General features: G+C 49.2%; 48 protein-coding genes (2 of these 48 cut by a window edge). 33 read left to right on the forward strand and 15 right to left on the reverse strand.

Annotated features, from left to right (window positions below):
* The 11 genes from AB4876_RS00485 to AB4876_RS00535 all read left to right on the forward strand — a co-directional run.
* Positions 1 to 1392, forward strand: the 3' portion of a protein-coding gene (locus tag AB4876_RS00485) for an AMP-binding protein (protein ID WP_008246051.1). The gene continues 519 nt to the left of window position 1, outside the view; the window shows 1392 of its 1911 coding nt (coding positions 520-1911); the start codon falls outside the window, past its left edge; it ends in the stop codon at positions 1390 to 1392.
* A 445-nt stretch (positions 1393 to 1837) separates the two neighbouring features.
* The gene (locus AB4876_RS00490) at positions 1838 to 2350 is read left to right on the forward strand and encodes a MarR family winged helix-turn-helix transcriptional regulator (RefSeq protein ID WP_368379698.1); all 513 of its coding nucleotides are present in this window, start codon (positions 1838 to 1840) and stop codon (positions 2348 to 2350) included.
* Between the two features lie 45 nt (positions 2351 to 2395).
* The gene (locus AB4876_RS00495) at positions 2396 to 3139 is read left to right on the forward strand and encodes a hypothetical protein (RefSeq protein WP_368379699.1); all 744 of its coding nucleotides are present in this window, start codon (positions 2396 to 2398) and stop codon (positions 3137 to 3139) included.
* Positions 3140 to 3267: 128 nt separating this feature from the next.
* Entirely contained in the window at positions 3268 to 3849 is a 582-nt protein-coding gene (locus AB4876_RS00500; RefSeq protein ID WP_368379700.1) for a cytochrome c oxidase subunit 3, read from the forward strand.
* Between the two features lie 2 nt (positions 3850 to 3851).
* Positions 3852 to 4109, forward strand: a complete 258-nt coding sequence (locus tag AB4876_RS00505; RefSeq protein ID WP_368379701.1) for a cytochrome C oxidase subunit IV family protein — start codon at positions 3852 to 3854, stop codon at positions 4107 to 4109.
* A gap of 266 nt (positions 4110 to 4375) precedes the next feature.
* The gene (locus AB4876_RS00510) at positions 4376 to 6787 is read left to right on the forward strand and encodes a TonB-dependent receptor (RefSeq protein WP_368379702.1); all 2412 of its coding nucleotides are present in this window, start codon (positions 4376 to 4378) and stop codon (positions 6785 to 6787) included.
* A 69-nt stretch (positions 6788 to 6856) separates the two neighbouring features.
* Positions 6857 to 7333, forward strand: coding sequence for a hypothetical protein (locus AB4876_RS00515; protein ID WP_368379703.1), 477 nt, complete (start codon positions 6857 to 6859; stop codon positions 7331 to 7333).
* A gap of 123 nt (positions 7334 to 7456) precedes the next feature.
* Positions 7457 to 9655, forward strand: a complete 2199-nt coding sequence (locus AB4876_RS00520; RefSeq protein WP_368379704.1) for a molybdopterin-containing oxidoreductase family protein — start codon at positions 7457 to 7459, stop codon at positions 9653 to 9655.
* Complete coding sequence (locus AB4876_RS00525) at positions 9652 to 9942, forward strand: 4Fe-4S dicluster domain-containing protein (RefSeq protein WP_368379705.1); 291 nt, start codon at positions 9652 to 9654, stop codon at positions 9940 to 9942. Before AB4876_RS00520 ends, AB4876_RS00525 begins: the two co-directional genes overlap by 4 nt.
* Complete coding sequence (locus AB4876_RS00530; RefSeq protein WP_368379706.1) at positions 9932 to 11287, forward strand: FAD-dependent oxidoreductase; 1356 nt, start codon at positions 9932 to 9934, stop codon at positions 11285 to 11287. The genes AB4876_RS00525 and AB4876_RS00530 overlap by 11 nt, the downstream gene beginning before the upstream one ends.
* Before the next feature lie 295 nt (positions 11288 to 11582).
* Entirely contained in the window at positions 11583 to 13571 is a 1989-nt protein-coding gene (locus tag AB4876_RS00535; protein WP_368379707.1) for a sensor histidine kinase, read from the forward strand.
* Between the two features lie 76 nt (positions 13572 to 13647).
* Here AB4876_RS00535 and AB4876_RS00540 read toward each other — a convergent pair whose 3' ends face one another.
* Positions 13648 to 14265 (reverse strand): TetR/AcrR family transcriptional regulator, encoded by a 618-nt coding sequence (locus AB4876_RS00540; RefSeq protein WP_368379708.1) that lies wholly within the window; start codon positions 14263 to 14265, stop codon positions 13648 to 13650.
* A 258-nt stretch (positions 14266 to 14523) separates the two neighbouring features.
* Here AB4876_RS00540 and AB4876_RS00545 point away from each other — a divergent pair, with 258 nt between their 5' ends.
* Positions 14524 to 15249, forward strand: coding sequence for a helix-turn-helix transcriptional regulator (locus AB4876_RS00545; protein ID WP_368379709.1), 726 nt, complete (start codon positions 14524 to 14526; stop codon positions 15247 to 15249).
* A 94-nt stretch (positions 15250 to 15343) separates the two neighbouring features.
* On the opposite strand, the gene AB4876_RS00550 is transcribed toward AB4876_RS00545, so the two are convergent.
* Positions 15344 to 16342 (reverse strand): zinc-dependent alcohol dehydrogenase family protein, encoded by a 999-nt coding sequence (locus tag AB4876_RS00550; protein WP_368379710.1) that lies wholly within the window; start codon positions 16340 to 16342, stop codon positions 15344 to 15346.
* A 204-nt stretch (positions 16343 to 16546) separates the two neighbouring features.
* Between AB4876_RS00550 and AB4876_RS00555 the strand changes: the two genes are divergently transcribed.
* The 3 genes from AB4876_RS00555 to AB4876_RS00565 are packed head-to-tail and all read left to right on the forward strand — an operon-like array spanning position 16547 to position 19124.
* Complete coding sequence (locus tag AB4876_RS00555) at positions 16547 to 17491, forward strand: DUF7064 domain-containing protein (RefSeq protein ID WP_368379711.1); 945 nt, start codon at positions 16547 to 16549, stop codon at positions 17489 to 17491.
* The gene (locus AB4876_RS00560; protein ID WP_368379712.1) at positions 17488 to 18642 is read left to right on the forward strand and encodes a phosphotransferase family protein; all 1155 of its coding nucleotides are present in this window, start codon (positions 17488 to 17490) and stop codon (positions 18640 to 18642) included. The genes AB4876_RS00555 and AB4876_RS00560 overlap by 4 nt, the downstream gene beginning before the upstream one ends.
* On the forward strand, positions 18642 to 19124 hold the full coding sequence (locus tag AB4876_RS00565; RefSeq protein ID WP_368379713.1) for a hypothetical protein: 483 nt from the start codon (positions 18642 to 18644) through the stop codon (positions 19122 to 19124). Before AB4876_RS00560 ends, AB4876_RS00565 begins: the two co-directional genes overlap by 1 nt.
* A gap of 89 nt (positions 19125 to 19213) precedes the next feature.
* Here the strand turns inward: AB4876_RS00565 and AB4876_RS00570 are convergent, their stop codons facing one another.
* The 4 genes from AB4876_RS00570 to AB4876_RS00585 form a co-directional block, all read right to left on the reverse strand.
* Complete coding sequence (locus AB4876_RS00570; RefSeq protein WP_368379714.1) at positions 19214 to 20446, reverse strand: thiolase family protein; 1233 nt, start codon at positions 20444 to 20446, stop codon at positions 19214 to 19216.
* A gap of 77 nt (positions 20447 to 20523) precedes the next feature.
* Entirely contained in the window at positions 20524 to 22095 is a 1572-nt protein-coding gene (locus AB4876_RS00575) for a long-chain-fatty-acid--CoA ligase (RefSeq protein WP_368379715.1), read from the reverse strand.
* Between the two features lie 21 nt (positions 22096 to 22116).
* A complete protein-coding gene (locus AB4876_RS00580) occupies positions 22117 to 22908 on the reverse strand; it encodes an enoyl-CoA hydratase/isomerase family protein (RefSeq protein ID WP_368379716.1) in 792 nt (263 codons plus the stop codon).
* 38 nt (positions 22909 to 22946) lie between these two features.
* The gene (locus tag AB4876_RS00585; RefSeq protein ID WP_368379717.1) at positions 22947 to 23828 is read right to left on the reverse strand and encodes an SDR family oxidoreductase; all 882 of its coding nucleotides are present in this window, start codon (positions 23826 to 23828) and stop codon (positions 22947 to 22949) included.
* Positions 23829 to 24195: 367 nt separating this feature from the next.
* On the opposite strand from AB4876_RS00585, the gene AB4876_RS00590 reads away from it, so the two are divergent.
* From AB4876_RS00590 to AB4876_RS00610, 5 genes are all read left to right on the forward strand, one after another.
* Positions 24196 to 25263 carry an NADH:ubiquinone reductase (Na(+)-transporting) subunit F gene (locus AB4876_RS00590; protein WP_368379718.1) on the forward strand — a complete coding sequence of 356 codons (1068 nt, stop codon included), beginning with the start codon at positions 24196 to 24198 and terminating at the stop codon, positions 25261 to 25263.
* 71 nt (positions 25264 to 25334) lie between these two features.
* Positions 25335 to 26807 carry an aldehyde dehydrogenase family protein gene (locus tag AB4876_RS00595; protein WP_368379719.1) on the forward strand — a complete coding sequence of 491 codons (1473 nt, stop codon included), beginning with the start codon at positions 25335 to 25337 and terminating at the stop codon, positions 26805 to 26807.
* 42 nt (positions 26808 to 26849) lie between these two features.
* The gene (locus tag AB4876_RS00600; RefSeq protein WP_368379720.1) at positions 26850 to 27953 is read left to right on the forward strand and encodes an NAD(P)-dependent alcohol dehydrogenase; all 1104 of its coding nucleotides are present in this window, start codon (positions 26850 to 26852) and stop codon (positions 27951 to 27953) included.
* 301 nt (positions 27954 to 28254) lie between these two features.
* On the forward strand, positions 28255 to 30690 hold the full coding sequence (locus AB4876_RS00605) for a TonB-dependent receptor (RefSeq protein WP_368379721.1): 2436 nt from the start codon (positions 28255 to 28257) through the stop codon (positions 30688 to 30690).
* 142 nt (positions 30691 to 30832) lie between these two features.
* On the forward strand, positions 30833 to 31189 hold the full coding sequence (locus AB4876_RS00610; protein WP_368379722.1) for a DUF2834 domain-containing protein: 357 nt from the start codon (positions 30833 to 30835) through the stop codon (positions 31187 to 31189).
* Between the two features lie 114 nt (positions 31190 to 31303).
* Here the strand turns inward: AB4876_RS00610 and AB4876_RS00615 are convergent, their stop codons facing one another.
* Positions 31304 to 32272, reverse strand: coding sequence for an NAD(P)H-dependent flavin oxidoreductase (locus AB4876_RS00615; protein ID WP_368379723.1), 969 nt, complete (start codon positions 32270 to 32272; stop codon positions 31304 to 31306).
* 13 nt (positions 32273 to 32285) lie between these two features.
* Positions 32286 to 33422 carry an acyl-CoA dehydrogenase family protein gene (locus AB4876_RS00620; protein WP_368379724.1) on the reverse strand — a complete coding sequence of 379 codons (1137 nt, stop codon included), beginning with the start codon at positions 33420 to 33422 and terminating at the stop codon, positions 32286 to 32288.
* 101 nt (positions 33423 to 33523) lie between these two features.
* On the opposite strand from AB4876_RS00620, the gene AB4876_RS00625 reads away from it, so the two are divergent.
* From AB4876_RS00625 to AB4876_RS00640, 4 genes are all read left to right on the forward strand, one after another.
* On the forward strand, positions 33524 to 34411 hold the full coding sequence (locus AB4876_RS00625) for a LysR family transcriptional regulator (protein WP_368379725.1): 888 nt from the start codon (positions 33524 to 33526) through the stop codon (positions 34409 to 34411).
* 240 nt (positions 34412 to 34651) lie between these two features.
* Positions 34652 to 36367 carry an enoyl-CoA hydratase-related protein gene (locus AB4876_RS00630; protein ID WP_368379726.1) on the forward strand — a complete coding sequence of 572 codons (1716 nt, stop codon included), beginning with the start codon at positions 34652 to 34654 and terminating at the stop codon, positions 36365 to 36367.
* A 74-nt stretch (positions 36368 to 36441) separates the two neighbouring features.
* On the forward strand, positions 36442 to 37587 hold the full coding sequence (locus AB4876_RS00635; RefSeq protein ID WP_368379727.1) for an acyl-CoA dehydrogenase family protein: 1146 nt from the start codon (positions 36442 to 36444) through the stop codon (positions 37585 to 37587).
* A gap of 92 nt (positions 37588 to 37679) precedes the next feature.
* Positions 37680 to 38786, forward strand: a complete 1107-nt coding sequence (locus tag AB4876_RS00640) for an alkane 1-monooxygenase (protein WP_368379728.1) — start codon at positions 37680 to 37682, stop codon at positions 38784 to 38786.
* A gap of 248 nt (positions 38787 to 39034) precedes the next feature.
* On the opposite strand, the gene AB4876_RS00645 is transcribed toward AB4876_RS00640, so the two are convergent.
* The 5 genes from AB4876_RS00645 to AB4876_RS00665 all read right to left on the reverse strand — a co-directional run bounded on the left by AB4876_RS00645 (position 39035) and on the right by AB4876_RS00665 (position 46828).
* Entirely contained in the window at positions 39035 to 41389 is a 2355-nt protein-coding gene (locus AB4876_RS00645; RefSeq protein ID WP_368379729.1) for a 1-acyl-sn-glycerol-3-phosphate acyltransferase, read from the reverse strand.
* Positions 41390 to 41570: 181 nt separating this feature from the next.
* Positions 41571 to 42404, reverse strand: coding sequence for an alpha/beta hydrolase (locus AB4876_RS00650; RefSeq protein ID WP_368379730.1), 834 nt, complete (start codon positions 42402 to 42404; stop codon positions 41571 to 41573).
* Between the two features lie 33 nt (positions 42405 to 42437).
* Positions 42438 to 43847, reverse strand: coding sequence for a DUF3336 domain-containing protein (locus AB4876_RS00655; protein WP_368379731.1), 1410 nt, complete (start codon positions 43845 to 43847; stop codon positions 42438 to 42440).
* A gap of 78 nt (positions 43848 to 43925) precedes the next feature.
* Positions 43926 to 45344 (reverse strand): wax ester/triacylglycerol synthase family O-acyltransferase, encoded by a 1419-nt coding sequence (locus tag AB4876_RS00660; RefSeq protein WP_368379732.1) that lies wholly within the window; start codon positions 45342 to 45344, stop codon positions 43926 to 43928.
* A complete protein-coding gene (locus tag AB4876_RS00665; protein WP_368379733.1) occupies positions 45341 to 46828 on the reverse strand; it encodes an HAD-IB family hydrolase in 1488 nt (495 codons plus the stop codon). Before AB4876_RS00665 ends, AB4876_RS00660 begins: the two co-directional genes overlap by 4 nt.
* A gap of 379 nt (positions 46829 to 47207) precedes the next feature.
* Here AB4876_RS00665 and AB4876_RS00670 point away from each other — a divergent pair, with 379 nt between their 5' ends.
* The 4 genes from AB4876_RS00670 to AB4876_RS00685 all read left to right on the forward strand — a co-directional run bounded on the left by AB4876_RS00670 (position 47208) and on the right by AB4876_RS00685 (position 52007).
* Positions 47208 to 47969 carry an SDR family NAD(P)-dependent oxidoreductase gene (locus tag AB4876_RS00670; RefSeq protein WP_368379734.1) on the forward strand — a complete coding sequence of 254 codons (762 nt, stop codon included), beginning with the start codon at positions 47208 to 47210 and terminating at the stop codon, positions 47967 to 47969.
* Positions 47970 to 48033: 64 nt separating this feature from the next.
* Entirely contained in the window at positions 48034 to 48825 is a 792-nt protein-coding gene (locus AB4876_RS00675; RefSeq protein ID WP_368379735.1) for an enoyl-CoA hydratase-related protein, read from the forward strand.
* Positions 48826 to 48969: 144 nt separating this feature from the next.
* The gene (locus AB4876_RS00680; protein ID WP_368379736.1) at positions 48970 to 49725 is read left to right on the forward strand and encodes a helix-turn-helix transcriptional regulator; all 756 of its coding nucleotides are present in this window, start codon (positions 48970 to 48972) and stop codon (positions 49723 to 49725) included.
* A 176-nt stretch (positions 49726 to 49901) separates the two neighbouring features.
* Positions 49902 to 52007 (forward strand): TonB-dependent receptor, encoded by a 2106-nt coding sequence (locus AB4876_RS00685; RefSeq protein ID WP_368379737.1) that lies wholly within the window; start codon positions 49902 to 49904, stop codon positions 52005 to 52007.
* Between the two features lie 87 nt (positions 52008 to 52094).
* Here the strand turns inward: AB4876_RS00685 and AB4876_RS00690 are convergent, their stop codons facing one another.
* The gene (locus tag AB4876_RS00690; protein ID WP_368379738.1) at positions 52095 to 53240 is read right to left on the reverse strand and encodes an aminoglycoside phosphotransferase family protein; all 1146 of its coding nucleotides are present in this window, start codon (positions 53238 to 53240) and stop codon (positions 52095 to 52097) included.
* A 234-nt stretch (positions 53241 to 53474) separates the two neighbouring features.
* Between AB4876_RS00690 and AB4876_RS00695 the strand changes: the two genes are divergently transcribed.
* The 5 genes from AB4876_RS00695 (at position 53475) to AB4876_RS00715 (ending at position 57295) form a co-directional block, all read left to right on the forward strand.
* A complete protein-coding gene (locus AB4876_RS00695; RefSeq protein WP_368379739.1) occupies positions 53475 to 54266 on the forward strand; it encodes an enoyl-CoA hydratase/isomerase family protein in 792 nt (263 codons plus the stop codon).
* Positions 54267 to 54391: 125 nt separating this feature from the next.
* A complete protein-coding gene (locus AB4876_RS00700; protein ID WP_368379740.1) occupies positions 54392 to 55759 on the forward strand; it encodes an acyclic terpene utilization AtuA family protein in 1368 nt (455 codons plus the stop codon).
* 2 nt (positions 55760 to 55761) lie between these two features.
* Positions 55762 to 56094, forward strand: coding sequence for an AtuA-related protein (locus AB4876_RS00705; RefSeq protein WP_368379741.1), 333 nt, complete (start codon positions 55762 to 55764; stop codon positions 56092 to 56094).
* A 369-nt stretch (positions 56095 to 56463) separates the two neighbouring features.
* Positions 56464 to 57036: a cytochrome c oxidase subunit 3 family protein gene (locus AB4876_RS00710; RefSeq protein ID WP_368379742.1), complete on the forward strand. Its 573-nt coding sequence runs from the start codon at positions 56464 to 56466 to the stop codon at positions 57034 to 57036.
* A 1-nt stretch (position 57037) separates the two neighbouring features.
* Positions 57038 to 57295: a cytochrome C oxidase subunit IV family protein gene (locus AB4876_RS00715; RefSeq protein WP_368379743.1), complete on the forward strand. Its 258-nt coding sequence runs from the start codon at positions 57038 to 57040 to the stop codon at positions 57293 to 57295.
* Positions 57296 to 57530: 235 nt separating this feature from the next.
* Here AB4876_RS00715 and AB4876_RS00720 read toward each other — a convergent pair whose 3' ends face one another.
* Positions 57531 to 57671, reverse strand: the final stretch of a protein-coding gene (locus AB4876_RS00720; RefSeq protein ID WP_368379744.1) for an AraC family transcriptional regulator. 861 nt of this gene lie beyond the right edge of the window; the window shows 141 of its 1002 coding nt (coding positions 862-1002); its start codon lies off the right edge, out of view; it ends in the stop codon at positions 57531 to 57533.

Raw genomic sequence — 57671 nt, forward strand, 5'->3', positions numbered from 1 at the left:
GCTATTGAATACTGTAAGTATCCTCCGGAAAAGTGCATCATTCTACAGCGACCACAGTTGCAGGCGGATATGCAGGCTGGCCGGGATTTGGATTGGCACGAATGTGAGAGCACTGCCAAGCCTGCCGAATGTGCGGTGCTACAAGCCACTGATCCCCTGTATATTATTTACACCTCCGGCACCACCGGTAACCCCAAGGGCGTGATTCGCGACAACGGCAGTCATTTGGTTGCGATGGATTGGAGTCTGGAGAATATCTACGGCATCGATCCTGGTGATGTGTTTTGGGCGGCCTCTGATATTGGCTGGGTAGTGGGGCACTCCTATATAGTTTACGGCCCGCTTGTCCGCGGCGCGACAGCGCTGATGTTTGAAGGCAAGCCGGTGGGCACCCCAGATGCGTTTAGCTACTGGCGGCTGATTGAACGCCATAAAGTGAAGGCCATGTTTACCGCGCCGACGGCGATTCGCGCGATAAAACAGCAAGATCCAGAGGGTCACGGTCCAGAAGATTTCGACCTGTCGAGCTTGCAAAACTTGTTTTTGGCGGGGGAGCGAGCAGACCCAGACACTATTCAATGGGCCGAAAAACAACTCAATATTCCTGTTATCGATCATTGGTGGCAGACCGAATTAGGTTGGCCTGCAGTGGCAAATTGCGCTGGTCGTGGTCTATTCCCCGTTAAATACGGTTCATCGGGCAAATGTGTACCGGGTTTTGATGTAGTGGTACTCGACGAAGCGGGCGACACTTTGCCTGCAGGTGAGATGGGCGCGCTAGCGATTCGCCTGCCGCTGCCGCCTGGGACCTTGCCGAGCTTGTGGAAAAACGATCAGGGCTTTATCGATAAATATTTAAGTCGCTACCCCGGTTTCTACAATGCCGGTGACGCAGGTTATATCGACGAAGATGGTTATGTGTTCATTATGAGCCGCACCGACGACGTTATAAATGTTGCCGGTCATCGTCTTTCTACTGGGCGTATGGAAGAAGTGCTCGCCGCCCATCACGACGTGGCCGAGTGCGCGGTGTTTGGCGTGAATGATGCCATGAAGGGCCAAGTGCCGGTGGGCCTATTGGTACTGAACGCCGGTTTAGAGCGCAGCTCCGAGGATGTGGAAAAAGAGGCTGTTGCCATGGTGCGTGAGCAAATTGGTGCGGTGGCCTGCTTTAAGCGTGCGGTGGTTGTTAAGCGTTTACCAAAAACGCGGTCTGGCAAGATATTGCGCGCCACATTGCAAAAAATGGTTAATGGTGATGTTTTTAAAATACCCGCAACAATTGACGATCCGTTAATACTTGATGAAATCAGTGAATCGCTGGGCTTATCGGTTCCAGAGCATATTGATGATGATATACCTGAGTATTACTTACGCTCGGTGTTTATGTGATTAGTCGTTAGTGATCATCAATAAGCGTGAAACCCTCGTTCGCTGGCGAGGGTTTCTTGGTCTGAAGGTTTTACTTCGCTAGTGAAATATTATTGATGTGAAGTACTTGACATGGGGGGCAAATAGTAGAAAAATAGTTTCTTAGTAAATTACTTATAAACTATAAGGTCGGCGCGTAGTGTCGGAACGAGTAATTTGGTATTGAGAACAAGGTTTCTATTTGGTCTTTCGTCAAGCATTTACCCTTGCTGACGGTTTGGCTGCTTTGCATGTTGGAGTAGCCTTTTTTAATAAAAAAGTGGGTGTAGAGCTAGGGCTCATTGCTGGTTGCTAGCCATTATTACTACTAAAAACAAAGTTTTATCATGGCTTGACGCCATTGTGACTTCCCCAATACCATGAGCTGTTTGCTAACGAACATCGAATTGGACAAGGGAGTAAATGGGTGAGAGGGATAGAACGATTGCGGTCGGTGGAGCGCACCACAGAGCCATTGGCAAAAGCACTACCAGAATTGCCTAAGCAGCAAACCATATTGGTGCGCTTGGTGAGAATTGCCGCCTACGGTCTTGGTGACTACTTTGGCGGTGTGTTTGATGAGCTAGGACTGACCGAGCACAGCTACCATGCTTTGTGTGTTTTGGTTGCTAGCGACAAGGGCAGTGCGTCACCCAGTGAGTTAAGTGAATTGGTTGGCACCAGCCGTCCCAATATGTCCAAGGTTATCGTCACCTTAGAGAGGGCCGGTTATATCAGTCGTAAGGCCGGAAAATTAGATGGTCGTCGCAGTGTGGTTGAAATTACTAAGCTCGGCGAACAAGTCGTCAGCAAGGTTACCCCCAGTGTTGCCGGGCCGGTAGATAATGCATTTTCGGGGCTGAATGATAAAGAGCAGGCAGAGCTAGATCGATTATTACGAAAGGCAATTGTGTCTTTTGATGAGGCCAAGTTTCGCTAGGAAAAGCTGAGCTTGGTGTTTTTACAACAAGCGAGGTATATAGCGATGGATGAGAAAACTGCCTTTCGGCATGAATTAATTAGCGCATGGTGCGGCCCAGCCTTCTTAATTAGCTTTATTATTTTTTGGGTTATTCTTGGTCATAATTTCCCCAACCCTTCACCGGCATTAACGGCTGACGCACTGCAAGCACGCTATGCAGAAAATCTTGGCTCTATTCGGCTTGGATTTATTATCTCGATGATTATTGTGGTTTTTTACCTGCCATGGACCGCCTTACTCAGCACCCAAATGGCACGTATAGAAGGTCGTTTCCCAGTAATGGCCTACCTCCAGTTACTTGGCGGTGGCTTAACCGTGATGGTGGTTTCTTTTAGCGCGTTTTTCTGGGTGGCGGCGGCATTTCGTCCCGATCAAGACCCAGCTACCACACAAATGCTAACGGATTTAGGTTGGTTGTGTATTGACCTTCAATACGCCTGTACCACCTTGCAGATGATTGCAGCGGCCTTGGTTGGCTTGGCCGATAAGCGTGAAGTACCACTTTTTCCAAGATGGGCATGTTACGTCACCATCTGGTGCGGTCTTAGCTTCCTGCCTGCGAGTTTGACGGGTGTTCTTAAGACCGGCCCCTTTGCTTGGGACGGTATACTGAGTTACTACATTCCTTACGCTTGCTGGCTTGGCTGGTACACAATCGCCAGTACTTACATGATCAAAGAAGTGAATCGCCGCATAAAAGCAAGTGAAGGTACTGCTGTGACTAGCCCGAGTTTGTCTCGCGCGTAGTAAAATCTGCTGGCTCGGTAATTCTATCAATTTAAAGAGTTTTCCGAGCTACCGATCAGCTGCTGATTAGAATAAATATCCGTTCGTGGCTGATCGGGATCCTTGATCTTAAATAAAGGGAGTAGTGCGTGAGCATTTCTACTATCGAAAAAGAAAGGGCGCCGGCTGTAGAAGAAGGCATCTTAATATTTATTTTTGCTGATATGTGTATGTTCGCCTTGTTCTTCATCACCTACTTGATGGAGCGTAATGCTGATTCCACAGTGTATATAGCTTCTCAAGCGAAGCTAAATCAAACCTTGGGTGCAATTAATACACTCATACTCTTGCTAAGTTCTTGGTTTGTGGTGCTGGCGGTAAAAGCACTTAAACGAAACGCTCAGCAGGCTTGCGCTGTATTCCTCGCGTCAGCATTTTTTTGTGGTGCAGTTTTTATTGTAAATAAGGCGATGGAATACAGCGCGAAAATTCAAGATGGCGTGACCATTCTGAGCAATGATTTCTTTATGTTTTATTACATTATTACCGGTATCCATTTGGCGCATGTGGTCGGTGGTATGGTGATTTTGCTGGTACTTTTTATTAACACTCGGCGAGGTAAGTATAGCGCTAACAATGTTGCCGCAGTTGAAAGTGGTGGCGTTTATTGGCATATGGTTGATTTGCTGTGGATATTTATTTTTCCGCTAATCTATTTTTTGGGGGCGTAAATATGGCACTGCTTCGAGATAACAAAAATCTGGTCGCCATGGGTTTGTTGTTGGCAACGATTGTGTCGTGGTTCACATTTGAAGAATTTCATGGCTATGTGATTGCATCGGTAGTGATAATTTTGATCTCTACGGTCAAGGTTAAGGCGGTTATGAGCTCCTTTATGGAGATAGAGGCAATGCCTGGGCCATGGAAATACATGATGAATGGCTGGTTGGCGGTGGTTTGTCTATCTATGTTAATAGCCGAGTTAATGTAACGAACTGTTTGTAACTTATTGATATATAATATTATTATAATAAAAACAAAAGTGTGTTAGTAAGCGCCTGTGGAAATTTCTGTGAATTATGCAGAGTTTCTCATGCGCTTAACTTCTTCTTTATTGTTCAAAATTACCAATCAGTAACCTGGTGCTTGCAATTATATAGTTTCATGGTAAATTATATTGAAATTAGTTAGTTTGCGAAATATGGTTTTGCGAAGTAGTTATAAAAATAATCTTGGGGTTCTAGAGAGGATTTATATATGAAGAAGGTTGTGGCCCTTGTAGGGGTTTCCCTGTTGAGCAGTGGTTTTTCTTACGCGCAAGATGTGAATACACCTGCGCCAGCGGTTAAAAAAAGCAGTAATAGATTACTTGAAGAGGTTACGGTTACTGCTCAGAAGCGTGAGGAAAACTCGCAAGATGTACCTATTAGTATTTCTGCTTTTAGTGCCGAAAAACTGGACGCGTTTGGTATTGAAAGTACCGCAGATTTAGCACGTATAACCCCAGGTTTAACGTTTACGTTTACCTACGGTTACACCTTGATTTATTTGCGTGGTGTCGGTACCGATGCATTCCTGCCCTCGGCTGATCCAAGTGTTGCAACCTACATTGATGGTATCAATATTCCGTCTAGCCAGGGTAAAAATGACACTTTAGGTCCTGTAGAGCGTGTTGAGGTTTTGAAAGGACCGCAAGGCACACTGTTTGGTCGGAACTCCACCGGTGGCGCGATCAATATTGTTACTGCAAATCCGCCAGAGGAATTCGTAGGCTCGATTAATGCGGAATACGGTGTTTACGATTTAGATAGCATCGATCAAACCGTTGATAAAAAATCGTACAGCTTATATTTGGGTAGCCCTATAACGGAAGATGTGGGCTTTACCCTTGCTTACTTTGAAGAATTGCCAATGATCATGGGCAAGAACACCACCGATGTTGGGGTTCAAGCGCCTGAGCGTGAAGACTTCACCAGAGGTGGTCGTTTGAAATTGCGCTGGGATATAAGCGATACCTTTAGCGCTACGCTAATAGGGTCTTATATTCATCAGTTTAACGGGAACTCACTGATTAACGAAAATACCCGTCCGTCTGGCCTTGTTACTGGTGCCTATGAACCCGATACGGCTGATCGTAATTGGCACAATGACATTCAAGGTGGTAACGAAACTGAAAATACTATGTATGCTGCTGTTTTGGAATGGAGCCCTGGTCCTATAGATATGAAGTTTATTTATGCGGATAACGGTGTTGAACTTCCTTATGGTGCATATGATTATGATTCAACCGAAAATAACCAAGTAACGTTTTATTTTGTTGATGGCCAGTTTAATGAACAAAGGACTTATGAGCTCCAGTTTACGTCGAATTCAGAAACCCCTGGTAGTGATAAGTTTGAATGGGTGACGGGCTTATATAGGCTTGAGGCTGAAGGCGGGTTCGATAGTTTATACTTTACCGTTGGTCCGGGTGGCTTTGCGGAAAATATCTTACCGATTGATTCTTTGGTGGCTGCAGTTCCGCTCCTAAATGGCATATTGGCTGATCCTGCGTTAAATGTAACACTTGAGGCTGGCTCGGTTTTGTATACCGATTCAAATTCGGCATTCTTCCAAGGTACTTATACCTTTAATGAAGAATGGAATCTAACACTTGGTGCTCGTTATCAATCGGAAACACGTGGTGTTCGTGACGCGTTTCTGGATGCGGTTTTGCTGACCAGTGGTGAGCAGAGTGATCCGTATTATATCAGCGGCGGTGATCGGAAAAATAACCAGCGCATTAGTACCTTTAGCGTTCCCGATGTTAAAGAGGAGACGATGTCACCTCGGATTGCGGTGCAGTACTTGCCAACTGACTCGACCCAAATCTATGCCTCTGCATCGCAGGGTTTTAAAAGTCCGACCTATAACACAATTAACTTTTTCTCTGACCCAGATCTAGTGGGTAAAGAGACGGCGACCGCGGTTGAACTTGGTATTAAAACCGATTTGTTTGACGATACCTTACGTCTAAATGCGGCAATATTTAAAACCGACATAAAAGATGTGTTAACCGCGATTGTATCGTTAACCTCCGGGGGGATAGTACGCTTCCAAAATGCCGGTCGATCTGAAATCGAAGGCGCAGAGATGGATTTTCAGTGGCAGCCAATGTCAAACATCAACCCCGGCTTAGCATTAACGGGCTCGGTAACTTATTTAGATGCTAAGTATACCGAATACACTAATGGTGCTGGCTTTGACGATGATACGGGATTGTATTTTGGGCCAGATGGCCTTACCGGTAACACGGAGCGTGACTTCTCTGGTAATGATGTAGTGCGTACGCCTGATATCAGCTATACCTTTGCGGCGAACCAACGTATTGCCATGGGCAATGCCGGTGATCTCGAAATCGGCGTGGATTATTACTACAACGGCGGTTATAACACCACCCCGCAAAACTCGCCTTTCTTTGAACAGGAAGCATACGGTCTTTGGAATGCTCGTCTAAGTTATTTCTATGATCCCTATGGTCTTCAGCTAACTGCTTTTGTCAATAACGCCTTGGATGAAGAATACTTTGGCACGATATTGCAGCAAGACTTTGGGCGTACTGTGGTGTTGGCGCCACCGCGCTTAATGGGCATGCGCGTGAAGTGGAATTTTGACCAGATGTTTTATTAATTGAGATAAAGTAAGCCGACTTTTTGGCTTTACTTGTTGAATGAAATAAATAGCGTTTAGGAGTTAAAAATGAAAATAAAATCTATAGTAGCACTAATGGCGGTCGTCGTATCTTGCTTTCAAGCTGGCGCTTCCGTTGCACAGATTCCAGCCTTGCCGCTGATGGGTGGTTTAGATGGGGGTGGCATTCCTAGCTTAGAAGGCATAGTCAATGTGGCTGCGCTGCCAGACGTAATTCCTGGGCTTCTTGAAGATGTGCCGCGCAGCTTGGGGCGAAATTCCGGTGCGCTTCCCGGTCTTATCACGATGGGCAGCGAGCTAGAGCCTTTAGATACCCTTAAAACGGCAATCGGCATTGGTAGCAGCTTGGGTACGGGTGCCTTGTTTAGTACGGTGCCGGTGTTAGAAGTGGCTGCAACTGATCCCATGAATATTGTCTCTTATCTTTTGGGTAATGGCACTATTCTCACTCAATCGGGTATTGTTGGAACACTGCCAGCCATCCCGCTTCTTACCTCACCGTTAGGTTTAGGGCTTGGTTTGTAAATCTCAGTGGCGATGTAAGCCCGCAAGGCGTGTACTCAAAAGGGTATGCGCCTTTAGCAGTTATACAGCAAAACGTAGATCACCAATCACTGAATTCAGGTAGGTTATATGATAGCGCCAATAATGAATAATAAGCGTTCGTCTTCCCCGCGTATCGACAAAAAATTATTTTGTGGTGTCTGTGAATCGTCCTGTGGTTTAGTGGCAACGATTCAAGATGACGATCTAATTAAGCTGCGCCCCGATCCTGGCCACCCAAATTCGAAGGGCTTTGCCTGTTCTAAAGGTCTTGCCTTTGGTGCGGTTCGCGACGACAGCGACCGTGTATTGCAGCCCTTAAAAAGAACTGACGACGGTTCCTTTGTTGCAGTCTCTTGGGAGCAGGCGCTAGACGAAATTGGCGAACGCTTAAACGCCATTATTAAAGTGCATGGCCGTGAATCTATTGGCTTGTATCAAGGCAATTCTGTTGCTTGGAACTTCGGTGCCTTTCTCAATTTGTTTGGCATGGCAGGGGCTCTAAAAACCAAGCATTTGTACAGTGCCGCCTCTATCGACATCAATGGCTATTGGCTGGTGAGCCAACTGCTTTATGGCAGTAATTTTTTAAACCCAGTACCTGATATAGCCCGCACCGATTTTATGTTGTGCATTGGCGCTAACCCCGCGGTGTCTCATGGCAGTATGGCGAATATTGGTCGCTTCCGAGACACCATGCTTGGCGTAACTGCGCGGGGCGGTAGGGTGGTGGTTATTGACCCGCGGCGGAGCGAAACCGCAGAACTTTTCGAGCATCTACCTATTCGCCCCAATGGCGATGCTTGGTTGCTCGCGGCTATGTTAAAGGTTATTTTTGATGAAGGCTTAGCAGACCTCGGTGCATTACAGCGCCAAACTTCGGGTTCTGAAATTATAACGGATTTGCTTGCGCCAGTTTCATTGGCGCAAGCTTCGGATGCAGCGGGAATCCCTGTTGCTGATATCCAGCAATTGGCGAGGGATTTTGCTGCTGCCCCTTCGGCCTGTGCTTACGGGCGCTGCGGTATGTCAATTGGGCCATTTGCCACCTTAAGCAAATATCTACTTGATGTGCTTAATATCGCCACCGGCAATTTAGATCGCGAGGGCGGCTGGTGTTTTGCTCGGCCATTTATTGACCTAGAAGCGCTGATGCATCAGTTGAAATCAACGGGTTATGATCGCTGGCGCACTCGGGTGGATGGCTTTCCCGAAGTGGCAGGCACGGCGCCGGTGGTCAGTATTCCTCGCGAAATTACCACCCCAGGCAAAGGCCAGTTGCGGGCAATGATGGTCATTGGCGCGAATCCGGCCACTAGTAGCCCAGCTGCTGGGGAGTTGCGAGATGCCTTTAAACAGCTCGATTTACTCATTTCCCAAGATATTTATATTACTGAAACCAGCCGTATGGCGGATTATATTTTACCGCCAACTACGTGGTTAGAGCGCGAAGGCTTTCCTATTTTTACCCAATCGCATTCCGGTGTACCCCACGCTCAGTGGGTGGGCCCTACTTTAAAAGCGCGGGGCGATGTTCGCGATGACGCGTGGATTATGGATGAAATATCTAAGCGCATTGGTATTGTGCCGGCAGATTTTCCCGGTGCTCAGCTATTGGGTAAATTAGGGCTTAGACCCAGTCCCTCATTTTTAATGGATGTGGGCTTGCGCACTGGGCCAGAGGGAGATTGGTTTGGTTTGCGGCCCTCAGGCTTAAGTCGCAAAAAGCTATTGAATAATAACGGTGCAATTAAATTGGCCAACGGCCTGCCAACCGGTGTTCTCAATAAAAGGATGTTTACCAAAGATAAAAAAGTGAATCTCGATCATGCGTTATTTAGAACAGAGATGGCGCGCTTATTGGCGAGCTCTTTTGCGCAGGATGAAAACTATCCGCTAAGCCTTATTAGCCAGCGGGAGCTGCGTTCGCAAAATACCTGGCTGCACAATATTTCAAAATTGGTGGTGGCCGACCGTGTTCAGCGTTTGCGTATTCACCCCACGGACGCCGCGCGCTATGGTATCGAAGAGGGCGATCCAGTCGAAATAAGTTCACCTTATGGGCAAATTCGGGTGCCAGAAGCGCGTATTAGCGACGAGATGATGCCCGGTAGCTTGGCGCTCCCTCATGGCTGGGGTCACGAGGGCGGCTGGCAGCGCGCAGTTGCGGTGGGCGGTGCTGGCTATAATCAACTTACCACTAATCGTGCAGACTCGGCAGACTTGCCCAGTGGCAATGCCACGGTTAATGGGATTAGCGTGCGCATTCGTTCTCTGCGCGATGTGGTGGAGATGGCGTCATGAGCTATGTTATTACCGCGCCCTGTGTGGCAGATTATTCCTGCGTTGAAGTGTGTCCTGTGGACTGTATCAGTCCCATGCCGGATGATTCTGGGTTTGACGCAGCAACGCAGCTCTATATCAATCCTGTGCTGTGTGTTGATTGCGATGCTTGTAGAGAGGCTTGCCCAGTAAACGCGATATTCGCCGAAGACCAGCTCCCAGAAAAATGGCTGGATTATATCGGCATTAACGCCGCGCACTTTCAATCCCATACCCAAGCCGTTGCGGAGCTTCGTCATGATAAGTGAACGCCCCCTACGCATCGCTATTGTGGGCAGCGGCCCAGCGGGAATGTATTCCGCAGGGCATTTATTGGAAGGCCCTGGCGGCACCTTTATTAATGGTGGCTTAAACCAAATTGTTCGGCGCCCCGTTGAGGTGGACGTGCTTGAACGGCTGCCTACCCCTTGGGGCTTAATTCGCTCTGGCGTTGCGCCGGATCACCCCGATAAAAAGCGCATGGCGGCGATTTACGACAGTATTGCTAGGCGCCAGGGCTTTCGGTTTATTGGTAATGTGCAGGTGGGTAGGGATGTTAGTCCCGCAGATTTAAGCCAGTGGTACGACGGCGTTATTTACGCCGTGGGCGCAGACGATGAGCGTCGCTTGGGTATTACGGGTGAAGATCTGCGCGGCAGTGATTCAGCTCGGGCGTTTGTGAGCTGGTATAACGGCCACCCCGACTTTAGTGATTTACAGTTTGATTTACGTTGCGAGCGCGCGGTGCTGGTTGGCAATGGCAATGTGGCGATGGACGTGGCCAGAATTTTATTTTCGCCCATTAGCACTTTGCATAATACCGATATTGCCAGCTATGCGCTGGACGCACTTGGCAAAAGTCAGCTCAAGGAAATTGTCATTCTTGGCCGTCGCGGGCCGGAGCACGCCGCATTTAACTATCCCGAGTTAATGGAGCTTGGTGAGCTTGCCGATACCGCGATAAGTGTTGAGGGCACTGATTTATCCTTGACTCCAGAAAACGCGGACTATGAAACCCAATTAAAAGTGGCCGCCTTAGCGAAGCTGTGCAAGGAAAAATCTCAGGGTAGCCGTAGAATTGTATTTCGCTTTAATGCCGCGCCAACCGCTATTGTTGGCGAGGGGCAAGTTGCACAAATTAAGGTTGTAGATAGGCGTGATCAGTCTGAGCAGGCGTTAAACGCCGGCTTGGTGCTGGCGGCGATTGGCTATCGCGGTTTGGCAATTGATGGCCTGCCTTTTGATGACGTGCGAGGTGTTATCCCCAGTCGTGACTCGCGCATTGTTGATAATGGCATTGCGATTGCTGGCGCTTATGTAACGGGTTGGATTAAGCGCGGTCCTAAAGGCATTATTGGCAGCAATAAAAAATGCGCGCGTGATGCTGTGGCGGCGGTGATGGCCGATGCCGACAGTAATTTATTGCCTATGGAAGGAACGCTGTCGGCGGCGCAAGTACTTGAGGCAATCAATGCTCGGGTGAGTGTCACGCTTGGTTTTTCTGGCTGGCAGAAAATAGACAGGCAGGAGCAGTCTGATGGCCGAGCACAAGGCCGCCCCCGTCTTAAAATGACGACGACCGGCGCCATGCTTGGTTTAGTCACTGCGGGCTAGGATTACCTGCCACGACGGGCTTTTAAGGTTTTTATAAACGCTATATAGCCCGCCATTCCTCGACCGATGCCCGTTCCTATTCAGAGCTTAAACTTATCTGTCTTGTAGGTGTTTATACCTAGCTTGCCGCTACAAATTCGTCTTGTGATCCTTAGCTTTATGTTAAATGATGGGACTTTGAAAAACTTTGGCCCTAAAAAGGGTGATCGATGTTCGTGTGGAGTGTTATTTCCATATTGCAGCACCATTCGATTTAATTTGCTAGGAAGCTTCCCTCACTATTGGTAAGACATTTATGCAAATTATGACGACGCCTGATCTTATTCGACGTTTGAGCTCTACTTACGCCATTCTTATTATAGGCATCTCGAGTTTAATTCCTGCATTTTTTACTACCTACCTGTATTTTTTTCAAGACCATCATCTGCATTTTATCAGTCATGCTGGTCACGAAGTGGCGATTGCGATAGCGCTCCTTCAGAGTGGTTTCATTGCAGTAATAGCATGGCAGTGTTTTCAGTACTCCGGTGAGCGATTTTTGCGCTGGCTGGCGCTTGGTTTCTTTGCTTTTACGCTTATTTATGCCTGCCACGGAATTTTCACTCGTATAGCTTCAGTAAATATTTGGCAGTTTGTGCTATACGGGCCAGTTAGTAGGCTGGTCATGGTTGGCTGCTTTTTTGTTGGACTGCTGACTTATGGTAAACCGGCCCTGGATAATGACGAAAACCAGCGCCGAGGTAGTTGGCTTTCTTGGACTACTGTTCTGATAATAATCAATGTCGCAGTTTTTGGCCTGGCGTCGACAAGTTGGGCGCCGCACGCACAAAAGGTTTTTGAGCTTAGTGCTTTGCTGCTTTCGCTATTGTGTGTTGCGATCGTGCGGCTGCGGGGACTGAATTCGCCTCTGATGACAATTTACTCCGTATCACTGTTGTTTTTTGCTCAGTCATCGGCCACCTTTTTGCTCAGTTCGGCATGGAATCATCTGTGGTGGTTTGCGCATATTATTTTTGCTTCGGGTTTTATTTTACTTAGTTACAGCGTTATTAAAGTATTTCTTACTACTCGCTCCTTCGCGCTGGTATTTAGCCAGGAAGAGCTATTTGAGCAAGTTCGCGCCGAGAAGAGCCGAACGGAGAAAGCGCTGGCAGAATTGCAGGATGCTCATACTAACTTAGGAAATACTCACGATTTACTACGCTCAGTACTGGCCTCGGCTTCAGAATTTTCGATTGTCGCGACGGATATCTATGGCCTGATAACGATATTTAATAAGGGTTCTGAGCGAATGTTGGGTTATCGCGCAGCGGATATGGTGGGGTTACAAACCCCGTTAATGTTCCATTGTGACGCTGAGATAGAAGCCCGAAGCAAGGAGCTTAGTGCAGAGTTTAATGCTGGTGTTTCTGGCTTCAGAGTTTTTGTTGGGCGGTCAGAGGTTGATGGCCAAGAAACCCGTGAGTGGACGTATATTCACAAAGATGGGCACCGTTTTTCAGTGTCATTGGTGGTTACGACAATACGCTCCACGGTCGGCGAAATTACAGGTTATTTAGGTATTGCTGAAGATATAACGGAGCGTAAACGGCTCGCTAATTTGAAAAGCGAATTTCTCTCGACGGTCAGCCACGAATTGCGAACGCCGTTGACCTCAATAGTCGGCAGTCTTGATTTAATCGCTGGCGGGGTATTTGGACCTGTCTCAGCACCCATGTCAGGAATGGTGGATGTAGCCCATAAAAATAGTCAGCGACTACGCTCGCTAATAAACGATTTACTCGATATGGAGAAAATGAGCGCCGGAAAACTCAATTTTGAACTGGAGTGGCAGCCGTTGGAGACTATTGTGGTAACTGCAATTGAGGGTATGCGTCCTTACGGCAGTATGCGGCGTATTAGTTTGATATTTAAGACCTCCTTGAAAAATGAGCTGCTTGTGCGAGTTGATGCCATGCGTCTCCAGCAAGTGTTGAGTAATCTAATATCAAATGCCATTAAGTTTTCGCCCGAGGGTGGGCTCGTTGAAATTATTATTAAAACTGTAGACGACAAGGCTCGTGTAGAAGTATCTGACCACGGTAGCGGAATTCCCTGGTCTTTTCGTAAAAGCATTTTTACGCGATTCTCTCAAGCAGATAGCTCAGATACACGGCAGCATGGAGGCTCAGGGTTGGGGCTCGCTATAACTCGTCAGTTGATTGAGCGCATGGGAGGCTCAATTGGATTTGAATCGGAACCAGGGCAAGGGGCTGTATTTTGGTTTGAGCTACCATTGCGTTAAGGTGTGGGTTGAACTCAGCGGCATGTGCCTTTTGCCGTGAACCGGCAAAAGGCACGGATATTGGTAAGAGGGCTTGTCAGTCTAGCGTTACAGCACTGCTAACCATACTTTTCCAGCGCTGAACCAAGCGCCGATATTGCTTGGGATTTTCGCTGATGAGCATTTTCACCACATAGCCTCTTACTAAACAAAAGCTGATATTGAGGATGTCCTCGGCAAGTTCCTTTTCCCAGCCGAGATCGACTAGCTTGTCGATCCAGGCTTTTTCGACCAGTGAGCGGCTGCTTACGGCAAGCTGGATCTGTTGCCCGCGCAATTCTTCATTTTTACCACCTGCCATTAATATATCTAGTGCCACGGTGAAATAGTCCGACATAAAAAAATCTTCGGCATCTTTCATGGCAGCATCAACGGGGTCATGATCGGGTCTAAAGGCACTGATATTGCGAGTGAATATGCTGTTTGATTGCTCGTAAGCGTATTGCATTGCGGCCAAAGTTAGGTCATTTTTAGTGGGGTAGTGATGGAGCTGCGCGCCCTGTGAAACCCCGGCTTGCTTTGATACTGCCGAGGTGCGGAAATTGGCATAGCCGACGTCTTTGATCACTTCGAAGGCGGCTTTGGCCAAGCGGTAGCGCATAGTGGCGGTGCGCTGTGACTGTGGTACACGCGCTTTTTTGGGGCTTTCTGTCAAAATTGTTGTCCTCGCCAGACAGCTATAGACTGCATTTTTTAAAACCTCAACGTTTATCTAATCCGTACAGTTTAAGCCAGTAGTTACTCTGGATGGCACAGTATACTAAATAGCTGTGCTGCTGGGAGGGGCACGCTGTGAAGGATGATTGCTTGGGGCTTTAGTGCGCTAAGCACGCATTAAGCTAGTAGTTGACGGCTAGTTTAAAATGAAACTACACTGAATGCTAATTGTTAGCTAGGTAATAAAATAATAGCCATGCCTGCATTCACTAACCACCAACATCAATTCGCTCAGGACGTTATGGCGCGCTCGGGGGCAAATAACTTTTGTCTGTTTTTGTTCTCTGCGCGGCCAGAGCAAGCGGGAGTCCATTTTTTTTGTCACTACGGTATGAGCGCCCAAATAAAGACCGTGTACAGCCAGCGCTTGTGGGCACATGATCCATTTTTGAATTATATAAAGCAGCAAGGCGCTAATACGCAGGCGACAGTATTGGATCGCGGCCAGTTTGACGGTGATGATAGTCAAGGCGATAGCTATTGGAGCTACATTAATCGGGTAGGATATCGCGATATTGTGTCGGTGATACATCCCTACACGCCAGAGATTTTTTTAGTGGGTGGTCTGATGGGCCAAGATCGAGGTCGCGAATACGGCGAAATATCTGCTAGTCACAGCGTTATTGATGACATAGATAATTTTGTGGGGGAGGCGGCAACTGAATTAATGTCGTCCTTAATCGCGCCGATACTTAGCGCTGCGCCAGTAGCTACTGCTGTTGGCCAGGGGCTGTCGTTGTCGCCAAGGGAGCGAGATGTGGTCAAGGCTCTGCAAGCGGGTTATGGCAATAAGCAAATTGCTGCGGCACTGTCGCTGTCTGAATACACCATTGAAAATCATTTTAAGCGTCTGTTTCGCAAATTTTCAGTCCACAACCGTACGGCATTACTTGCCGCTGTTCAGCAGTTGGGGCTGCTCTAACTAGAATTTTTATTTTCAGTGTCGCTTTATTTGGCTTGCTTGCCGAAAATAGCTTTTACTTATTGTTGTTTGCTGTTTTCGGCGGCAATGATGCTTATAGATTGATACAAATTTTGCCTAGGTGCTGGCCTGAAAGCTGGTAGTGGAAGGCCTCTGCTAATTGTGGCAACTCAAAACAGCAATCAATAATTGGTTTGAAATCTGCGGTTTCTAAAAAGTCGACCATTCTGTTTTGCATTTCACGACTTCCGACCGCGATGGGGCGAATACGCAGTTGTTTGAGCATCCACTGGGTGAGATTAATATTTGCTTCGAGGCCACCCAAAATACCGATGGGGACTAAATTACCATTTACTTTGGCAGCGCTAATTGATTGCTCAAGGGTCGTGCCGCCGCCTACATCAAGAACGTGGTCGATGCCGCCGCTCAGGTGATGGATGGTTTCTCCCCAAAGCGGGTCGCTTCGGTAATTGACGACGTGATCTGCACCTAGCTGTTTAAGGCGTTCCATTTTCTCCTCGCTAGAGCTGGTCGCGTACACGGTCGCGCCAAGTGCTTTAGCCAGTTGCACGGCGAAAATCGAAACGCCACCGCTACCTTCGATGAGCACGCTGTCACCAGCCTTTATATTGCAAACTTCAACTAAGGCTCGCCAGGCAGTGAGCGCGGCGCAGGTCAGTGTTGCGGCTTCGGTGTAGCTGTAATTATTGGGAATACGGCTTAAGTTCGCGGGATCGGTAATGCTAATTTCGGTGGCGCAGCCGTCGACGGAGTCACCGCCGATGCGGCTGGTATTGTCTTGACTGGGGTCGCCGTTGTGCCAGTCGGGAAAGAATAAACTCATGACGCGATCGCCACACTGCCATTCGCTAACGCCTTCACCAACTTCAATGATCTCACCTGCGCCGTCAGACATCGGAATACGGCCATGCTCAGTTGGCATCATTCCGCTGGCAACGGCATAGTCGTGAAAATTCAGTGACAGGGCGTGCCAGCGAACTTTCACTGTACCTGCTTTGATGCTGGGTTCTGGTCGTTGCTCAATTACTATCGACTCTAGGTTAGCCGGTGTGTGAATTGCGGCGGTAAGCATGATTAGTGATCCTTTTGGGCATTGCCTAAACTTGGGGAAGGCGTTTTGGCTAAGTTTCAGTGTTTTGGTTGCGGTACTAATTTTAGGGCGCTAATTGTACGCTATTAAATCGTCAGGCCCATTAGCTGAAATTGGTCCATTGCTGGTTTTTAACTAGTTGTTATGCTTGCACGCAATATTCAGTAAATAATAAAGAGATATCCAATGCAGCGCGTGTACACCACCGATATAAAGCCACTCGACCCTATTCACGATAATCGTCATAAACTTGGCAGTGGGCCGCTGGCACGAGAGTCGCTAGCCTATTTATTACAGCTGCCGGAAGAGGGTGTGGCGGGTATTGTTTACACTTGGGTCAATGGCGAAGGTAAGGCGGGTTGCGCGGTCACCCTTTTTGGCCCTGGCATTGGGCCAGAGCCGTTGATCGAAAGTTTTGATGGTATTGCGGTACCCGCCGAAATGGATTTTTTTGACTGGCGGGTGGCGGGCTTGCAGCTGCGCTTGGGCAGCTTGCTAGAAACTGCCCACATTCGCTATCAATCTGATAAATTCGAAATTGATTTCCATTTTACCGCCAGCCAACCCGCTTACGCTTATAGCTCTCATAAAGGCGGTTGCCCCCAGTGGATAGCTCATGACCGCTTTGAGCAGCAGGGCACCCAGTCTGGTTCGATACGCTTCGCCGGGAAGGAGATTGCGTTGCGCGGCTACACCCAGCGCGATCATTCTTGGGGTACCCGTGATTGGGGTGTGAATCAGCATTGGAAATGGATACACGCTCAAGCGGGGCCAGAGTTGAGTGTGCATTTTTGGAAGCTGGAATCCATGGGCCAAACCCTGATTCGCGGCTACGTTGATAAGAATGGCCATATCGCTCAGGTGGTTGATGTGGATATTGATTTTGAGATGAATGACGACATGACCACGCGTGTTGTCAATGCGGACATTATCGATACCGCGGGGCGATCAACTCGCTTTCAAGGGGTTCCGTTCGCGACTTTTTATCTTTCACCTGATCCGATGATTACTCTTTTTGAATCGCCGATTTCCGCTTTCATCGACGGTCAGCCCGGCGGTGGCTGTTGCGAAGTGATGTGGACTAATAGCCTGATTAACTACGTTAAAGCAAAAGCCGAGGTGGTCAAATGAGCTTGTCTAGTGTGGCGGCGAGCTTTGAGTTGGGTCGCGATATTGAACCTAGCGTGGTGGCGATGTTACAGCAGGCTGCGAACAATAAATCCCAAGGGGTTTATCAGTCGCTGAGTGCAGGGCAACTGCTGCCTAAGTTAGAGGCTTTCATTCGCACTCAAGGTTTGACTGGGGCCGAGGTGAAAGGTCTGCGCCGGATGGGTGGGGGCGCGTCTAAGGAGCAATTTGTTTTTGATTTACATTCTGCGGCCGGGCCTGTACAGCGCTGCGTACTGCGTATGGATCCCTTAGAAAGCGCGGTGGTGACTGATCGCCGTAAAGAGTACGAAGTACTTAACTGCATGCAGAGTGTATTACCGGTGCCACCGGTGTTATGGGCAGACATAGAGGGCGCTGAGCTGGGGCGACCGGCACTGATTTGCGGATTTATTGGTGGTGTCACCAAGCCCAGCGGTGACAGCGGCAATGTGTCGGGCTTGGGTGCGTTATTGCCTGAGCGGTTCCGTGAGCGGCTCTCGGCGCAATTTATTGACTACTTGGTGGCCATGCATGGGGTGGCCGTGGATTTTAAGCCAGAGGTGTTTCAGGTGCCGGATGCCGACCCCCAGCAGGCGGCGCGCTGGCAATTAAATTGGTGGAGCAGTGTGTGGCAGGATGACGCCATTGAAGGCTCGCCGCTGATGGGCTTGGCCGAGCGCTGGATGCGCGACAATCTTCCCGACGCGCTGGAATTGGTGGTGGTCCATGCCGACTACCGCACCGGCAATTATTTATTCGACGAAGACAGCCAAGAAATTAGCACAGTTTTAGATTGGGAACTGGCCCATATTGGCGACTACCACGAAGATCTGGCTTGGATTATTTGCCATAAAGGCGTGACTGAAGACGGTCAAATTATGGCGTCGGGGCTGATGACGCCAGAGGAACTGTGTGAACTCTACCGCGCGGCAACGGGCCGCCTAGTCGATGCCAAAACTCTGCATTTTTATAAGGTATTGAGCGTGTACAAGTGTGTGGCAATTTGCCTTGCTACCGCGGCGCAAACCGCTGGTCGTAAGCACAGTCATCAAGATGTATTGCTGAGCTGGCTTGCTGCCGCAGGGCACTCCTTCTCCGCCGAACTATTAAGCCTGCTTAAGGAGGGTCAGTAATGAATCCAGCTAGCGCACTGCGCATTGATACCATGATGCGTACTCTGCAAGACACCATTATGCCCGCGATTCGCGATGATCAGCCCCTTGCCAAAGAGCAAGCGGGCCTAATGTTAGGTCATCTTGCGGCGTTGCAGCAGCAGGCTAATCGCGAGCATGCGGTTGATGATTACTGCCAGCGATTGTTGTTTAAATTAGCCGATGCGCTACTGGAACTTGGCGCAGCTGAGGAGAGTGTTGCAGGCTGGCTGGCAGAGCTTGATGTCGCGCGAAAAAACCTTGAGGTGACAGCTATGGGCTTCCATCTAGAGCGTATTCTGGCATGTAGTGACACCAGTTCGGCATTTAAGCGTGAAAGCACTAAGGCATTAATTCAGTACGCTGAGGCGCATACTAATATGGGGCGCGCGTGGTTTTTGCCGATGGGATTTGACGGTAATCCTAAAGAATTGCCGACGGTAGATGCTCTGCTGGCCGAATAATTTTATATACTGCGGCACAAAGCAAAACGGCAGCCCTAGGGCTGCCGTTTTGGGTTTACATAGCAGCGTTGCTGCTAGTGGCGTATAGCTTATGCGTCGGGGTTTTCCAGCAGTATTGCGCTGCCTTGGCCACCGCCAACACAGGCTGAAGCAATACCGTATTTAACGCCGCGGCGTTTCATTTCTTTAGCGACGGTTGTAGTACAACGCACGCCGGTTGCCGCCAATGGGTGGCCGTATGCAGTTGCGCCGCCGTTGACGTTGAGTTTGCTCTCGTCAATTTTTAACTCGCGGGCTACGGCAAGACACTGAGCCGAGAATGCTTCGTTAATTTCGAACAAACCAATATCGTCAATGCTTAGGCCAGTGGCTTCTAACAAGGCTTTGATTGCTGGAACTGGGCCGATACCCATGTAGTGGGGATCAACACCGGCTGCAGAAGAGGCGACGATTTTAGCAAGGGGCTTAATGCCAGTGCGATCAGCGTAGGCTTTGCTAGAAACCAGTGCAGCCGCAGCGCCGTCAACAATGCCAGAGCTATTGCCGCCAGTTTGTACGCCATCCTTAGTGAAAGAGGGGCGCAATTTAGCCAATGTCTCTAGGGTAGTGGGGCGCACATGCTCGTCAGTTGCAAAGCTTTCAACACCGCGCGGCAGCTTAAACTGCTTGGTTTTCAGGCCTTCGCACTCAAAGGTTTGGTTGGTGAGCGTGAGTATTTCATCAGAGAGCACACCGGATTTTTGCGCGGCTAAAGCCCGCTCAAAGCTGGTCATCGCGAATTGATCTACTTCAACGCGGCTTAGATTGTACTGCTTGGCGAGATTCTCGGCTGTGATACCCATTGGGATATCGGCAGCGGCGTCGTAGAGCAGCTCAAGCAGGTAGTCGCGGAAGTCGACTTGACCCAATTTAAAGCCGCTGCGGCTAGTAAAGCTGGCGACCGGCATACGAGACATTGATTCACTGCCTACGCAGAGCATCACTTCGGCTTTATTGAGCTGGCGGTAATCGGCAGCTGCGGCAATAAGTTCGAAACCTGAACCACACAGACGCTGCAGCATCAGTGCTGGTGCGCCTTGCGGAAGACCGGAGTACAGACCAATGTGACGAGGTAAGTAGCCCGCGTCAAAGTCAGAGGGGGCAAGGTTGGCAGCAAATAGGCAGTCGATATCCTGGGGGTTGATCTTCGCCTCGTTAAGCAGGCCTTTCGCGACAGCAATACCGAGATCTGTTGCCGAGATATTCGAGATCGTGCCGTTTACTGCACCAAAGCCGCTGCGGCGGCCGTCGATTAGCCACGCGTCATCGTAGGTTGTGATCATTGTAAAACTCCGGTTGGTCTATTGAATGTTAGCTAGCGTAACAAAAAACGGGAAAGAATTCCCGTAAAGTTACCGGTCTAGCCGATACTGCGCCCGCAATTCTCCCAGTAGGGAGCGCGGAGGTCTTTTTTCGACACCTTGCCAGCGCCGGTGCGCGGGAAGTCGTCGACAAAGGCCACTGATTTTGGGCATTTGTAGCGCGCTAGGCGCTCTTTGCAATAGTCAATTATATCGGCTTCGCTGGGGTTGGTGCCAGGTCGGCGAATAATCATGGCTTTGACTTCTTCGCCCCATTTATCACTGGGGACACCAATTACAGCAGCGCCAGCGATATCGGGGTGCAATGATAAGCAGTTTTCGACCTCGGTGGAATAGACGTTCTCGCCGCCAGTGACAATCATGTCCTTCGCGCGATCGACGATATAGAAATAGCCTTCGTCATCGAAATAGCCCACGTCGCCAGATTTATACCAGCCATTTTGGAAGACTTCCTTCCACGCATCGGGCTTTTGCCAGTAGCCTCTAGCAACGGATGGCAGTTTTATGAGCATTTCTCCCGGTTGATTGGCGCCCAAGCTATTGCCATCGGCATCGATAATTTTGATTTCGATTAGCGGCAGGGGTTTACCACAGGAGGTTAAACGGTGCTCGTTGTTAAGGTCATGATCGTCTGGGCGGAGTAAGGTGATTGCACCGCCAGACTCGGTTGATCCGTAAAACTGCATAAATTTGCAGGGGATCTTTTCCATAGCGCGCTTTAGCAGCCCAACTGAGATAGCTGAACCGGCATACATTATTTCGCGCAGGCTGCTGAAGTCTGTACTTTCTGTTTGCGGGTGGTCTAGCAACATTTGCAGCATGACTGGTGCTACGCCAGCCAGAGTTGGTTTCTGCTGATTTATTAGTTGCAGTACTTCTGTGGGGTCAAATTGGGTGGCGATAACAATAGTAGCGCCGTTGTACATCGCTTGCATTGACAGACCCAGGCCCAGTAAATGGAAGCTTGGCACACAGAATAGGAAACGGTCCTGCGATCCCCATGTGTAGGCTGGCTCAAGGTGCTCGCAGAGGCGCATATTCATAATGCCGGCTTGGCAAAATTCTACGCCCTTGGGGATGCCGGTGGTGCCGGAGGTGTAGATTTGCCAAGTGGTGTCTTCAAGACCACACCAAGCGTTAGGGTCGCTGCTATCAGCGCCGTCGTACCACTGCCAAAGTGGGTTTTGCTCGCGCTGACCAGCAACCATATCAATGCTCGGGATATCGAGATCAATCATGTCACGAGCGCTATCCCAGAGGTCCTTAAAGCTATTTTGAACGATGGCCAATGCGGGCTTGGCGTCGTTCAGGATGCCGGCAGCTTCAGTGCTAGACAGGCGCCAGTTCATGGGAATGAATACAGCGTTAATTTTTGCACAGGCATAAATGGTGAGAAAATAGTCGTCGGCATTGCCGGCGTAGTACAGCACGCGGTCACCTTGGTTTACGCCGGCGCTGCGCATGGCATTGGCCATTTTGCTGGATTTTTCATCAAATTCAGCCCAGCTGAGCGCGTAGCCCATAAACTGGGTGGCGGTCTGTTGCGGATAGTGCTTGGCGTTGTAGCGAACAATGTCTGCAACGTTGCGAATTTCTGGAAAGGCCCACATATTGTCGATCCCCTATTAGTATTATTTGTAGTGGAAGGTTACTTTTTCTTTGTTAGCGATAGCTAGCACCGCGTTCCACGTGTCGTCGGTGCGAGTGCACTCGGTCAGTGCTCTAGATTCCATTTCCATTTGGCTTTCAAGGCCATTGTCGAAACTGCTCAGAAACAAATTCTTGTATTGACCATAGGTAAAAGTTGGTCCTGCTGCCAGTTCTTGGGCTAGTTTTTCGGTGGCCTCAGCAAGGCCTTCTGAACTGTGAATTTCGGTGGCTAGGCCGTATTCCAACGCTTGCTCGGCACTCCAGTTTTGGTTGCGGGCAAAAAAGGAGAATGCTCTGCGAGTGCCAACGCGGCGCGGTAGAAAATAGGAAGAGCCACAGTCGCAGGAAAAGCCGATGGCAGCGAAGGCCGCATAGAACTTGGCATGGGGGCCAACAAGTACAAAGTCGGCAGCCGCAGCTAGTGCAACACCGCCACCAGCGACCAGTGCGTCGCAGCTAAATATCACTGGCGCGTCCATACGCGCGAGTCGAGAAACACCCATGTGCATATCGGCGGTTGCCGTTTTAATAAAACGGGGCAGCGCGGGGCGCTCACCGTTGGCAAAGGTTTTTAAGTCTCCGCCAACACTGAAATAGGGGCCTTCGGCGTCGATGATGACCGCGCGTACGTCGCGGTTATCATCGCATTCGGTGGCGATTAGGTTGAATTCGCGACAAAATGTCGAATCAAAGGGGTTGCCTCGTTTGCCCTGACTAAGGGTGATGCGGGCTATACCGTTCTCTATTTTGAATTTAAACGCCGATAATTCCATGATTGCTTTCTCTTATCTTTAGGTTCGAAACCGCTGCCTTAGCCGATTGAGCGCTCGCTTTTTTCTTTCTCGGCCGAGGCCTTAATATTGTCGCGAATATTGCCCCAATCGTCGTCGCTCAGATCAGATAGACTGGCAAATGTGCTCGGCGCCGCTAAATGGTGGCCACCATCAATGGCAATGGTCTGCCCTGTTAAGTAGTCGCAGCCGTCAGCTTGTAAGAAAATCATCAAGTTCGCCAGCTCTGGCATTTCACCGTAGCGGCGCATCGGGACGCTAGACGAATCGGTGGCGCCGCTCGATTTGCCAGTGGGGTTTAGTTTTTCCCAAGCACCTTCGGTGGGGAATGGGCCGGGCGCCACTGCGTTGAGGCGAATGCCGTAAGGGCCCCACTCTACCGCGAGAGACTTGGTCATGGAGTCGATGGCGGTTTTAGACATTGCCGACGGCACGACATAGGCCGAACCGGTCCAAACCCAGGTTACTAAGTTACTAACGATACTGCCGCGAATCCCAAGGTTGATCCAGCGCTTACCCACGGCTAATACAGTGTAGAAAGAACCGTCCATTACCGTGGAGCGAATAGCTTGATAGCCCCGTGGCGATAAGTCTTTGGTGGGGGAGATGAAGTTAGCTGCAGCGTTGTTGATCAAACCTGTTAGCGGACCTTCGGTAAAAATAGACTCCACCATGTCGTCGATGGATTCGGGGTCGCGGATGTCGCAAATTCGGTAGTGGATTTTGCCGCCGGTGTCCTTGCTAAGCTCCTCGCAGGTGGTCTTTAATACATTTTCACGGCGCCCGCAGATGTACACTTCAGCGCCGCTGGCGAGCAGCCCTCTACTAATTTCTTTGCCTAGGCCCGTGCCGCCGCCCGTAACGAGTATCCGCTTATTGCTGAGAGTGCTGCTATTAAACATGGTAAGGCCTCTTTTATGGGTTCAGATTTGCACCGTTAATATGCGTTTTGGTACTTGGTGGCACATTATATTGGTTTGCTATGTTTTCTATAATGATGTTAATAGTACGCGTGCGAAGTAAAATGGTAAATAGCTAGTGGTTATATAATTTAAAAACACGAGGGTTTATCGCTGCTAACTAGTTGGTGGTCTAAATCTGGAGGGAATTATATTGTCAGAAGTATTCTAAAAAATACACCCAATTACGTATTCTCTTGCCTTGACATTAATGGTTCGCAAACGTAAATTAAGTAAAGTTAACTAATAATAGCAGCGGGGCGTTGTGTTTGGCGGCCAGCTCACGATAAATGAGTGTGTAGGAGTTCATGTGTCATTATTCTCATTTTTAAAGCCCTCTGCCAAGCGGGTTACTGTTATGCCGGCTGGGGTGAGCTTTGATGTTAAGCCCGGTCAGTCAATTCTTGAAGCAGGTTTGGCTGCAGGGTACGCAATGCCCCACAGCTGCACAGTGGGCACTTGCGGTACCTGTAAGTGCAAAATGTCGGAAGGCAAGGTTAGGGAGTTAACCAATTTTGCCTATGTTCTCGATGCTGAGGAATTACAAAACGATGTGATTCTGACCTGCCAAGCGGCCTTGAAGTCTGACGCCGTGATCGAAATTCCTAACTTCGAGTTAAAACACCTCACCCCGCCAGAAGATTTTGAGGGTGAAATCGTCAATTACGAAGATCTCACCCACGATACCCGTAAGGTGACTATTCATCTTGATCGACCAGTTAAATTTGATGCTGGGCAATATCTGCAGATTCACCACGAAGAAATTTTTGGTGCTCGCTCTTACTCTTTTGCAATGGCGCCGGCAGAGGGCGGTTGTCAGGATGTTGAGCTCTTTATTCGCAATGTGCCCGGTGGTGAATTTACCGGTATGTTGTTTGACGACAAGCTAAAGGGCGCCAAGGTCGCTGTGCACGGCCCCGCAGGTAATTTTTGGCTGCGTGATGGTCGCGGGCCAATTATTTGTGTTGGCGGTGGTAGTGGTTTGGCGCCAATTGTTAGTTTGTTGGAGCAAGCGGCGAAGGAGCCTCACGGCCGCCCCTGCGTGATGTTCTTTGGCGCCCGCAGCCAGGCTGATTTGTATTGTCTGGATCGTATTGCGGCAATCGGCGAGGCCTGGGATGGCGCTTTCCAATTTGTACCGGTGCTCTCTAATGAGCCTGAAGACAGCGATTGGCAGGGTTTGCGGGGGTTTGTTAATACCGCGATTGAGCCTGTTGCTGGGCAGTATTTGTCTGCAGATACTCAGGTGTATTTGTGCGGTCCACCGCCAATGATCGACGCGGTCACGGCTACCGTATTAGAGCTGAATATTGTTGAGAAAAATGTTCATGCCGATAAGTTTTTGGATGCCAGTCACGGCATCTCTCGGCAAGACTGAGTTATATTTTTCAGGCGACGTCTTTCTAAGGCGTCGCCATTTCGGAAATTAATAATAAACGGAGATAGCGTATGAATTCCCTTAGTGATATCAGTGTGCCCTCGGGCAAAATGTTAATTGGTAGTGACTGGTGCGACGCTTATAGCGGCGAAACTCTGAGTGTTGAAAATCCAGCTAACGGTGAAATTTTTACGTCTATCGCCGCAGGCGGTGCTGCAGAAATTGATGCAGCGGTAAAAGCCGCCCGCAAGACTTTTGAGTCGACCGCGTGGTCGCGGATGCGTCCTATTGATCGCAGTCGCTTGCTTGAGCAGGTTGCGCTCAAAATTGAAGCTCACGCCGAAGAATTAGCGCTGTTAGAGAGTTTCGATAATGGCAAGCCTAAGCATTTGGCGATGATGGTCGATATTCCTTCTTCGGTAGAAGTGTTCCGCTATATGGCGGGCTGGTGTACCAAAATTTACGGTAAGACACTGCCAATTTCTGGTGATGGTCGCCAGTATCATGCTTACACCTTGCGCCAGCCGGTTGGTGTGGTCGGCGCTATTGTGCCGTGGAACTACCCATTACCTATGGCCTCGTGGAAAATCGCATCTGCGTTGGCAGCGGGTTGTACTGTGGTGCTTAAGCCTTCAGAGGTGACATCGCTAACAACGTTGCGCTTGGCAGAGTTAATGTTAGAAGCCGGTGTTCCGCCTGGTGCGCTGAATATTGTGACTGGTGTGGGTGAGATAGCTGGTGAAGCGTTAATTACCCATCCTGATGTAGATAAAATCGCTTTTACTGGCTCAACCCCAGTTGGTAAGCATATCTTACGCAGCTCGGCAAATGACCTGCGTCGCGTTAGTCTAGAATTGGGTGGCAAGTCGCCAACCATCATCATGCCTGATGCTGATTTGGATAAAGCGATACCCGATGCGGCAATGGCGATATTCTTCAACTCTGGGCAAACCTGTTTTGCAGGCTCGCGGCTGCTCTGCCACGAATCGATTTATGATGTTGTGGTGGCCGGTATCAATGAAGTGGCGAAGAACCTGCCAATTGGCGCAGGCCAAGACCCAACGACAATGATCGGCCCTGTTGTAAATAAAAAGCAACGAGACCGCATTGAAAATTACATCAAAATCGGTCAAGAAGAAGGTGCCGAGCGCATTTCACCTGAAGGCGATTTGCCGGGACAGGGTTATTACGTTAAACCCACTATTTTGTCTGGGGCGTCGTCGGATTCACGAGTGTTTAATGAAGAGATATTTGGGCCGGTGCTTACCGCGACCAAATTTAGCACCGAAGAAGAGGCCGTTAAACTGGCTAACCAGAGCCAGTTTGGCTTGGGTGCCAACCTGTATTGTAAAAATGTAAAAACTGCCCACAAAATGGCCGCAGCAATCCATGCTGGAACTGTGTGGATCAATACCTACTTTGTGGTTGATGCAGCAATGCCATTTGGTGGCTTTAAAGAGTCGGGTATCGGTCGTGAAGTGGGTGAGGACGGCGTGTTGATGTTTACCGAGTCTAAATCTGTGTGTGCTTTGTTGGACGACTGATTTTCAATAAACCTCGTTATAAGTCGAATTAGGAAGATAAAAATGCAGATAACAGCAGCGGTAAGTCGAGCAGCCGGAGCAGATTTTTCAATTGAAAATTTGGAAATTGAAGACCCAAGGGCTGATGAGGTTTTGGTTCGGATTTTAGGTGTGGGTGTGTGCCACACTGATATTGCGGCGCGGGATCAAGCGATTCCTGCCGAAATGCCTATCGTGCTTGGCCATGAAGGCGCCGGTATCGTAGAAAAAGTTGGGTCAGGTGTGACATCGGTCAAGCCAGGCGATCACGTGGTGCTGTCATACACCTTCTGTGAAAAATGCGCGCCTTGTGATCACGATCACCACAACTATTGCCAGCAGTTTGCTCCGCTTAATTTTGTCGGTATTCGCGCTGATGGCAGCAAGGCTTTATCAGACAGCTCTGGCCCCGTGAGTAGCCACTTTTTCGGTCAGTCTTCATTTGGAAGCTACGCACTGTGTTATGAAAATAACGTCATTAAAGTACGTGACGATGCACCTTTGGAGCTGCTTGGGCCGCTTGGTTGTGGAATTCAGACTGGCGCGGGTACATTTATGCGCTCAATGGCCTGCGAAGCGGGTTCAGCGGTTGCGGTAACCGGTGGTGGTGCAGTTGGTCTTGCAGCCGTATTAGGCGCAGTAGTGCAGGGCTGCTCGACAATTATTGTTGTGGAACCCCATGAAAATCGTCGTAAGCTAGCGTTGGAGTTGGGTGCTACTCACGTTATAGATCCGATGGCTGGCAATATGACCGAAGCGATTCGCGCTATTGTACCTAACGGCTTGAACTACGCACTAGATACTACTGGCAAGAACGTTGTGTTTGGCGGGCTTGTAGCGGCAATGGCCGCGGCCGGTACCATTGGTGTGGTGGGGGTGCCCAGCACTGAAGAAGACGCAACATTGAAGCTGGATGTGCTTAATATCTTGCTTTGCGGTATTAAAGTGAAGGGTATTTGCGAGGGTGATGCGGATCCAGCGGAATTTGTGCCGGTTATGGTCGATCTTTATATGGAAGGTAAGTTTCCCTTTGACAAGCTTTGTGATTTCTACGCGTTTAATGATATCAATCAAGCGGTTGCTGATCAGCACAGCGGCAAATGCGTTAAGGCTATATTGAAATTGTAAGTTGTCAAAATGCCCTGCGTTAATTCGGTTAGCGATAGCTGGCGGCGTTGACCAGGGCTTGTTTTAGTGCGGTGTTAGCACCAGATTTTTATTAAGACATCGTGCGCTTGTATTTTTACTCTTCCTAAATCTAGCGAAAGTTCACAGTTATTAAAAGCACAGTGAGAAAATATTTGACACAATAGTTAGCTTATGAATAAATAGTACACATAAGGTTAGTAAGGATATCGTCGTCGCAGAAATCGGCGGATTCTAAAAATAATCGATAAATACAAAAAATATTAAAGCAAGGGTGAATAATATGAAAAAAAGTGTTTTGGCTGCAGCTATTGCGGCTATACCGCTAATGGCGAGCGCGACGTATGCGCAAGATAATGGGGACGGTACCCAAAAGAAACGGACCAACCGTTTGCTGGAAGAGGTCGTGGTTACGGCCCAAAAACGCGAAGAAGACTCACAAGACGTTCCTATCGCGATTCAGGCATTCTCTGGCGATAAACTCGATGCCTTCAACATTGAAGATACCGCCGATTTACAGCGGATCACACCGGGACTCACCTTCACTTACACCTATGGCTACACGCTGATTTACCTGCGCGGTGTGGGTAGTGATGCGTTTCTACCCAACGCCGATCCAAGTGTGGCTACTTATATTGACGGTATTAATATTCCAGCGAGCCAGGGTAAACAAGATACTTTGGGCCCAGTAAAGCGGGTTGAAGTACTTAAAGGCCCTCAGGGTACCTTATTCGGCCGAAATGCAACGGCCGGTGCGATTAGTATCGTTACTGATGATCCACCAGTCGACGAGATTGTTGGTAATATCAAATACGTGCAAGGCAATTATGGTAGCCAAGAATACCAAGCATATTTGGGTTTGCCTATTATTGACGGGCTAGGTGTTACCTTGGCGGCCTTCAAAGATGGTCACGAAAATTACGGTATGAATTATAGTAATGGCGTGGAAAGACCGATTCGGGAGGACTTCTCGGAAGGTGGTCGCGTTAAAATAAAGTGGGATAGCGACGATTTCTCGGCGACCTTAATTGGTTCTTATGTTAACCAGTATAACGGTAATTCATTAACACAAGAAAATACTCGGCCCTCTCTACTTCTTGGCGCTGGGGCAGAGGTAGATGAGCCAGACCGCGACTCACATACTAATTTGGAAGGCGGCAATGGCACCATTAACACCATGTTTGGTGCGATTCTTGAGTGGCGTCCAGGTCCAGTTGATTTGAAATTTACCTATGCCGATCAGTTGGCCGATGTTGACCTTGGCCAGTTTGACTATGATTCGACTGATGAAGATCGCTCAGGTTTCGTTACTTATGATCAATACAACGATCAGCAAACCTATGAGTTTCAAGTACTGTCGAATTCAGAAACCCCTGGCTCGGACAGTTTTGAGTGGGTTGCGGGTTACTACCGGTTAGAAGCAGAAGGTGGCTTTGGTCGCTTGTTCTTCTTTGTTAATAGCGGCATTGCATCTGGCTTGCTCACAAATGTATTAGACTCTGCCACAGTGCCTTTGCTAGGGTTAAATACCGGTAATTTGGTGGCGGGGCTTCCAAGGGTTACGCTGGAATCGGGCGGTTTGCTTTATACCGAATCTGATGCTGTTTATTTCCAGGGTACCTATAGCATTAATGAAGACTGGAAGCTTACTTTGGGTGCTCGCTACCAAGAAGAAACCCGTGAAATTGGTAATACCAATTTGTACTTGGTCGACACGCTATCTCCTGGTATGGATCAGTCTTACTACGAGGGCGACGATTACTCGCGGAATACCCTTATTTCTGAATTTGGTGGTGAGCCGCTAGAAGAAGAAACCTTTTCGCCGAAAATTTCGCTGCAGTGGTTCCCAGATGAAACTACGCAGATCTACACCTCTATTCAGCGCGGTTATAAGAGCCCGACCTATAACATCGTAAACTTCTTCGGTAACCCCGATGCAGTTGAGGGTGAAGAAGCTACCGCAGTTGAATTAGGCTTTAAGTCTGAATGGCTAGACGGAACCTTACAGCTTAACGGTGCAATCTACGCGTCTGAAACTAAGAACCTGTTAACGGGTATCGTGTCATTCACTTCTGGTGCAATTGTACGTTATGCCAACGCCGGCGCTGCAGAGGCGAAGGGTGTTGAGATAGACATGCAATGGCAGCCAATGCCAGATTGGAATCCAGGCTTGGCAATTACCGGCGGTGCTTCTTATGTCAACTCAGAGTTTACCGACTACACCAATGGCGAAGGCTTTGATGACACAACAGGCTTATATTTCGGACCTGGTGGCTTAGAAGATATCCCTCTTGGATTGTTGGGCATAGAACTGCCGATATCGACTGGTGGCGTAATCAATGGTCCGCGTGATTTCACCGGCAACCAAGTGCCGCGGGCGCCGAAGCTGACCTCGTCAGTATCGGTTAACCAATTCATAGATATTGGTGATTTTGGTGGCCTTGAATTGGCGGTAGATTACTCCTACAAAAGTGAGTATTTCACCACCCCACAGAACTCACCGTTCTATGTACAGGATCAGTATGAAATCTGGTCTCTGCGCACTAGCTACTTTTATGACCCTTGGGGCCTACAGCTAACGGCATTTGTTGATAATGCGAAAGACAAGGATTACTACGCGTCTATTCTGCAGCAAGACTTTGGCCGCTCAGTTACCTTGGCGCCGCCACGGCTCTACGGTTTAAAAGTTAAGTGGGATTTTGATGTCTTCCTAAACTAAGAGATGTTCCATTGCCGCCCAAAAGGGCGGCTTTTTTTGATCACAGGCTTGGTAATGAAAGTAATATAAGGCTCGCTATTTCACCAAGCGTGTTTAATGATTAATTTTAATAAATTAACTATAAAAATATTTGGAGTAAGACATGAATACAACCAATATAAAGCACGGCGTATTTTTGATACTTGGTATTGCGGCCTTGCTGCTGACGTGGCCCCACGCCTTTGATTGGATGGCCAATGGCGGGAATATCTTTAATCCGATTACCTTCTTTACCGATGCGATTGATGCCGGTGAAACAGCGGCCTTTCTCAGCATCGATATGATGATAGCTTGGACCGTGTTCATGATTTGGGTGGTGTATGATACTGACCGAATTGGTATGGGTAAAAAATGGGGCTGGTTCTTTGTTGCGCTGTCTTATATTGGCGTATCCTTCACTTTCCCTGTGTATCTCATTGTGCGCGAGCGTTATATTGATAAGCACCGCGCCGAGAAATAGGGTTCGGTTATTGCTGCGCGATTAGGAGGAATATTACTTTCAATTGCGAAATATAAAAATGCCCCGTCATTACCATTCTAGGTTATGACGGGGCATTGTTATTACTGTTTAAGTTTAAGCTAAGCGATCTAAAAATACTCGGCGAGCAACTTCGTATTCGTTGCTAAGCCTAGCGACAAGCTCGGCGGTAGCTACGATGTCTTTCACGGCATTAATGCCTTGTCCGCAGCCCCAAATATCCTTCCATGTATTAAAGCTCTGGCTGGTTTCGCTTACATCAATGGCTTTGTCGGCATCGCGTTTTAGTGATTTTGGATCTAGCCCTGCACGCTCCACGGAACCAACTAAAAAGTTTGCGGGTACGCCGCTAAATGCGTCGGTGGTGATGATGTCTTTGGCGCTACCGTCAACAATCATGGCTTTATAGTCCGGAACTGCATTTGCTTCTTTGGTCGCAATAAATGGCGAGCCGATGTAGGCAATGTCTGCGCCGGTGGCCAAGGCCGCGAGAATATTCTGACCGGTGGCAATGCAGCCGGAGAGGGCCAGCGGGCCATCCCACCACTCTCTGATCTCAGAGACCAGAGCAAAGGGTGATATGGTGCCGGTATGGCCTCCTGCGCCCGCCGCAACGGCTATAAGGCCATCAACGCCGCCTTCAACAGATTTTTTCGCCTGACGATTGGAAATCACGTCGTTGAGTACGATGCCGCCGTAGCTATGTACCACCTCGCAGATTTGCGGGGCAACATAGAGGCTGACGATAACAATGGGAATTTTGTATTTGGCGATAATGTCCAAATCACCCATTAGTCTGTCGTTGCTGGGGTGAGATATTTGGTTGATTGCAAATGGCGCCGCTGGCTTGTCGGGGTTCTGGCGGTCGTATTCGGCCAGCTCGGCTTGGATCCTCACAATCCATTCTTCCAGTTGGCTTTGGGGGCGAGCATTTAGCGCGGGAATCGAGCCAATGATGCCGGCTTTGCACTGTTCTATAACTAACTCTGGTGTTGAGGCGATAAACATCGGTGCTGCCATAACGGGCAGGCGAACGTTTTTGGTGAGTATTTCGGGAAGAGCCATAGTTTAATCCTCGTTATATAGAGCGGCTAATGAGATCTTTCATGATTTCTGACGTGCCGCCGTATAGGCGCATTACACGGGCATCTCGCCATAGGCGTGCAATTTCGTATTCCTCGATATAGCCATAGCCGCCAAAGAGTTGAAGGCAGTCGTCTACGACTTTACAGCGCAGCTCGCTGTGCCAGAGCTTGGCAGCGGCAGCTTCGTGAGTGGCGAGTTTGCCATCAACCAGCGCTTGTATGCAGGCATCGAGATGCGCCCAGCCAACTTGTAAATTGGTTTTGAGATTGGCTAACACGAAGCGGGTGTTTTGAAAATCAAATACCGCTTTGCCAAAGGCCTGCCGTTCTTTAACGTAGTCTACGGCAATATCGTAGGCATGCTGCGCTGCGGCTTGGCAGGAAATAGCGATAGACAGCCGCTCCTGTGGCAGTTCGGTCATCATGTAGATAAAGCCTTCGCCCTGTTTGCCAAGCATATTTTCTTGTGGGATGAATACATCTTCAAAAAACAGTTCGGCGGTGTCCGATGAGCGATTGCCGACCTTGTCGAGCTTACGACCTTTAATAAAACCGGTCTGGTCGCAGCCGCAAACAAACAGGGAAATGGCTCGCGCGCCGCTATCGTCGCCAACCCGCGCGGCGATAACAGCAACGTCGGCGTTCAAACCGTTGGTAATAAAGGTTTTGGAGCCATTGAGTAAAAATCCGCCCTCGACGGGCGTGGCCTTGGTGCGGATGTTTTTTAGGTCGCTGCCGGTACTGGGTTCGCTCATACAAATGGCGCCAATGGCTTCGCCGCTGGCCATTTTTGGTAACCACTGCCGCTTGACGGTTTCGGTGCCGTAGTTGTTGATATAGTGAGCCACAATGTCGTTGTGAACGCCAAAGGCGGGGCCAGTAGTGCCGGCGAGGGCGGTTTCTTCAAGGAGGATAGCGTTAAATTTAAAATCCAGCCCGCCGCCGCCGTAGGCCTCAGGAATATCCGGTAAAAGCATACCGTTATTGCCGCAGGCGCGCCAAAACTCGCGACTGACAATACCCTTGGTCTCCCACTCTTCTACATAGGGGGTAAGCTCTTGGGCGTACATTTTTTTCACGCTCTCGCGGAACATTGCGTGGTCTTCGTTATAGATGCTGCGCTCTATCATGATGATAATCCTGTTACCCTAATTTCAGCCCAGAGATTGACAAAATTTATATATTCCGTCTAATGATATTTATTCTGTAATAGTCGTAAAGGGAATATTAATTGAATCCTAATAAATTGCGCCATATTGTTGCGGTCGACCGCTGTGGATCACTGACGGCAGCAGCAAAGCAGGTTCATATTACGCAGTCGGCACTGACCAAAAATATCGCCGATATTGAAGATGAGATAGGCTTTGCTTTATTTGAACGCTACGCACGCGGCGTGCATGCCACTGCACAGGGCAGAGCGTTTATAGATAGGGCTGCGCGGATTGTTGCTGATTTGGATCAGTTAGCCACCGATGCAAAAATGGGGCGCCAATTGACCAGCTCGCGGATACGGGTTGGGGTTTGCCCTCCATCGCTAGTGTCCTTGCTAAATACGGCATTAACGCAAATGTTGATGACCCATCCCGATGTGCGTATAGAGCAAACTACCGGCTGGATTGAGCAGAGCATTCACCATTTGGTGAATCGCGATATCGATTTATTGGTAGGTCCTGCACCGGCGATTATGATGCATAAATCGCAGTTTACTATTCATCTATTGCCGCCGCTGGAAATTTGCTTTTTTGTACGCAAGGCTCATCCTTTGAGCGGTCGTTCGAACATTAGTATTGGCGAGTTGAATCAGTTTCCGATGGCGCTGGCCGATCGCAGCGTGGCGACAGCAGAGCTAATTAATCAGTTATTTGGCGCGCCAGTCATTCCGCCGGACAAACAGCTGCACATTATTGGTCATTTCTCAGCGGCGTGTAAAATTGTTGCTAATACCGACACTATTGGCACAGTGGCTGCTTCATATCGAGAGAATGACTCCTTTCTAGAGGAGTTTTCGCTTCTGAGTATTGTTGAAGAGGTTGACCCCATTCCTTTGGCGGCGGCCTATAGCTCAAAGTTTTTGCCGAGCGAGCCGATGAAAACCTTGGTCAGTATGCTCGAGTCATAAACTCTGCGATAAGCACTGATCTATAAAAAGGACTTGGCGATCATTGTAAGCGCAGCCGCTCGAATATTCATCAAAGTCTAAAGTGGATGTTCACACTAAGTGGTTTTTGTATTAAATGATCGCTAGCGAACTTTACTTTTGCAAACTAATAGCTATACTAGCTATTCAAGTTGTTCTGGTTGTTCACTTTTTTGTAGGGCGTGCGCAGGGCGCGGTGTTTTTGAGTTGATGAGTAAAATTATGAAGAACATAACAGTGGCTACTAATGCAAGTGGCGTTATGGTGGCAACGTTGGATATGCCGGGCCGCCCCTTCAATGTATTCTCTGAAGCGATGATGGCTGATCTCGCCGCCCTAATTGATCAAATTGAACGCGACACGGCAGCTGGCAACGCGCCGGCCGGCCTGGTGATAACATCGGGTAAATCGAGCTTTGTTGCTGGTGCCGACCTTGCCATGATTCAAGACTTTGGCGCCATGCGGTTTTCTGCCACGTGGCAGGAAATGCGCGACCGTTATAGTTATTTAGGCCAGTTATTCCGTCGCTTAGAAAAATTGCCGGTGCCAACGGTAGCTGCAGTAAATGGCTTGGCACTTGGTGGTGGCTTGGAGCTGGCTATGGCTTGCCACGGCCGGGTGTGCGCAGATTCGAAGTATATTCAGCTTGGCCTTCCAGAAGTATTGCTCGGGCTCCTGCCTGGCGCCGGCGGCACCCAGCGTTTGCCTCGCTATGTTGGTACTGAGCTCGGCACTAAAATGTTGTTGGACGGTAAGCCTTTAACTGCTGATCAGGCGCTGGCCAGTGGCTTAGTAGATGCGCTCGCTGCACCTGAGGAGCTCATTGCCGCTGCGGTGGAAATGGTGCTAGGTATGAAGGCTGGCGCACGTTGGGATACGGCCGATTTTAGTATGCCTGACAGCGATCGATCTGCCGCGGACGAGGATTTTAGGAGCTGGGCTTGCGAGGTGGCTGGTGTGAGTGCTCGCGATTCCAATCTCTATCCAGCGGTAGACGCCATAATCAATTGCCTTACTGGCGGCCACGGTAAATCAATCGATGCCGCTTGCAATGTTGAATGGGATATTTTCGTCGATTTGATGAGCGATCCCGTTTCCTCAAATATGGTGACAACCTGCTTTTTGTCCAAAACAGCAGCGACTAAAAACTCCCTTGCGGGCGTGCCTGAGATAGCGGCACCGGCTAGCTTTGCTGTGATCGGGGGGGGCGACCTCGGTAAAAAGCCCTTTAAAAAAATGACGCAAGAAAGTGAAGTTGACGCTGATTTTTATCTTGCCGATCTGGCTTCTAGTGATGTGCGTGCTGATCTACTGGTGCAGGACCTGCGTGTTACACAAAGCGCCCTGAGCGATAAACCTGTGCTGCGCCTGAGCGGGACTTTTGCCGAGAGCGAAGTGCTTGAGCTGGCGCCAGGTAAATCCGCTGAGGATACTGCGCTAGCCATGGCAGTTCTGCAGCGCAGCGGTAAGCCAATTGTGGTTAGTCGCAGCGCGAAGAGCGTAAATGAAGTGTTAATTAGCGCAATGCGCTCGGCTTATGCTGGCGCTGGCGTGTCTGCACAAAATTTCTATACGCAGTGCGAAGCGGTAGGTCTAGAGTGGCTGGCGCAAACCGCGATTGAAGAGCTCGCCGAGCCCGCTCGCAGTTTGCAAGTGACTGATCGAGCCCTAGGCTTGCCGCTATTGTTAGGTTTGTCGCTAGACGTTTACGCTTGGCTTAAAAATGAGTTTGGTGACAGTGCCAATGATGCGTTGTTAGCGGGTATTGATCTTCTTGCCGTATACGGCGTCGAGTTTCCAAAGTGGACCGGCGGGCCTTTATCTTGCCTGACCATGTTTCAGCGTGGCGAGCTTAAATACAGCGGTGCTCAAGCCTTGTTGGCGCAGCTTGAATGGCGCTTTAAGAATGAATTGGGCTACAAGCTAGCAGCAGCCTAATTCAGCAAAAAAATTTAGATAATTAGTTAACATACGAAAATTGCGATTGTGAAACAAATAATTGGTGGCTCACTATGATAGAAAGAACGCTCTTTAATGAAGAACATAATATGTTTCGTGAATCGGTTAGGCGGTTTATTGACAAGGAAATCGCGCCTTATCACGAACAGTGGGAAAAAGATGGCGTTGTGCCCCGCGAGCTGTGGTTAAAAGCGGGTGAGGCGGGCATGCTCTGCTGCACCATCGCTGAAGAGTACGGCGGCTTGGGCGCTGATTACCTTTACGACGTTGTGGTATTTGAAGAATTGTTCCGCTCCGGTTACTCCGGTCCAGGATTTTTGATCCACACTGATTTGGTTGCTACTTATATCAATTCATTTGGTACCGAAGAGCAGAAAAAACGCATACTGCCAAAAATGGTGTCTGGTGAATGGATTGGTTCATTGGGTATGACTGAGCCCCACGCCGGCAGCGATCTAAAAAATATCCGCACCAAAGCGGTTCGTGATGGTGATGATTTCGTTATTAACGGCCAAAAAGTGTTTATTTCAAATGGTCAGAATTGCGATATTTTGGTTTGCGCAACGAAGACCGATTCAACTGCGGGTGCCAATGGCGTTACCCTGTTTATTGTTGAAGGTCACATGGAAGGCTTTGTGCGTGGTAAAAACCTCGACAAGCTTGGCATGAAGGCGCAGGACACGTCTGAGCTGTTTTTTGAAGACGTTCGCGTGCCAGCCACCAATATGCTGGGTGAAGAGGGCAAGGGCTTCAAAATTATGATGCAGAAGCTCGCTCAGGAGCGTCTTGCGCAAACAATTCGCAGTGCGGTGGTTACCGAGACGGTTATCGAGTGGACTAAAGATTACGTCTCACAGCGTGAAGCCTTTGGCCAGACTATTGCTGACTTCCAGAACACCCAGTTTAAATTGGCTGAGTTGTATGCCGAGGCGGTTGTTGGCCGAGTGTTTACCGATAAATGTATCGAAATGTTCCTTGCTGGCAAGCTAGATTCTGTGACTGCAGCGATCGCTAAAATGCAGCTGAGCAATCTTCACTGCAAAGCTGTAGATGAGTGTTTGCAGTTGTTTGGTGGTTGGGGTTACATGTGGGAATACCCAATCTGCCGCGCTTATGCTGACGCGCGAATAGTGAAAATTGCTGGCGGCTCCATTGAAATAATGAAAACGATCATTTCTAAGGAAATGTTCAAAAAGTGATCTAAACTTTCACTAGGGAAGCTTCGCTTCACGCCGAGCTACCCTAGGCATGGTATCAAAAACATAAAGCACCGCAATACGAGGTATATTCCATGTTTGATTATGTGCGCTACTATTTTTCGCCGTTAATTCAGTTGCTTACGGCCGTGTCGATTTTTGTTGGCGGGCCTTGGGTGTGGTTCGGAATAGTAACGCTGCCCGCGCTTGCGCTGGCAGATTACATTATGCCGATCGATTTGAAAGAGCGTCATATTAACAACCGGTCCTTGGCGAATATCCCAATCTGGATTAGCTCGGTAGCTGGTCCATGCTTATTATTTGTATTGGCATGGAAAATTGGTGGTGGCGCACTTAGTACTGCTGAAATTATCGGTGCGACACTGTCTGTTACGTGGTTGTCAGTTATTGTCGTGGTGCCAGCGGCACACGAGTTATACCACCAGCGCGGTGTGATGCGTCAGTTCGTGGGTACGTATTGCCAGGTTGTCTATCTTGATTGCACCCGAAATATCGCGCATATGTCGGGCCATCATTTGGACGTTGGTACACCGCTAGACAGTGATACAGCTGCGCGTGGCGAATCCTTGTATTCGTTTGCGCTGCCGGCGGTATATCACAGCACGCTTTGTGCTTTCCGCCTTGAAAGCGACGCCCTAGAAAAGCGTGGCATGGGGCGCTACTCCTTAAAACATCGCATGTGGCCAGCGGTTATTGCCCAAGTGATTTTCCAAGGTATCATATTTGCTATCGGTGGCCCGGTTGCATTGGTGTGCGGTATTGTTTCGGTGTTGGTTGCGCGTCTGTGGGTTGAAACTTTTAACTTCTTCCAGCATTTTGGTCAGGTACGTGTGCCGGGTAAGCCAATCGGTCGCCGTCATGTTTGGAATCATTTGGGGCCAATGACCCGTGTTATTGCCTTTGAAATTACCAATCACGCAGACCATCACCTTAATGCTTATACGCCTTACTACAAGCTAAAGCCGGACACTACTGCGATTAAAATGCCCAATGTGTTTATTTGCTTTTTGAGTGCCTTGATTCCGCCGGTCTGGAATAATGTTATTGCCAAGCCTGCCTTGAAGCGCTGGGACTTAGAGTTTGCAAGCAGTGAAGAGCGCGAGCTTGCCAAGGCCCAGAATGAGCGTGCAGGTTGGCCAAACTGGTTTGGTGAGTCTATGGAAAATAAGGCGGCGGCGTAATGCGCTAGCTTTATTACAATAGCTCAATAATAGAAAATGCCGGCGCTAGCGCCGGCATTTTCGTTTGGGTATGGCGTTTAAAATGCCGCTAGGTAATTACTGGCGAGTGTTTAAATCGAGTGGGATTTCAATATAGGATAATACGCGAGTTGTTCTTCTGAGCGAGGTTTTAACGAATACAGGGGCAGGGCGGGCCGGAGCGTGTTAAAGGCTTGCAGCGCGCACTAGCTGCGCTGCAAGCCCTGTGGCTAGCTATAGGCGAGTGTCTCGTCTAAACGGGCACGTTCCGATAGCCTTTTGGCGTCGCTAACCGAGGCGAGCACCCTGATGTTAGCGGTGAGATAGCGCAGCTCGTTCAGCCACTGTTGGCGCCGCTCGATAATATCTTCCGATACCTCAAGTAAGTTTAGGCTCTCTGCAATTTTGATGGCGTTCTCGAAATACACCGACGACACCGACTCTTCACAGTGAATCCGCTGTTGTAATACGCGCTGTTTACCCAGGGTAAGTGCGCGCTCGATCAGTGCTTTTGGTTCGCTATTGCGGGCGGCAGCTTCCATGCGCAGTGTGCGCGCAATGAGTAAGTAAGCCTCAATGAACGGGCGAAGTGTGCCATGGCCGATAAGGGGGTCGAAATTTTTAATAATTTGGCGGGTGGCGTCTTCACCTTTGACAATCAGGCTTTTCCATTTTGGTACACGCAGTGTCATTTCCTGCTCTAGGCTTTGAATAAAATCTTCGCTGCCTTCAAAGAAGAACTCGTATTTTAATAAGTCACGGATACGCAGTGCCTCATTGTGGAATTCGGTAATTGCCTCTTTGCCTTCGCTGCGTACGCCGAGTAGTGCTAGCTCTGCGATGGCGCTAGTGGTGAGGAAGTGCAGTATGCCGTTGCGATAGTAGGCCGCTTTACGACCACTGTCGTGGGGAATCATATAGATCGATTCAATGCCGTCGTTGACCACATTGATAACGCCGGTTTCACCTAGCTGCTGAAGATACTGGCGCAGGGTGGCTTCGCTGAAGTTTTCAACTTCATTGCTGACATTGAAGTCGAGTAGCTTAGATAGTGTTAGTAAAGAAGCAATAGCTTCGCTCAATTCCTTAAAGTTGATGGCGCGATGGCCGTTCTCTAAGAGCACATAGCAGATTAAGCCATTTACCGTTACCGGTGTGGCGCGGTTAACATCAACTGCCAAGTCAAAGGCCAGCTTTTGAATTGCGCGGGGCTCGACCACGGGGTTGGATTGGTCAATATAGCGACTGATCGGCACCCCTTCGCCAAAGCTAACATGGATCTTGCCGTGAGGCTTTTTCAGGCTGTTAATATATTCCATAAACCACGAGGCTGATTCTGGGCGTTTGCTACCGCCACCTTGAAGTGCATCGTAGTCGGCAATCTCAGGCACTTGGTCATAGCAGATCGAGATTGGCATCATCACCAGATCTTGGGCGTCGTCACGGGCATAGGCGCTAGCTACGTAGTTAATCAGACCGTAGCGGGGCGGCATTAGTTTACCAATGCGCGAGCGAGTACCTTCGAGTGCCCACATTACGGGGAAACGTTTTTCACCGAGATAATCGATATAATTTTTGAAGACGGATTTGTAGACTTCGTCTTTGCTAAAGCTGCGGCGGATAAATATAGCGCCAGAGCTGCGCAATAATGTTCCCAGGCCCGGCAGGCTCATATTAATACCACCAAAAATATGTGCGGGTGGCAAATTGTGTTTATGGAATAGCCATAGTAATAAAAAACCGTCGATATGAGATTTGTGAGTGAACAAGAAGGCGACAGGCTTTTCCTTCAAGAGTTTACGAATGCGTTCAATTTCTTGGGGGTCAATGTCTATATTGGGATCAAAGCCTCGGGTAGACATGTACTTACCTAGCGCTGCGGCGAGGTCATTACCCATTGGCGTTGGCGTGGCAGCCATTTCAACCAAACACTGATGCGCGTATTTCTCTAGGGCTGCCAGAGGTTTATTGCTATTTTTTTGAATTGTCTCCAGCGCCGCGCGCATGGCGGGGCGGTTGAGTACTTCGTCATTAATAAGATGGGGGATTCGATAGCGTGCACCACTAACATTGCGCTGGGCTTTTTCAAGGGCTAATAAAGCCGAGCGCTCCACGAAGGCACCTAGGTCGGCGTATTGAAAACCCTGCTCTTGCTTCTTGGCAAATTCAGAACGCAGTCTTGATAATGATGCGCCTTCGCCAACGACTACGCCGTTATCGAGTCCGCCAGTAAGTCGAGAGGCGAGCTGGTGAAGTCGGTTTGGGTTGGTTGTGCGGCCAGAAATAAAGTCGATAAGCTCTATGCCGTCGTGCCGTTTTTGTTTGGGCACCCAGTTGAGTCTAACGGGTACTAAGAAGCAGTCTTCGTATTTGCTCACCGCTAGGCACAAATCGCCTTTGCGTAGCTTTTGTTGGCGACTATTGCGCAGCGGGCGATATACCACCTCATATGCGCTTCCTGCTGGCTGATACTTTTCAATGTAGCTGCTGATCAGCTTCATTTCGTGCTTATTGCTACAGTCCGCAATGAACACGATGGCTTGATTTACATTGATTGGCCAAGGATTTTTATTAGTCTCTGTCATCCAGGATGTTCCTTTAAAATTGTTCTAGCGCCCTAGCAAGCTGGCGATAAGTTATCGCAGCTGCTATTGCAGCATTAATAATAGACTTAATATACGTATTTATTAGTTATAAAACCCGATTTCGATGTACTCAGTAATAACTTTTAATGGTTTTATTTAGCTACGAGAGTATTTTGAAGCGCTATTTAACATGTGTGTTGAGCCATTCGGCCACGTCTTGGTAAATCTCGTGTTTACAGGGTTCATTAAAAATTTCGTGATAGAGCTCGGGGTAGATAACGAGCTTTTTGTCGGCGGACGATATCGAGCTGTAAAGGCTGCGAGAGCCATTGGGGTGGGCAAGGGCATCCTGCTCGCCGTGTAATAGCAGCATCGGGGTTTTAATAGTCGTGGCTTGGGATAAACCGCGCGCGCTACCCGACAAGATTTCTACGATTAACTTGGCGCTGCCTTTACCTCTGAGCACGAGGGGGTCGTTGCTGTAATCGGCGACGACGGCCGGATCGCTACAAACTAGACTCGGATCAACGGCGAAGATTCGCAGGCGCGGGAATAGCGCGGCGATCACTTTCAATATGCGTTTTTGAACAGGACCGATCGCTTCGTCGGTTGCCAGTGCGGGCCCGGACAATATGCAGCCATCAATGAGTTCTGAGTGATCAATAAGTACGTTGGTGGCGATGACGCCACCCATGCTGTGACCGATCATAAAGCATGGGAGTTCGGGGGCTGTTGCGCGAACATTGCGGATAAACTCAACAGCGGTGTCGACAAAAATTGAGAAATCGTCGATGTGGCCTTTTTCACCTTCAGATAATCCGTGTCCCACGTTGTCGAGGGCGTAACAGTTATAGCCACTTGTATTTAAGGCGGTGGCTAGCGCGTGGTAGCGCTCGCCGTGCTCACCCAGGCCGTGCACAATGACGACCAGGGCCTTGGGCTCTGGGATTTGCCAACTACGAGTATGGATGCGTGTTCCGTTGGCGTTCGTGAAGTTCTCTGTTTGTACTGCCATCTTAAAACCGCTCCTTATTGATAGATCTCATAATTACTGAGAATACAGCATTTGGGTGTCGAGATCCGTCAGAATTTGATCCAGTATTCGGCTGATGTGAGTCTGTAGGCGAATCCTCTCAATGTGTGGCCAGGTAGCTTGCTCGCCTGCGTTGATCAGCGCTAGCGCTTCTTCACTACTACGACCTGACAGCAGGCTCATTGGATTGTGCAAGCGGCTGGGCGGCAAAATATTGATGTCGCCAGTATAGGTTTGGGAGAGTACTTGGCCAAGCATTGTCGCCGCGCTATTAAAGGCAGATTCGTTCGCTCCGGGGTGGCTGAGCAGTTTATTGCCAGCGAGCAGCCATTCTCTAGTGGTGTTCTTTAATGCCCGCTTGATGACGGCCAGTCCAACGGAAGATTTCTCGCGGTGAATAAAAGGTAGGGCGGCGGGATTGGTTTGGCTGACAATAAAATGGTTAACCCCGTATAAACGGGTGATGCGCTTTATTGGCATATCGTCTGAGATTGAGCCATCTATCCATTTGCGATCTTCGAGATAGGGGCGAATATTGCCGTGCTCATCTTTAGCTTGCAGCGTAACTGCAGGAAAAAAGCCGGGAAATGCACTTGATGCCATTACTGCGTCGCGAACCAATACATTCGGTGAGGCTATAGCATTGAGTAATCTCGACGACTGATGTTTCTCAACCGGCGCGACCGATACATTTAGTTTGTAGCCGGTTAATTGCTGGGCTTCCTGAAAAGTGATTTCGGGGATTAGCCGCGTGTACAGTTCTTTTACGGCATGCAATGAAATCGGCTGGCGGCGCAGTAGGCCAAAGCTGGGTAGGGCGCCATTATTCTGTTCGACCTCAAAGCGAATGTATTCGGGGTCGAATATTTTTTCTAGCTCTTCGCGAGAGTGGGTGCCCACCAATGAGCCTATTAATGCACCACCACTGGAACCACTGATTATTTTGGGTAGTAGGTCTTGTTCCCACAATGACTTTACAACGCCTAGGTGAAAATAAAACAGGGTGCCGGAGCCACTTAACATGAGTGCAGAGCGCCCAAAACAATGGCTGGCGCGCTGGAAAAAGTCGGCTTTTTGAGCAAGTGTAATGTCGGTAACTTCTTTGCTTGCGAGGTATTGCAGGGCTTCGCCGACTTCGGTGGTGTATTCGTCGATTAGGAGCTTGGTGCCAAAAGCTGCGCGCTTATATAAAAGCGAGTTACCCATGCCCGCCATATTGCCGTGGATGCCTTCGTTTAGAGCAAACAAAAGACCTTTGGTGTCGCCCCCCGCACGTTTTTCTCTGAGTTTGGTCAGCCGATTTCGGATTGAACGATAGTCATACAAACGGCTGCTTTCTGCCTGGCGCCAGCCGATCATGCCGGTTTTGCGGTCGCGTTCAATCGCTGCTTCGCGCCATTCATTGTAGTTACTAGCTTGCGTCATTGGGGATCCGTTAGTAATAGGTGAGCTGAGCGCGGTACCGCGGGAGCAAATACTGTTGTGCCTAGCTATTATAAATAGCTATTTTAGTAACTGACACAGCAGTGAAAACTCCTCTTGCAAGCAGCTCACCAAAAAGTCGTCGTCAGGGAGGATGTCTTCAGTGGTGGTAATGGTCACGCTAAGCGCGCCATTGTAGCTCATCACCACAAAAAATAGTCCCATATGATCACCTAAAGGGACCATGCCGTATTGCTCTCGGCACTGAGCGCCTCGTAAATAAAAGGGTTTTGCTGGGCCCGGCACATTCGAAATAGCGAGATTGCAGATTTTCCCGGTAACGCCAGACGCGAGCAGTAGTTTGGTAAAGGCGGCCATTCCCAAACTGGGTAGTTGCTGGCTTAGGTCGGTGACCATTCGCGCAGCGAGGCCGGTGCGTGCCGCCTTGGCATCTTGGGTTGTGGCAACTATTAACTGCAAGCGCTCGATGGGGTCGGTTATTTGACTTGCCAGATCAATGGCCATAGCGCTGATGTTATTGCCGTCGTCGCTCGCTCCACCGGGCAGGCGCGCGTTAATTGGTACCCATGCTACTAGCGGTGTGTTCGGTAGTTCGCCGTGATGATTTAGATAGCGGTGTAGGGTGCCACTGCAGAGCCCCAGTATCACATCGTTTAAGGTGGCGCCCGGCGCTAATTGGCGCAGGGATTTGAGTTGCTCCAGAGATAAAAGGTGTGTCGCAAGCTTTTTGCCGGGGCTAACGGCTTGGTTGAAACGGGTTTTTGGCACTGGCGGCTTTTTTACTGGTGGTAGGTTTTCAGTTTGGCTTTTGCTAGCGCGCCTCGATTTCAGCTGGCTGAAGACCCGATTAGCTGCGTTGCGCGGTGAGCTCAAATAGTTGCTGCCGGCATTGCGCAGCAACTGCTGGCGCTGCGGGTAGGGGTGAGCTTGCTCGCTGGTATTGGTGCTTGGCGCGGCTTCGTCTGTATCGGGGCTGTCGTCGTGCAAGCCGAGAAATAGCTGCATGGCCGAGGTGCCGTCGATGGCTGCATGATGGATCTTGATGAGCAGAGCAAAGCTGCCTTTTTCAAAACCCTCGATACTGTCTAGGCCACTGATGAGATGAATCTCCCATGGTGGGCGGCGCAAATCTAAGGGCCGAGAATGAAAGTCGGCGGCGGCCTTGTTTAGCGCCGCGCGGTCGCCAGGTGCGGCGGCGCGAGTTTCGCTGAGATGATTTTCAAGCTTAAAGTGCGGGTCTTTTGCCCAGTAAGGGTAATCGAGGTTCATTGCCACAGATTTGATGCGGTGGGTGAAAATAGTACTTAGATGAAGCCGATTTTGTAGCTGTTTGGTGATTGCCGCTAGCGGGTCGTAATTGGCCTGGCTCTGTTCTAGTGACTGGGGTGGCGTGTAGACGCAGACCATGGTGGCATTAGACAAATTGTTTTCGGTTTCCATATACAGAAACTGAGCGTCTTGTGGTTTTAGCTGCTTCATGTTGTCGCCTTCTTTTTACGTGGAGTTCTTTTCACAGTGGCCGCCTGTTTTTGTGCTGGTGCGGCATACCCCAAGGTCTGTAAATATAGTTGATGCACGTCTTCAATATGCTGATTCAGGTTGGCTCTCTGCCAGTTACTGGTATCGACGGGAGGCAATATCTCGACGGTGACCTTGGCCGAGTGAAACAGGGAATCACCTTTGGTTTGCACATTAAGCGAGTTATGTATTACCACGGGGACGATGTTAACGTTAGCATCCAAGGCCAAATGAAATGCACCTTTTTTAAAGGGACCGGGCTTGCGCGAGCTGCTGCGCGTGCCTTCGGGGGCAACTGCGACACTGCGCCCCTCTTTGGTAATGGCCTCTATTAATGGTGCCATACTGGCGATGGCGCTCTTGCTGTCGTCGCGGTCGATGGGTATTACTCCAGCGAACTCATAGGCATCTGATAGTAATGGTACTTTTCCAAAGGCGCGCTTGCCAATGCCTGCGTAATTTTCGCGTAATAACTTAAGAATAATGAAACCGTCGGCGTTACTTTGGTGGTTAAAAATAACCACGCTGGCAGGGTTGTCGCGTAAATAATGTTCGTTAATTAACTCTATATCCATGCCGATTAGCTTACACACACTGTCGGTGAAGTGTTTCAGCATAAAACCGCGGCCGCGCTTGCGGTCACCCTCTAGGTGCGCAACTCCTAGTCCGGCAAGGTAACTTGCCACCAATGATATATAAACCCCAGCAGTACCGCCTAGCTCTCGTAGGCGCCAGCGGCGCGGTTTAAAGTCGACACAGAGCCAATCTTTGAATGTGGCGTGCTGCTTGAGGCGGGGGTTGGGGTTGACCGCGGTGGGGTGACCGACCACCTCTAGGAGCGGCAAGTCCTCATCGCTGTCGGTATAAAAGAAGGCGGTGTCGAGGCGGCAGTTTAACTGCTTGGCCAATTGCTCAGCGGCCAGTCGCTTACCAAATCCCCAGCACACTGGCATGGTGACAGTACCGGTGAAGTGATCCTGGTCTACGATGTAGTGGGAGCTGGCGATATGCTCGATCTGCAGCTCGTTGGCGACGGCGACAATCGCTTGGGCTGGTGCGGATGAGGCTATGGCAACAATATGGCCGCGGGCGCGGTGGGCTGCTATTAGCGCCCGCGCCTCGGGGTATATTCGCTTATTGAGCTGAGTCTCGTAGACCTGTGAGCACAAGTCGCTAAAGTCTTGTACTGGGCTGCCCTTTAGAAAGGAGGCGCCAAGCTCCATGAGAGCGTGATCATCTATTAATCCTAGCTGGTGATTTATGATCGACAGTACAACCTGAGCAAAATCGTGTTTGCTGATATCGCCGCGCCGCAATTGTTCTCGCAAGATAAACAGCGAGGAGTAGCCTGCTATTATAGTGCCGTCAAAATCAAACAGGGCCAGTGTGGCTGGCCCCTGTGGTGTATCGTTGATTTCGGCCAGCAAATCATCAGTGGTAGACACTATAGGTATCCCTCGCGAGTTGGATTGCCTGCTCATTGCTAAGCGATTGCAAATTATGTGTGTTTGCCGCGCTGTAGGCGGTAATTCTGTCTTATTTGCGGAGCAGCGACAAAGCTTTGAAAGTGCGTAGCAAGGGCTGCTTAGCTGCCTCATCTGTGTTGAGCTATAACAAAAGTTGGCTTATATTGATATATTAATTAGTATGCAAAATGATAGCAAGCGTATTGTAAGGTTGCTAAGTCTGTGTCTATAATGAATTCAGTGGCGACGATACTCTGTGTCGTCGATGATAGGGCTGCAATGTGAGATTGCATAGGGTAGGCAGTAAATGCGCCTACACAAGGCTCAGATAACAGTAGAGAGGTGTATTTTGAAAGGCTTGTCTGGAAAAGTAGCGATTGTAACCGGTGGTGGTAGTGGTATCGGTGAGGCCATAGTACTTCGTTTGGCAGCAGAAGGCTGTAAAGTCGCCTTATTTGATATCAACCCTGAGGCTTCGGCGGCAGTGGCTGAGAAGTCAAAAGCTGCAGGCGCGACTGGATCTGTGGTGCCGTACATGACAGATATCACCGATCTTGACGCCGTAGAGGCCTCAGTTGCCAAGGTTGAAGACGAGTTGGGACCAATCTGGATGCTGGTTAATAATGCTGGCTGGGATAAGCCCGCTCCTTTCTTAACTACCGGCCCTGATTTGTGGCAAAAAATTATAAGCCTGAATTTGCTTGGCCCAATCAATCTGCATTCTGCAGTGTGTAAGCGTATGGTTGAGCGCAAAGGTGGCCGCGTGGTGAATGTTGCTTCCGATGCTGGCCGTGTTGGCACTAGTAACGAAGCAGTGTACTCAGCCTGTAAAGGCGGCACTATCGCGTTTACTAAGTCGATGGCTCGCGAGCTGGCACGCGGCAATGTACTCGTTAACGCTGTATGTCCTGGCCCCACTGATACCCCCGCGATGGCGGCGGTGGTAGGAACTGGTCCAGAAGCTGAAAAGTGGAAAGAGTCTATGGCCAAGGGCATTCCATTGCGTCGCATGGCGCAACCAGATGACTATCCAGGCATGATCGCCTTTTTAGGCAGCGACGATGCGTCCTATATAACTGGGCAGGCAATCTCGATTTCTGGCGGTTTGACTATGAGCTAACACCACTGCAGCTGCCCCTGAAAGGGGGCGTTGTCGGTGAGTCAATATTTACAAGGAATACACTATGTTTGCTACTACACCTTATGAAGACATTATCTACGAAAACCGCAATGGCGCGGCGTGGATTATTATCAACCGCCCCAAGGTCTATAACGCCTTCCGCGGCAAAACCATTGAAGAGCTGATCCATGCTTTTTTGACCGCTGCTAGCGATAAAAGTGTTGGCGTTGTGGTATTGACTGGCGCCGGCGACAAAGCGTTTTGTACCGGTGGTGATCAATCTAATCACGATGGCGACTACGATGGTCGCGGTGTTGTAGGTCTGCCTATTGATGAATTGCAATCAGCGATTCGCGATATTCCCAAGCCTGTTATTGCAGCAGTAAATGGCTACGCCATTGGTGGCGGCAATGTGCTGGCAACCATTTGCGATCTGACTATTGCTGCCGATACCGCGCAGATGGGTCAAGTTGGGCCAAAAGTGGGTTCGGTCGATGCTGGCTGGGGTACCGCTTACCTAGCGCGTATTGTTGGCGAGAAGAAAGCCCGCGAAATTTGGTATATGTGTAAGCGTTATACCGCTCAAGAAATGGCCGATATGGGCCTAGTAAACAAAGTGGTTCCCGCTGCTGAGCTAGAAGCCGAAGTTACTAGCTGGTGCGAAACTATGTTGCAGCACAGCCCTACTGCGATGGCATTGGCGAAGCGCTCATTCAACTGTGACAGCGAGTCGATTCGCGGTACCAGTATGATGGCTTTGAATGCGGTTAAAATGTACTACGATACTGACGAATCTAAAGAAGGTGTTAATGCCTTTAATGAGAAGCGTAAGCCAGATTTCCGTAAGTTCATTTAAATCTTGCTAAACATCGGTGGTGTGCTGCGGAAGCAAGTAGCTCATCGCCGATTGTTTGTTTTGTATTTACAGGTGTTGCGCCGCCTTATAATTTTATAAAATCTTGCGGTGTGGCCAAATAAGTTTGCGACGAGGATGCATCCTATGTCCCTCAGCCCAGTCGCGGAGTTTAATTCTCTTAACGCCGCTTACAGTAGTGATGTGCTACGCACTAGCCGCGCGAGCGAGCTGGCCTTATTTCTTTACGATGTGTCTGGTGAAGGCCCATCGATCCATTTTTTGCACAATACCGGCATTGCGCCAGAGCTGCTTACGGTCTATCGGCAGGGCGTGTTCCGCGATGATCCCTTGCTACCCCATGGCGGCGTTAGTAATGCGTTATTGGGGGTTTCCGAGCTTGGTATATCGCATTTGCCCGCCAAGCAGTTTGGCGCCTCAGCAAATTATTATACTCATGCGCTGCGTGGGGCTGGCTATATAGAAACTGCGGCTTTGTCGCGGCAGTTAAGTCGGCGGTTTTACTTGGTGGCGGGTATGCTATTGGGTAATGGTGCGCGCCAGTCTCGGCATATCTATGCGGAGAGTGCTGTAGCGAAAACCCAAAGCTGGTTAATGAGCGCAGCAGACCATTTAATCGACAATGGTATCCTCGCATCTTGCCGAGAAAATGAGCTGAGTAAATCAGCGCGCCCTCTTGCTGATATTCCTGCGCGGCATCAAATGCTCCTGACGCCGCGAGAAAAAGACGTGGTAGCGCAAATGCTGCGGGGTTTTAGCAATAAACAGATTAGCGCCTGCTTGGCCTTGTCTGAGTATACGATTGAAAATCACCTGCGGCGAATTTACAAAAAATTCGATGTCCACAGTCGCACCGCATTGATTGCCGCGTTAAGCCACTAATATTGTCCCCTTGTTGCGCAAAGCGTCGCACCAAAGCTCTTTGTGTATTTGTATTTAATTTAGCTCGTCATTGGTAGTAATTTTGTTTGCGTAAATATCGCATGCTAATTAATAGTCTGCTAAGTTTAAGTCTGCCTGTTTACTCAAATAATATAAATAATCGACGAGGTTTGTGTATGCACAAAGTTAAGCTTAATGCGGCGAGATTATTGGGCGCATTTCTTATTATGCCTTCGCTGGCAACTTATGCGGAGCTCGAGGAGGTCATCGTGACCGCTCAAAAGCGTGCGGAAAATGTCCAAGATGTACCTATTGCCATCACTGCAGCATCGGCAAGCATGCTGGAAAAAACGGGCATAAGTGGCTCGGATGAATTAACGCAGGTCGTTCCCAATTTACAATTTAGTCGGCAAGTGGGTTCAGCCACCCCGTTTATTCGGGGGGTGGGCACAAAAAACTCCTCGGTTGGTGATGAGAGCAGTGTATCGACCTATGTAGACGGGGTTTACTACTCGTCTATGGCGGGCTCGGTAATGGACTTTAATAATATCGAGCGGGTTGAAGTGCTGCGGGGGCCGCAGGGTACACTGTTTGGTCGCAATGCCACCGGCGGTCTAATTCACGTAATCACTAAAGATCCCACGCATGAAACCTCCGGGTTGCTTGGCTTGAGCTACGGCAGCTATGGCGAGCTGCGCACAGACGCGTACGCCAGCACCGGTTTAACTGATTCGGTAGCCATCGACCTGTCGGCATTTTACCTAAACCGCGATAAAGGCTACGGCGACAACATTACTCGCGGAGAAGAGCGGCCAGGAGAAGAGAGCAGTTCGCTGCGCAGTAAATTGGTATTTGATATTGATGACAATAGTAGTTTGGTTTTGAGCGCGCTGCGTGCTAATCGGCGCAGTGATGTGGGCATTGCTCGTCAAGCAGCAGTGGGCACCACGGCAACCGGTGGCGGTACTAATACCGGCGATTATCAGGATATAAACACCAATCAGGAACCGCTGGCAGACACCTCTACCGATTCTTTTTCTGGTAAATATCGTCGCGATTTTGAGCACTTTGAATTAATTTCAACCACCGCTAAAACCCGAAGTGAATTGAATTATTTACTCGATCAAGACTCCGGCCCCAGTGAAGTGGTTAACTTCTATATCCGCCAGTATACCGAGCAATTTAGTCAGGAGTTTCAGCTAAATTCGACTGGGGATGGCGCCCTACAGTGGACGGCAGGCTTGTATTATCTTAATGCAGACGCCGCCTATGATGATACTGTCGTCGCTACGCCGAGTGCGAATATTGGCGTGGATTCTCTACAGGAAACCACTTCGTATGCCGCATACGCTCAGGCGAGTTACGATATCAGTTCGGCCACCAAGGCAACACTTGGGGCGCGCTATACCAAAGACAAGCGCGAGCTTTCCGGCGCCACTACTGTTGGTAGTAATGTGGCCCCCTTCACTGTGGATGAAAGCTGGACCTCACCTAGTTGGCGCTTGGCGCTAGACCACGAGTTAAAAGACAATATGCTGCTGTATGCAAGTTACAGTCGAGGCTTTAAAAGTGGTGTTTACAATACCCTTGTGGTCACGGGCAGTGCGCCGGAGCCGGTTGATCCTGAAGAGCTTGATGCCTACGAGGTGGGTTTTAAAGGCGACTTCCTTGATCGTAGTTTGCGGGTGAATACCTCATTGTTCTATTACGACTTCCAAAACCTTCAGTTGCAGCAAATTCTCGGTGGTGCGGTATTTTTGTTTAATGTTGGCGATTCAGAAATGTACGGTGCAGAGGTCGAGACCCAATATTACGTTACCGATAATTTCGATATTAACGTCGCGGTGGCGCTGCTAGAGACCGAGTACACCAACTTTGACGCCGGTCCGGTGATATCGCCAAAGTCGAGTGGCTCAGGTAACGATCAAAGCTTTGCTGATCTCGCTGGTAATGAAATGACCCGCGCGCCAAAATTCACCTCGAATATTAGCGCTAATTATCGGCAAGATACCGCGTTGGGGGAAGTTAACTACAATGTTTCTTATTACTACAACGACGGCTTCTACTGGGAACCAGACAACCGTACCGAGCAAGACAGCTACGATGTTTTGAATGCAGAAGTTGCGCTTACCAGCAAGGATGAGGCATGGCGTTTCCGGCTTTATGCTCGCAATATGCTCGATAGCGAGTACTCGTATTACTCGCAGCAAAGTACCTTTGGTGATTTTGTTTCGGCGGCGCCGCCAGCGACTTACGGGGTTGCGGTGCGCTACAGTTTTTAATCGCTAATCTGTGGTGGCAGGAATGCTACCTAGTAAAAAAACGGGCCCAATAGGGCCCGTTTTTTTGTTACCTAATTGTGCGAAGCATCACAGGCTGTCTAGGGCCTGGGTGTCGTCAATTGCGTGGGTCATGCGGCTAATGAACTCTAAGCTGGTGTCGCGGGGCTGCATGTCTGGCACATCGGGGTTGGGGCTGAGTACCGGTGTCCACCATGCTAGGGCGCCGAATAGGTTCTGGCGGTAGTAATTCCATGCATCGCCAAAGGGCGTGTCTGGGCCGCCATTGGCCTTCAGCTCTTTTAGGTAGTATTGAATAAGGTCTTTTTCCCAAGCGCGGCGATCGCCTATGGGTAAGCTGGTTGATAAGACATAGGCCAAGTCTCGCCCCCAGTGACCAACACACATGCACTGCCAATCGCTCAGGCCCATATGTTTGTCGGCGGTGATATACCAGTTTTTAAGGTGAACGTCGGAGTGAACCACGGTGTGCGGCAGGCTTTTGTGAGCGTTTACACTGGCAAGGGTTGCTGGCCAAATTTGATCGGCTTTTTTAAATAAATTGGCGGGAATAACTTCTTTTGCTTCACGAAAGCCGATGTCTGCCTGGGGACCAAAGCCTGCTTCGTTGGCGGTAATGGTAAAAAAATCCGACCACGTGTTGAGGTAGGACAGCTCGCCTTGTATTGCCGCACTTTGATAGTACTTGCCGTGGAGTTTGGCGAGAATCTCCAGCTGCTCCTTGGCAAGCTGTTCAGTAATAATCGTGGTGTGGTCGCTAAAGGTCACGCTGCCGGTCATGTCGTCGAGCATGACGATGGAGTTCAGGGTGTCTGGATTGAAATTGGCAAAGCGCGCGGTTGGCGCTTCGATATCGAGCTGTGGCCGAACAATATTGTAGAACTTTACTTCGCCTTCAATTGCGCCATTCATGCCCAGTAGGCAGCGACTGGGCAGGGTAAACGTAGCCTTACAGAATACGCTGCGGGGTAGGGTGTGCTGTTCCGAGTTGTACTGGATCTCGATGCGCCGGCGGCTCGATGTGCCCTCGTCCTCGGGGCCGAGGGTAAGCTCGGTGACTTTTGTGCCATTGGCTTTTGCATCTAATACGTCGTTCAGCCAGTCGGGGGTGATGTCTTCAAAGGCCATGGGGATTTCGTCACGGCTCTGGACGGGCTTGCGCTGGGCTGTTTCCTTATCGAAGGCAGTCTTTATTTGTTCGAAGTTCATTTTCATTATGAATTCACCTGTTGCTTATTGTTTGAAATGACTATTTTGATGTAACTAAGGCTAGCAGGCTGAGTGCCGTTCTTCGATAGACGGATTTCCGTCAATATAAAGGCTAGCGAAAGGTTCGCATGTGTAGTATATTTTAGGCCTTAAATGCTGGAGTGGTGAGCAAGGCGTAGTGTTAGGCACCGCTTGCGGCCAATATTCAGTAATCTCAACGAGTAGAGGATAGACCACGCCATGTCGGACGCTCCAATTCATTACGCTGTCGATGCCCGCGGTGTAGCGACAGTCACCCTTGTTCGCCCTGAAATACACAATGCCTTCGACGACACTGTGGTTGCGGCCTTGAGCGAGGCGTTTGCTAAAGCGGCTCAAGACGACTCTGTAAGAGCGCTAATACTAGCGTCTACCGGCAAGAGCTTTTGTGCGGGCGGCGACCTAAATTGGATGCGGCGCATGGCCCAATACGGCTACGAAGAGAATCTGCGCGATTCAGAATTGTTGGCTGAAATGTTACGCCGTTTAAACACGCTGCCAAAATTAACGATCGCCAAGGTGCAGGGCGCTGCTTTTGGTGGCGGTGTAGGTTTGGTGAGTTGTTGCGATATTGCCGTGGCGTCACCCGCGGCGGCATTCTGCTTAAGTGAAGTTAAGGTCGGCATGATTCCGGCAACCATCAGCCCCTATGTTATTAACGCCATTGGCGAGCGCGCATCGCGTCGCTACTTTACTACCGCAGAGCTTATTGATGCGGCCAAGGCCAGAGAGTTGGGCTTGGTTACTGAGCTGGTTGAGTCTGAAGCGCATTTGGATGAAGGTATTGAACGTATCTTAAAAAGCCTTTTGCGCAATGGCCCACGGGGCGTTGGCGAGGCGAAGCGCTTGATTATCGACTACGCAAACCGTGAAATTACCCCGGAGCTAATCGCTGACAGCAGTAAACGTATTGCGGAAACCCGCGGTAGCACCGAAGGGCAAGAGGGCTTAACCGCTTTCCTAGAGAAGCGTAAACCCAATTGGATTGCTTAAAAGCCGCTGAATTACTTATGAATTGAATTTTACCTTGGCACAGCGACCAAGGGCGATTTAAACGAGTAAGCCACGCACTGCATTTGTGGTGCGCCATTTTTCTACACGATCTATAGGTACTGACTATGAGTGACAAAACCGTACTGATCGCCAACGGACAGGGTTTTTGGGGCGACAGTCTCCTCGGACCTAAACGTCTGGTGTCGGAAGGCCCGCTGGATTATCTGACGCTGGATTATTTGGCCGAAGTAACCATGAGCATTATGCAGAAGCAGCGCTTGCGCAACCCAGAACTGGGTTACGCCACCGACTTCGTGTCGATGTTGAAAGAGATTCTGCCAACGTGTAAAGAAAAGGGCATTAAAGTTATTGCCAACGCTGGTGGTGTTAACCCTCAGGGCTGCTTGAAGGCGATAAAAGAAGTTGTTAAAGAATTAGGCTTGACCGGCATTAAAATCGGTATTGTCGAAGGCGACGATATCCTCGACCAGATTCCCGAGCTGATGAAGTCCGGAGAAACATTTAAAAACCTCGATACCGGCGAAGGTGTTGAGCAAGTACTGAGCAGAATGTCGAGCGCCAACGTGTATATCGGCGCTAAGCCGATTGCTGACGCTTTGGCCCAGGGCGCTGACATTGTAGTTACTGGCCGCGCTACTGACCCCTCGGTAGTACTTGCGCCGCTGATTTATGAATTTGGCTGGTCGATGGATGATTTCGACAAGCTAGCTGCCGGTACGGTTATGGGCCATATTCTAGAATGTGGCGCCCAGTGCACCGGTGGTAACTACTGCGATTGGAAATCTGTGCCCGATTTTGCTCGCATTGGCTACCCAGTTGTAGAGGCCAAAGCTGACGGCACATTTGTTGTTACTAAGCATGAAGGTACTGGTGGTTTGGTCAATATCGATACCATCTCTTCGCAGCTGCTTTACGAACTAGGCGATCCAAAGGGTTACCTTGGGCCAGACTGCCAGACCGACTTCACCACCATTCAGCTAGAGCAAGATGGCGAAAACCGCGTGCGTGTATCTGGTATTAAGGGTAGTGCGCCAACGCCGACTTACAAAGTGTCGATGTCATATGAAAACGGCTACAAGATTGTTGGTACTCTGACCTATACCGCGCCAGATGCGGTTCAGAAAGCCGAGCTAGCAGCACAAATTTTGTTTGATCGTGTGGCCCTTTACGGTACACCGATTCCAGAAGAAGATCGCTTTGTAGAAGTGTTTGGCACCAATGTTTGCTACAAGGGCATTGTGAAGCAGAACGAAGAGCCTGCAGAAGTGTTGTTGCGTGTTGGTGCAAAGAGCCAGAACAAAGAATTGCTTAATCTACTTGGCAGGGAAGTTGCGCCACTGATTACTAGCGGCCCAGTGGGTGTTACTGGATTTGCGGCGGGTCGTCCACGGCCAACCGAGATTGTTGGCTACTGGCCAGCCTTGATCGACAAAACCAAAGTCACCACCACCGTTACGGTAGAGGAAGTATAATCATGGCTAAAGTACAGTTGATGGATATTGCCATCGCCCGCAGCGGTGATAAAGGCGACGGTTCCAATGTGGGTATTAAAGCCCGCACCCCAGCGATATATCAGTTTCTTAAAATGACACTGACCACCGAGCTGGTAAAAGAGCACTTTAAAGAAATCTGCTTTGGTAAAGTGACGCGCTATGAGTTAGATAACCTCAACGCGCTGAATTTTATCCTTGAAGATTCACTCGGCGGTGGTGGTACTGAAACCTTGATTATGGATGCTCAGGGTAAAGTACACGGTCTTGCTCTGCTCTTTATGGAGCTAGAAGTGCCCGACGAACTGCTGGCTTAAGTCATTACAGCAAGGCTAAACAATAAGCTCATCGAAGCTTTGGCCTATTGTTTAGTAGCGATGACGGCAGTTTAATGAAATCTGTCGTCATCGCGGTTTTAATCTGAAGAAGCTTAAACTCTCCCACCTAAAACCTGTTTTGCAAAACGAATCTCATTCATAGCATCGTCACAGTGTCGCTAGGCACGAGTAAGTGTCGTTAAAAACACTCATCTTAAAATTTTCCGCATACTATTGCGTTATAGTCATCTTCACGGCATTGCGTATATCAGGGTGGAGAACATGTTTCTATTCAAACAGCTTTGAGTATAATCCTTGGGCGCGGTCATTAATCCTATGGCGTATCTATAAAATCAATAAGGGGCGTTTGTGAGTAGTTTGACAAAAGAAAAGCACATTCCTGGCGAAGCCGGTATTTGGATTTTTGTGCTCGGCGATATGTTTATCTTCGGCTTGTTTTTTGTAACCTTTGCCTATTATCGCAGTTTCGATCTTGAATTATTTCAATCCTCCCAAGCCCAGCTCAATCAAAACTGGGGTGCATTAAATACCGTATTGTTGCTGACTAGCTCGTGGTTTGTGGTTTTAGGAATGAGCGCGGTAAGAAAAGGGTTGCGGGGTATGGCCCGCAAGTGTCTTTCCCTTGCTTGGTTGTGCGGATTGGGCTTTGGGATAGTGAAAATTTTCGAATACGGTGAAAAAATCGAACATGGTATCAACCTAACCACCAATGATTTTTTCATGTATTACTATATTTTTACTGGTATTCATTTCCTGCATTTAATAATTGGTATGGGGGTGCTGACCTATATGATTTTGCGGTTGCGGCACAATAAGCCACTTAAAGATGACCTTGCCTTACTCGAAAGTGGGGCGACCTACTGGCATATGGTGGATCTGTTGTGGATCGTTCTCTTTTCAATTCTTTATCTGATTAAATAATATGAAATCAATTTTCTTGCAGTCTAATACCGCAATTTGGGCAGTGCTGGCTATGGCTACCGTTGTGTCATGGTATCTGGGCGGCGATGCGGCTTTAAATATTCCTGCGGTAATGTTGTTAATCGCCTTCTTTAAAACACGATTAGTCATCATGCATTTTATGGAGCTTAATCATGCGCCTCTGGCTTTACGAATCGTCGGCGAGGCTTGGGGTATTGTCTGCTGCACAGCCTTGATAGTCTTGTATTCAATGGCTTAATACGTATCTGTTACGTATCTGCTAAACACATCATGCTGGGACTGATTTCGAATGTTGTGGGGTAGCCGAGAACTACTTTAGTAGCGTATGGGCTCTGAATTAAGTTCAGAGTGCGATGTGTAAAATTTAGGATGGCGATGCACAGGGAATGGTCTTTACGTAGAGATAGGCCGTAATAGGTTGATGAAGCTCTCCCGGCTATTTAGGCGCTTGCGAACAATGTGGTTTGCGCAATTTAGGTCTTTTTTTTGTATTCCAGTGGTGTTGCCCCCGTCCATTTTTTAAAGGAGCGAATAAAGGCGCTGGGTTCAGAAAAGCCGATGAACGCGGTTGTTTCTTCTACGCTGCGGCCGGCACTGCTTAAATGGTAAATGGC

This window comes from Zhongshania guokunii (assembly GCF_040892635.1).
In the GTDB taxonomy this organism is placed as follows: domain Bacteria; phylum Pseudomonadota; class Gammaproteobacteria; order Pseudomonadales; family Spongiibacteraceae; genus Spongiibacter; species Spongiibacter guokunii.

Excerpts from the sequence above, each read along its gene's own strand:
- AB4876_RS00630 (WP_368379726.1), top strand. The coding sequence starts at position 34,652 with ATGAAGAACATAACAGTGGCTACTAATGCAAGTGGCGTTATGGTGGCA.
- AB4876_RS00705 (WP_368379741.1), top strand. The coding sequence starts at position 55,762 with ATGGCTAAAGTACAGTTGATGGATATTGCCATCGCCCGCAGCGGTGAT.
- AB4876_RS00650 (WP_368379730.1), bottom strand. The coding sequence starts at position 42,404 with ATGGCAGTACAAACAGAGAACTTCACGAACGCCAACGGAACACGCATC.
- AB4876_RS00505 (WP_368379701.1), top strand. The coding sequence starts at position 3,852 with ATGGCACTGCTTCGAGATAACAAAAATCTGGTCGCCATGGGTTTGTTG.
- AB4876_RS00515 (WP_368379703.1), top strand. The coding sequence starts at position 6,857 with ATGAAAATAAAATCTATAGTAGCACTAATGGCGGTCGTCGTATCTTGC.
- AB4876_RS00635 (WP_368379727.1), top strand. The coding sequence starts at position 36,442 with ATGATAGAAAGAACGCTCTTTAATGAAGAACATAATATGTTTCGTGAA.
- AB4876_RS00575 (WP_368379715.1), bottom strand. The coding sequence starts at position 22,095 with ATGTGGGCCTTTCCAGAAATTCGCAACGTTGCAGACATTGTTCGCTAC.
- AB4876_RS00610 (WP_368379722.1), top strand. The coding sequence starts at position 30,833 with ATGAATACAACCAATATAAAGCACGGCGTATTTTTGATACTTGGTATT.
- AB4876_RS00680 (WP_368379736.1), top strand. The coding sequence starts at position 48,970 with ATGTCCCTCAGCCCAGTCGCGGAGTTTAATTCTCTTAACGCCGCTTAC.
- AB4876_RS00695 (WP_368379739.1), top strand. The coding sequence starts at position 53,475 with ATGTCGGACGCTCCAATTCATTACGCTGTCGATGCCCGCGGTGTAGCG.
- AB4876_RS00585 (WP_368379717.1), bottom strand. The coding sequence starts at position 23,828 with ATGTTTAATAGCAGCACTCTCAGCAATAAGCGGATACTCGTTACGGGC.
- AB4876_RS00600 (WP_368379720.1), top strand. The coding sequence starts at position 26,850 with ATGCAGATAACAGCAGCGGTAAGTCGAGCAGCCGGAGCAGATTTTTCA.
- AB4876_RS00715 (WP_368379743.1), top strand. The coding sequence starts at position 57,038 with ATGAAATCAATTTTCTTGCAGTCTAATACCGCAATTTGGGCAGTGCTG.
- AB4876_RS00700 (WP_368379740.1), top strand. The coding sequence starts at position 54,392 with ATGAGTGACAAAACCGTACTGATCGCCAACGGACAGGGTTTTTGGGGC.
- AB4876_RS00555 (WP_368379711.1), top strand. The coding sequence starts at position 16,547 with ATGCAGCGCGTGTACACCACCGATATAAAGCCACTCGACCCTATTCAC.
- AB4876_RS00550 (WP_368379710.1), bottom strand. The coding sequence starts at position 16,342 with ATGCTTACCGCCGCAATTCACACACCGGCTAACCTAGAGTCGATAGTA.
- AB4876_RS00520 (WP_368379704.1), top strand. The coding sequence starts at position 7,457 with ATGAATAATAAGCGTTCGTCTTCCCCGCGTATCGACAAAAAATTATTT.
- AB4876_RS00690 (WP_368379738.1), bottom strand. The coding sequence starts at position 53,240 with ATGAAAATGAACTTCGAACAAATAAAGACTGCCTTCGATAAGGAAACA.
- AB4876_RS00655 (WP_368379731.1), bottom strand. The coding sequence starts at position 43,847 with ATGACGCAAGCTAGTAACTACAATGAATGGCGCGAAGCAGCGATTGAA.
- AB4876_RS00510 (WP_368379702.1), top strand. The coding sequence starts at position 4,376 with ATGAAGAAGGTTGTGGCCCTTGTAGGGGTTTCCCTGTTGAGCAGTGGT.
- AB4876_RS00675 (WP_368379735.1), top strand. The coding sequence starts at position 48,034 with ATGTTTGCTACTACACCTTATGAAGACATTATCTACGAAAACCGCAAT.
- AB4876_RS00580 (WP_368379716.1), bottom strand. The coding sequence starts at position 22,908 with ATGGAATTATCGGCGTTTAAATTCAAAATAGAGAACGGTATAGCCCGC.
- AB4876_RS00545 (WP_368379709.1), top strand. The coding sequence starts at position 14,524 with ATGCCTGCATTCACTAACCACCAACATCAATTCGCTCAGGACGTTATG.
- AB4876_RS00570 (WP_368379714.1), bottom strand. The coding sequence starts at position 20,446 with ATGATCACAACCTACGATGACGCGTGGCTAATCGACGGCCGCCGCAGC.
- AB4876_RS00595 (WP_368379719.1), top strand. The coding sequence starts at position 25,335 with ATGAATTCCCTTAGTGATATCAGTGTGCCCTCGGGCAAAATGTTAATT.
- AB4876_RS00535 (WP_368379707.1), top strand. The coding sequence starts at position 11,583 with ATGCAAATTATGACGACGCCTGATCTTATTCGACGTTTGAGCTCTACT.
- AB4876_RS00685 (WP_368379737.1), top strand. The coding sequence starts at position 49,902 with ATGCACAAAGTTAAGCTTAATGCGGCGAGATTATTGGGCGCATTTCTT.
- AB4876_RS00495 (WP_368379699.1), top strand. The coding sequence starts at position 2,396 with ATGGATGAGAAAACTGCCTTTCGGCATGAATTAATTAGCGCATGGTGC.
- AB4876_RS00620 (WP_368379724.1), bottom strand. The coding sequence starts at position 33,422 with ATGATAGAGCGCAGCATCTATAACGAAGACCACGCAATGTTCCGCGAG.
- AB4876_RS00640 (WP_368379728.1), top strand. The coding sequence starts at position 37,680 with ATGTTTGATTATGTGCGCTACTATTTTTCGCCGTTAATTCAGTTGCTT.
- AB4876_RS00615 (WP_368379723.1), bottom strand. The coding sequence starts at position 32,272 with ATGGCTCTTCCCGAAATACTCACCAAAAACGTTCGCCTGCCCGTTATG.
- AB4876_RS00525 (WP_368379705.1), top strand. The coding sequence starts at position 9,652 with ATGAGCTATGTTATTACCGCGCCCTGTGTGGCAGATTATTCCTGCGTT.
- AB4876_RS00605 (WP_368379721.1), top strand. The coding sequence starts at position 28,255 with ATGAAAAAAAGTGTTTTGGCTGCAGCTATTGCGGCTATACCGCTAATG.
- AB4876_RS00560 (WP_368379712.1), top strand. The coding sequence starts at position 17,488 with ATGAGCTTGTCTAGTGTGGCGGCGAGCTTTGAGTTGGGTCGCGATATT.
- AB4876_RS00530 (WP_368379706.1), top strand. The coding sequence starts at position 9,932 with ATGATAAGTGAACGCCCCCTACGCATCGCTATTGTGGGCAGCGGCCCA.
- AB4876_RS00565 (WP_368379713.1), top strand. The coding sequence starts at position 18,642 with ATGAATCCAGCTAGCGCACTGCGCATTGATACCATGATGCGTACTCTG.
- AB4876_RS00660 (WP_368379732.1), bottom strand. The coding sequence starts at position 45,344 with ATGAAGCAGCTAAAACCACAAGACGCTCAGTTTCTGTATATGGAAACC.
- AB4876_RS00645 (WP_368379729.1), bottom strand. The coding sequence starts at position 41,389 with ATGACAGAGACTAATAAAAATCCTTGGCCAATCAATGTAAATCAAGCC.